The sequence below is a fragment of the Martelella sp. HB161492 genome (genome assembly GCF_013184775.1).
In the GTDB taxonomy this organism is placed as follows: Bacteria; Pseudomonadota; Alphaproteobacteria; order Rhizobiales; family Rhizobiaceae; genus Martelella.
This window is the reverse complement of record NZ_JAATVV010000003.1, coordinates 1-57,671: the sequence shown is the minus strand read 5'-3', so window position 1 is coordinate 57,671 and position 57,671 is coordinate 1. Positions and strand designations below refer to the sequence as shown.

Here is a 57,671-nt window from a genome sequence, read left to right as displayed (position 1 = left end):
TCGGCTTGATTGTTCTTAGTTGCTTGCACGATGAACGAGCCAGGGCGACAACAGGTTCCCGACCTTTTGCTATTCTTGCGTCCGACACCGCGCTTCGGCCGAGCGAATGATATCCTTCAGCGCGGCGGCAACGCGGGCCTCGTGGGCGAAGGCGCCATCGGGAGACAGACCCGGATCCTCATCCTGTTCGCGCACCGTCAAAAGCCCGCCAATCGCGCGACCGAAAGCGGCACTGAGCGTCTTGTCCTCAAGCATTGCGGCCAGCATGGCCACCACTGTCTCGTGCTGGGCGGCGACCCGGGCCTCCAGCTGTTCGAAGCGTTCATCATTCATCGCGTGATCTCCCGTTGCTCATAAAATCAAGCTGGCCATTCCGGACGTTTTTTCAATCCCGGCATCGCATTCGTCATTGAAAGATTTGCCATCCGGGGGTGTTATGGACTTGTCCGATCTTCTTCTCCCCAAGGATGCCTGAACGTGAGCAAAGCGATTAAGCCGAACATTCTGCTGATCACGGCAGACCAGTGGCGCGGCGACTGCCTCGGTGCTGCCGGCCACCCGACAATCAGAACGCCCAATATCGATGCGCTGGCCAGTGAAGGCGTGACCTTCCTCAAACATTATGCCGGCACGGCGCCCTGTTCGCCAGCGCGCGCCACGCTCTATACCGGGCTCTACCAGATGAACCACCGCGTCTGCCGCAATGGCACACCGCTCGATGCCCGGTTCGACAATCTGGCGCAGATGGCCCGGCGCGCCGGCTATGATCCGACACTTTTCGGCTATACCGACACCTCGCCCGATCCCCGCGCCCTGTCCGAGCGCGACCAGCAGCTGACCAGCTATGAGGGCGTCCTGCCGGGCTTTACCGTGCGCCAGCTTTTGCCCGAGCATGAGAAGCCGTGGCTCTCATGGCTGCGCCTGCGCGGCCATGAGGAGGCCATCGACCGCTCCTATCACACGGCAACCGGAAAACATGGCGACGGCGTTTCCAATGCGCCGCCGCGCTACAGCAAGGACGAAACCCAGACCGCATTTCTGACCGACGAGTTCCTGCGCTGGCATTCCGAACAGGAGACAAGCTGGTTCGCCCATGTCTCCTTCCTGCGTCCGCATCCGCCCTATGTGGTGCCCGAGCCCTATAATGAGATGTTTGCGCCGGAGCAGAATATCGCCGCTGCCCGCGCCACAAGCCGCGAGGCAGAAGCAAATCTTCACCCCTTCGTCCGCTGGCTGGTCGAAGATCAGGGTTCAAAGAAGAAAAAGAGTTTCATTCCAGGCGCAAAGGGCAGGATCGAGGAATGGGATGGCGCCGCCTTCGACCAGATCCGCGCCCTCTATTATGGCATGATTGCCGAAGTCGATGCCCAGATCGGCCGCATGCTCGCCGCCATCCGCAAGGCCGGCCAGTGGAACAACACCATCATCATCGTCACCTCCGACCACGGCGAGCTGATGGGCGATCACTGGCTGCTCGGCAAGGGCGGTTTTTTTGACGGCAGCTACCATATTCCGCTGATCATCCGCGATCCGAAGAGCCCGAAGGCCTATGGCCGCAAGGTCAAGGCCTTCACCTCAGCCGCCGATATCTTTCCAACCCTGGCCCAGCGGCTGCAGGTGGAGCCCCGGACCCACCCCGACGGGGCTTCGCTGATGCCCTTCATCAAGGGCAAGACGGCACCCGGCTGGCGTGATGCGGCCTTTTTCGAATATGATTTTCGCGGCATTGCCAAGGAGAAGGCAGAAAGCCATTTCGACCTGCCCTATCAGCGCTGCAATCTCGCCGTGGTGCGTGATGACCGGTTCAAATATGTCCATTTCCCCGGCCTGCCGCCGCTGCTCTTCGACCTTGAAGCCGACCCGATGGAGCTCGACAACCTTGCCGACGATCCGGCCTTCCACGAGATCCGGCTCATCTATGCCGAAAAACTGCTTGATCTGAGAGCAAGCCATCTCGACCAGACACTCGCCTCCATGGAACTGACAAGCGACGGGATCGTTAAGGCCTGAGACAAACAGGCGGCCGCGACGCCGCCTGACCTCTCAGACAGGCTGAACGATGAGCAAAGTCCATGACCCGCAATCCCTGACCGGGATCGCCGAACGCGCCCTTGCCGAGATTGACGGCGAGACGGTGATGATTGGCGACTTCATCCGCATTTTCGGGCGCACCGCCTTCACGCCACTCATCCTTCTGGCGGCGATCGTGCTGATCACGCCGATCTCCGGCATTCCCGGCCTCTCAACGCTTTGCGGCGCGGTGATCGTGCTGGTCGCGGCACAAAGCCTGTTCGGTTTTGAACGGGTCTGGCTGCCCCGCTGGATCCGGCAGCGCCGACTGTCCACCCGGGGGCTGAGAAAAAGCCTGGAAATGACCCTGCCGTTCACGCGGTTCCTCGACCGGCACAGCCGCAGGCGCATGACATTTCTGTTTCGCCGGCCGTTCGTGTTCATTCCGCCGCTCGCCTGCATCCTGTTCGGCATGCTGATGCCGCTGATGGAACTGATCCCGTTCTCATCGACGTTTCTCGGCATATCCATCGCCCTGCTGGCTTTCTCGCTTCTGTCGCGCGACGGGCTTTTCACCCTGTTTGCATGCCTTCCCGTCTGCGCTGCCGTCTTTGCCGCACAAACGATTCTGTTCTGAGGCGCTGCATTGCAGCAAAACGCTTTTGCAGTGGGGCGCAATTTCCTCTAGACCGGGACAAAATCAAAATTCACGACTGAGAAAAATCTGAAAAGAGGTGGAATATGGCAAAGACGGTTCTGATCACGGGAGCGACGGCCGGGTTCGGACTGGCAGCGGCCAGAAAATTTGCTGAAGCCGGCTGGAAGGTCATCGGAACGGGGCGCCGCGCCGAGCGGCTGGACGCGCTGAAGGCGGAACTCGGCGCTGATTTCATCGGACTTGCCTTCGACATTTCCGATGAAAAGGCCATCACGGCGGCGCTGGCATCGCTGCCCGAAGAGTTCAGGGCCATCGATGTGCTGGTCAACAATGCAGGCCTTGCACTCGGCACCGCACCAGCGCCGAAAACCAGCCTTGAGGACTGGAACCGGATGATCGACACGAATATCCGCGGTCTCGTCACCATCACCCATCACATGCTGCCGGGCCTGATCGCCGAGAAGGGCGTCATTATCAACCTGTCCTCGATCGCCGCGAAATATCCCTATCCGGGCGGCAATGTCTATGGCGGCACCAAGGCCTTCGTGAAGCAGTTTTCGCTTGGTCTGCGTTCCGACCTGCACGGCACCGGCGTGCGAGTCACCTCGATCGAGCCCGGCATGGCCGAAAGCGAATTCACGCTGGTGCGCACCCATGGCAGCCAGGAAGCATCCGACAATCTCTATCGCGGTGCAAAACCGCTGACGCCGGAAGACATTGCCGATACGATTTTCTGGGTCGCCACCCAGCCGGCGCATGTCAACATCAACGCACTGGAACTGATGCCGGTCAGCCAGTCCTGGGCCCCCTTCCAGGTCCATCGCGAAGAAGGCTGAGCCTCCCGCCAGAACGATGGCGGCCCGAAGGCCGCCATTTGCATCCGCTCAGCTGTCGACGTCTTCCGGTTCGCCGACGAGAAACTTCTTGAACTTCTCGTAATAGGTCGGATGCCAGCGCGACAGCGGCGGCCGGTTCTCGACGATATCGCCAGCGGCCCAGAGAATGCGTTTTTCATCCGTGGCGCGATCAACCTCGCCATCGGGGCAGAGAATGTAGAAATCATCCGTGCCGAGCTTTTCCAGGAGGAAGGCGACCGTCTCTTCCGGGGTCCAGGCGCCCTCGGGCTTTTCGGTCCGGCTGCCTGCGGTCAGCGGCGTGAAGACGAAACCCGGAATGAAAAGCCGCGTATCGACCTTGCAGCCCTCGCGGTTGCGCAGATCGTAATGCAGTGCTTCGGTAAAGGCTTTCACGCCGGCCTTGGCAACATTATAGGCCGGATCACCCGGCGGCGTGGTAATCCCCTGTTTCGAACCGGTATTGATGATGACCGCATCCTCGCCGTGATCAATCATCTCGGGGCCGAAGATCCGCGTGCCATTGATCACGCCCATCAGATTGATATCGATGACGCGGTTCCAGGCCATCTGATTGCCGAAGATGGAACTGCCGGGCTGGATCGCAGCATTGTTCATCAGCACATGCACATTGCCGAAGGCCTGCGAGGCAGCGCGTTCCAGTTCCTCGAGCGCAGAAAGATCCGACACATCCGCCGCCTGGGCAAGCACGCCGCCGCCATTGGGCTCGGCAACGGCCAGAACCGTCTCGGCCGCGCGGGCAAGCTTTTCGCTTTTCAGATCGGCAATCACGACATTCATGCCGCCAGCGGCAAAGCGAAGGGCTGCAGCAAGGCCAATGCCTGACGCACCACCGGTTACGACTGCGGTATTGCCGGCCTTGATGGCCGGATGCGATTGCGCCATGTCTTCCTCCCGTTTCTATCCCTGTCGCTATAAATGTGACTGCGCCGTGCCGCGGTTGCAAGTCCCTTAAGCCGATAGGCGTAAGGAGAAGTGCCTCTCTCTCGTTGTTTTCCTTGCACGCGGCGACAAAGGCGCTAAAACGGCAACAAATGCTTGAAAACGGCTTCTCGAAGCCTTTGACCAGATGGACTGAAACACACATGGCCTCGCACAATAACATCAAGAAGGTCGTGCTCGCCTATTCGGGCGGTCTCGACACCTCGATCATCTTGAAATGGCTCCAGACCGAACTCGGCGCTGAAGTCGTTACCTTCACCGCCGATCTCGGCCAGGGTGAGGAGCTGGAACCCGCACGCAAGAAGGCAGAAAATGCCGGCGTGAAGGAAATCTATATCGAGGATGTGCGCGAAGAATTCGTCCGCGACTTCGTCTTCCCGATGTTCCGCGCCAATGCCGTCTATGAGGGCGTCTATCTGCTCGGCACCTCGATTGCCCGTCCGCTGATCTCCAAGAAGCTGATCGAGATCGCCCGCGAAACCGGCGCTGACGCGATTGCCCATGGCGCCACCGGCAAGGGCAATGACCAGGTTCGTTTCGAAATGTCGGCCTATGCGCTGAACCCCGATATCAAGATCATCGCCCCCTGGCGCGACTGGACCTTCAAGAGCCGCACAGAGCTTCTGGAATTTGCCGAAAAGCACCAGATCCAGATTGCCAAGAACAAGCGCGGCGAAGCGCCCTTCTCGGTTGACGCCAACCTGCTGCATTCCTCCTCGGAGGGCCGTGTGCTGGAAGATCCTGCGGTCGAAGCGCCGGAATATGTGCATATGCGCACCATCTCGCCGGAAGCCGCCCCCGATCAGCCGACCATCATCAAGATCGGCTTTGAAAAGGGCGACGCTGTTTCCATCAATGGCGAGAAGATGAGCCCGGCAACGCTTCTGGCCAAGCTCAACGATTATGGTCGCGACAACGGCATCGGCCGTCTCGACCTCGTCGAGAACCGTTTTGTCGGCATGAAGTCGCGCGGCGTTTATGAAACGCCCGGCGGCACCATCCTGCTTTCCGCCCACCGTGCGATCGAAAGCATCACGCTTGACCGGGGTGCAGCGCACCTGAAGGACGAGCTGATGCCGAAATATGCCGAGCTCATCTATTACGGCTTCTGGTTCTCGCCCGAGCGCGAAATGCTGCAGGCCCTGATCGACAAGAGCCAGGAACATGTTGAAGGCGAAGTCACGCTGAAGCTCTACAAGGGCAATGTCATCGTCATTGGCCGCGAGAGCGACAAGTCGCTCTATTCGGAAGCCCTTGTCACCTTCGAGGACGACCACGGCGCCTATGACCAGAAGGATGCCGCCGGCTTCATCAAGCTGAACGCCCTGCGCCTGCGCACCCTTGCCAAGCGCAATCAAAAGGGCTGATCACAGCCCGCATCCAAATCACGAAAGGCGGCCCGATGGCCGCCTCGGACTGCTGACAAAGTCGTTCAGCTTGCCTGTTCGGGGTGGAATGGCCGCCCCCTCCGTCGTCATCCCCGTGCTTGTCACGGGGATCCAGTTTCATAAGGCATTGAATAGAACATTCTCTCGGCGCGCAGACGCGCGTCGGCTGGATGCCTGTGACAAGCACAGGCATGACGTCAGCAAAAAAGGCGCGGTTTGTCAGCAGCCAGAGGCGGCCCGATGGCCGCCTTTTTTTTGCGTTTCGCGCTCATTCAGCCAGTTCGGACGTCGCTTTCAGCGGCAGGATCACCTCTGATGCCTCGGCACTCTGCAGCTCGGCCTCAAAGGCATCCGGCACATGGCGCTCGGCAAAAAGCAGCCAGAGATAGGAGAGAATGGCAAGCGCGCCCATCACCGGAACAACGATCTTCAGCGCCAGAACCGGTGAGCCGAGCGCTGCGGCAATCGCACCGGTCAAAAGGCCCGATCCCATCTGCATGAACCCCATCATCGCCGAGGCGGAACCTGCAATATCGGGAAAAGGCAGAAGCGCCGCATTGGTCATGTAGGGCAGCACGAAGGCAATGCCGAACGCGAAAAGCCCGACCGGCAGCATCACGGAGAGATAGGAGATCGGCAGCACTTCCGTCGAGATCGCCATCGCCGTTGCGCCGCAGCCGATAAAGAAAAGACCGGCTGTGACGAGGCTTTTGGACGCAAACCAGCGCAGCACGATGCGAAAGACGACCGAGCCGGAAAAATAGAGCCCGGTCTGCATCAGCATGCCGATCCCGTATTGGGTCGGCGTCAGCCCGGCCACCTTGATCAGCACGAAGGGCAGGATCGAAGACAGCGCGTAAAGCGTGCCGACGGAGGCGGCAATCACCATGGATGACGCGAGAAAGCGCTGATCGCCAAGGATCGAACGATAGGCACTAACCAGCGCTTTCGGCTCCGCCTTCTTCGGGTCTGGCACCGTCGTTTCCACCATCAGCAGCAACACCAGTGCCAGAAGCACGGCACCAAAGGCGACCATGGCGAAGAATATGGCGTACCAGCCGGACACAAGCAGGATCAACCCGCCGATCGTCGGCGCGATCGCCGGCCCGACCGCCAGCATGATGCCGATCATGTTCATGATCCGCGCCGCAGTCTCGCCAACGAACTGATCGCGCACGATCGCCCGGCCGACCGTCAGGCCAACAGAAGCGCCAATGCCCTGGATCAGACGGCCGATCAGAAGATATTCGACCGAGGGCGCCAGCGCACAGGCGAGCGCCCCGATCAGATAGATCGCCATGAAGATGATCACGGCCCGACGGCGGCCGAGTGCATCGGAAAGCGGCCCCGAAATCAGCATGGCGAAGGCAAAGCCGCCGAAAAACAGCGACAGCGACATCTTGATCGCTGCATCGGTGGTGCCGAAGGCCTCCGTCAGCGCCGGCATGGCTGGCGTGTAGAGCGCGAGCGAAACCGGGCCGAGCATGGTCAGAAGCGCGCCGATAAGGCTGGTCTGGGCCTCGCTCATCGGCGTTTTGGATACGGGCGCTTGCGCCGTTGCGCTGGAATTGGTCGACATATCAGGTCCCGGTTTCAGCTCCGCCGGGCTGGCGGAGCTTCTTTGGCATCCCGATGACGAACCGCTGCTCAGAGCGTCGCGAACTTGTTGCGCAATGCGACCAGTCCCGCCTTCAGCCCATTCCGCTCCTCCGGTGAGAAGTCTTCCAGCAACTGCTCAAACAATGTGTCGGAAACCGAGCGTATCGCAGCAAGCACTGCATCCGCCTCGTCCGTCGTACTGATCACCTTGGCACGCCGATCCGACGGATCGGCGGTACGGCTGATAAGCCCCGCCACCTCGAGACGATCGAGATAGCGGCAGAGCGTCATCGGCTCGATGCCGAGATGCTCCGCAATCACATTTTGACGCGCCCCCGACATGACCGAGACCCTGACCAGGGTGCGTGCCTCACCGGGCGTGAGATCAAGCCCTGCCTCGGCGATGGCCCGTTCAAAGGCATGCCGGAAAAGCCGGGCAACATCCGCGAGAAGAAAACCGAGCCGGTTGGGGTCGGAAGATGCCGCCATATTCTGTCCATCATCAAAGATAAGCTTCACTTATTGTTTTTTGCCGCAGGTGGCAACCTGCCTTGCACAGAAGGCAGACATGCGGCAAACACAGTGCTGGCAGCATGTTTTTTCGTAATTTCGCCTGCAAAAGCATAAAAACAGGAAATAGACCATGTCGGATCAAGCAAAACCCAACGCCGCCGTCTTCGAATGGGACGGATTTCAGGGCCTGCCGCGCTTTCAGGCCATCGATGACGGCGACTACGGACCGGCCTTTGCAGCCGCCATGGAGGCACATGATCTCGAAATTGCCGCAATCGCTGAAAACGGCGAAGCGCCGAGCTTTGACAATACGATCGTGGCATTGGAAATTTCCGGCGACCAGCTGTCGCGCGTTTCTGCGCTGTTCTTCAACCGTGCCAGCGCCGATACAAACCCGGCAATCCAGGCACTTGAGCGCGAGATCGCGCCAAAATTATCCGATCACTATTCGAAAATCGGTGCCAACAAGGCCCTGTTCCAGCGTGTCGATACGCTGTGGCAGGCCCGGGAAGCTCTGGGCCTGACCCGGGAGGCCTTGCGTGTACTCGAGCGTCACTGGAAGGGCTTCATCCGCTCCGGCGCCAGACTTGGGCCGGACGAGCAGGCACGGCTGGCGGCAATCAACGGCCGTCTGGCCGAGCTTGGCGCTGCCTTCGGCCAGAATGTGCTTGCCGATGAAAGCAGCTGGGCGATGTTTCTGGACAAGGACGCAGACCTTGCCGGCCTGCCCGAGTTCCTGATCGATGCCATGGCGGGCGCCGCCGCCGAGCGCGGCCGCAAAGGCGCTTATGCCGTCACGCTTTCACGCTCGATCATCGAGCCGTTCCTCACCTTTTCTGCCCGCCGCGACCTGCGTGAAAAGGCCTTCGCCGCATGGATCTCCCGCGGTCTCTCTGACGGTGAGCATGACAACCGCCCCGTCATGCGCGAAACCCTGGCGCTGCGCGATGAGAAGGCGAAGCTGCTCGGCTACGACAATTTCGCCGCCTTCAAGCTCGACAACACCATGGCCAAGACGGCGGAAAATGTTGATGCCCTGCTCGCCGATGTCTGGTCAAAGGCCGTCGTCGCAGCCGCGCATGACGAGGACGCCTTGTCGGAACTGGTCAAGGAGGAAGGCGCCAACCACGCCATTGCCGCCTGGGACTGGCGCTATTATGCCGAAAAGCTGAAGGGCCGCCGCTTCTCATTCTCCGAAAGCGAGGTCAAGCCGTATCTGCAGCTGGAAAACATGATCGCCGCCTGTTTTGCAGTGGCCGAACGGCTGTTCGGCATCAAGGCGGTGCCCGTCGAAAACATACCCGGCTATCATCCCGATGTGCGCGTCTTTGAAATCCGCGAAGCCGACGGGACATTGAAAGCGCTGTTTCTCGGCGACTATTTCAACCGCCCGTCGAAGCGTTCCGGCGCCTGGATGAGCGCCTTCCAGAGCCAGCACCGTCTGACGCTGAAAAATGGCGCCAAGGGCGAGATCCCGATCATCTACAATGTCTGCAACTTCGCCAAGCCGGCCGAAGGCAAGCCCGCTCTGCTCTCGCTTGACGATGCGCACACGCTGTTTCATGAATTCGGCCACGCATTGCATGGCATGCTGTCGGATGTCACCTATCCCTCCGTTTCGGGGACCGGCGTGTCGCGCGATTTCGTCGAACTGCCATCTCAGCTCTACGAGCACTGGCTGACCGTGCCGGAGGTTCTGTCCGAATTCGCCGTTCACTACCAGACGGGCGAGACGATGCCGAAGCCGCTTCTGGACAAGATCCTCGCGGCCGCAACCTTCGGCCAGGCCTTCGCGACCGTGGAATTCACCGCCTCGGCGCTTGTGGACATGGCGCTGCACACGGCCGAAAATCCGCCGGAGGATCCGCTGGCGCTTCAGGCTGAAACCCTGGCGAAGATCGGCATGCCCGATGCCATCGTCATGCGCCATGCCGCACCGCATTTCCTGCATATCTTTGCCGGTGACGGCTATGCCGCCGGCTACTATTCCTACATGTGGTCGGAAGTGCTGGATGCCGATGCATTCGAGGCTTTCGAGGAAACCGGCGATGCCTTCAATGCGGCAATGGCAGAAAAGCTGAAGACCAACATCCTCGCCGTTGGCGGCGCAGTCGATGCCGAGGAGGCCTACACCGCCTTCCGCGGTCACATGCCGAGCCCCGATGCGATGCTGAAGGGCCGCGGGCTTCTCTGAAGCACCGGTCAGCCAATCTGCGCCGTCGCAGCGATGTGGCGGCGCAGACGTTTCGCCCGCTTGAGGGCTTCCCTGTTCCAGAAGAGCTGTCCCATATCCACAAGACGGCGGATCAGCCTCTGACGGAGGGAAAGATCAGGCCAGCGCGAGGCGTCGTGTGAGGCTTCAAAGCGCGCCCGAAGCGCCTCATCGGCTGCGGACAGAAGAACCCGAATCACGCCTTGTTGCTGATGCAGCCCTTCCGCCAAAAGCGAGAAGCCGGAAACCCTGGCAATCCCGTCACCATCCCTGACACCGGCGAAATAGAGTTTTCTCGAGCAGGCCAGCGCGACCAGATCGGCCAGACTGCCAAGGTTGCGATCAAAAATATTGCCGGAATTATGATAATGGAGCCCCATGCCGCCCGTATCAGGAACAGCCGCGAGCGTCATCACTGCCGCACATTTGGCCAGCAGACCGGGCGCCTCCAGCTGCACCCGGTGACTGTCCGTACATAACAGCACACGCCGTCCGGCCAGCGCCGGCGCAATCTTCTTCAGGAAATCCCGATAATCCGTTTTCATATCGGTATGGCGCACATGTATGGCATCATAATCGCCGCCGAGCGGCAGGATCCGCTGCAGAATGCCGTTCGCCGTCTCGGCGGTAAAGCGCACATATCGCAGCAATTCAATCGACTCGAGGCCGCCACCGCATTGCTCATGAACCAGCAGGCGCTCGTCATAATCCCGCTCGGCATCAAATCCGAGACGGACATCGGTGCCGGCAAGCAGAAACGCCGAGCCCTTCTGCGTGAAAGGATAGTCTCTGATCCGGCCCTTGAGCTGCGAGGGCTGGACGGTTTCCAGACCGGCAAGACGGTCGGCCGTTTCCTCGGTCCAGTCATGCCAGCGGGCGGCGAATGTCGGAAGGGGGACGAAGTAGCGCTGAAAGTCGTCTTTCCAGCCGCCTCTGTTCATATCAATGACCAGTGAACGCGAAGAGCGGGCTGCATAATTCCGGCAAAACGCAATCTGGACCAGCATGTCATTCAGCCCGCCGTGGGGCCGGCAGAGCAGATAGTTCTCGATGTTCATATGGTTTCCTTGCGCTGGCGCCGCCCCAATCCTGCGTTTGTGATATCCGGCTATAAACAGATTAGAAACCCCACGCAACTCAGACTGAATTGCTGCATCCGCCTAACAAAGCAGTAGATTCATGGAACACACAACCATCATGTTAGTATCGCCGACAGCACACTTTTGCGACCACCGTGTCTTCTGCGCATCTTGCGTTTTTATGCTCCCGGAGATATGTGTCGGGGACTAGATAACAGGGCAAAAGCAGCGCAGTAGCGCTTGTCTCCTGAATTCGGCTGACGCCGAACACCCGCTCCGGGTCGCAATGTGGAAATGTTTTCCCGTGCCCGGTGCGAGAACAGGTAAAGGTTTTCGCGTGTTCAAATCGTTTCTGGATCGGCAGAGCAAAACGCTTCTGGTGCGCTTGCTTTCCGAGAATCTTCGCAAACAATATCCCTGGTACGCAATCGCCATCTGCGCGATGCTCGTGACTGCCGGTGTGACAGCGCTGAGCGCATGGATCATGAAGGATATTGTCAATGAAACGGTCGTTTCACAAGATCTCGAGCGCGTTCTCCTGCTTTCCGTCGGCGTGGCGGTAATCTTTATCGTCAAGGGCATCGCGACCTACATTCAGGCCGTTTTTCTCAGCAAGGCCGGCAACAACATCATCGCCGAGGTCCAGCGCAAGGTCTTCAACCTTGTCCTGCTGCAGGATATCCGCTTTTTCTCGAAATTCCCGTCATCCGAACTGGTCATGCGCATCACCAACAATGCGCAGGCGGCCCGATCCGTGATCGACCTGATGGTCACCTCTTTCGTTCGTGACCTTTTCACCCTGATCGGCCTTGTCATCGTGATGATCGTCCAGCAGCCGATGCTGTTCCTGGTTGCTGTGATCGTTGGCCCGATTTCCTTCTACGGCGTCCGCGTTCTGACCAAAAAAGTCCGCGAGATCATGCAGCAGGAACTCGCCTCGCTGGCTGCAATCATTCAGAATGTGCAGGATACCGCCACCGGCATTCGCGTGATCAAGACCTTCAATCTTGAGGGCTACATGTCCGGCCGCATGGATAAGGTCGTGCGTCAGGTGGAAACCCGCTCGAACCAGATTGCAAGACTGAGTGCGGCGACAAGCCCGATCATGGAAACCCTTTCCGGTCTTGCCATTGCCGGCGTCATCGCGCTGAGCGGCTTCTGGGTCGTGGGCCAGGGCAACACCCCCGGCGAAATGATGTCCTTCATTACCGCCTTGCTGCTGGCCTATGAGCCTGCCAAGCGCCTGGCACGCATGCGCGTCAATCTCGAGGCTGGCATGGTCGGCGTCCGCATGCTTTACGAGATCAACGACCATCCGGTCGGCATGAAGGAAAAGCCTGATGCGATCGCCCTGCCGAGCGGCAAGGGAAATATCGTTTTCGAAGACGTCAACTTTGCCTATGACGCTGAAAACCCGCTCTTCAGCGGCCTCAACATCAGCCTGCCAGCCGGCAAGATGACCGCGCTCGTCGGTCGCTCAGGTGGCGGCAAGTCGACGATCGTCAGCCTGGTGATGCGCCTGTTCGATGTCGATGGCGGCGCCGTCAAGATTGACGGCATCGACCTTCGCGATATCACCTATCAAAGCCTGCATAGCCGCATGGCCTATGTCGGACAGGACACCTTCCTGTTCAAGGATCTGACCATCCGTGACAATATCCGCCTCGGCCGTGAAGGCGCGAGTGATGAAGAGGTTATTGAGGCTGCCAAGGCCGCCAATGCCCACGAGTTCATCACCCACATGCCGCAGGGCTATGACACGCCTGTTGCCGACAACGGCTCGAACTTCTCCGGAGGTCAGCGGCAGCGTCTGGCGATTGCCCGCGCCATCCTTCGCCAGGCCGAAATCCTCATCCTTGATGAAGCCACCAGTGCGCTTGATTCCCACTCCGAGGCCCTCATTCAGGAAGCGATTGAGCGCCTGACGCGCGGGCGCACGGCGATCGTCATTGCCCATCGGCTTTCAACGGTGGCAGCTGCCGACAATATCGTCGTGGTCGAAAACGGAACGATCGTCGAGCAGGGCCCGCCTGATGAGCTGCTTTCGCGACAGGGCGCCTATCGAAAGCTTTACGAAATGCAGCTTCTGCCGCGCATCAGCCGGGAAGACACGCATCATGAAGAAGAACGGGCCAGGGCCTGAGGGGCCGGCGGCGTTGCACGAACGTCATATGACTGAGCACCATCGCGAAGCGCCGGCCTGCATTGCAGACCGGCGCTTTTCCGTATGAGTATCATGAATAATGGCGACTGGCGCTCGTAAGGCCTCAGCCCCCTGAAGACAGCTTCTGCCCGAGACGGCGCTTGCGCGCCCGATGCTTAATGCGAATATAACGGAACAGCCGGCGCATGCGCTGCTCCCACCAGCTTTCCGCCCAGGCCGTCTGGTTGCGATAGTCCCAGTAAAGCTCGCTCAACGGATGCACGCATTTGCGCTTCCATGGCTTGACGGTACCCGAGAAATGCACGATCGACGGTTCAGAAGCCGCCAGCCTCGCCTCGGCCTCATCATATGAGGGCTCCTGGACATTCTCTTCATAGAGCTTTGTCGTCGCATTCCAGCGCAGATGAAGCATCTTGACGTTGCCGCAGTACAGCAGATTGAAGATGTCATCGACATGGGAAACCATATAGCTTCCCTTGTCCCGAACGATCTCCAGAAGCGCCAGGTCAAAATCCATCCTGCGCATCGCCGCCAGGTCGACGACCAGAACACCGGAGGCGAAATAGCGCGTGCCATAGGGCATGCGCAGACGTCTGCCATGAAGCAGCCCGGCACTTTGGGGCGCTGCAGCGATGCCACAGCCTTCCAGATCGGTATCCCACAACTGTTCGATCGGGGCGACCGCTACGACATCGGCATCAAGGTAGATGACCTTGTCCATCGTCTCGGGCAGGAGCCGGTGCAGGGCAAGACGGAAGTTGACCACCGCACTGCCGCATCGCCGGCTTTGCGGCAGCCAGCGCAGATCGCGTCCGTCGAAAGCGATGAACTGCAGCCGGGCCGCATAAGTCTCGGCAAGTGCCGCCAACCGGTCACGATCGGCCTGACCGACAGTACCGTCATGAATGATGAAGATCGAAAGCCGGGCCGGATCGTCAGCGGTCTGCAGGCAGGACAGGATCGCTGTCGCCACATGGGCCACATATTTGCCGTCGATGGTGAAGACCACATTGACGTCTTCGCCATTGCCCGAGGCCGACATGCCGGCCTGCTGCGGGCTGCGAGCACGGGCAAGCGCCTTCACCGGCTTGAACTCGGACACGGGGCGCGTTCCCCAGGCCAGAGGCAGTTCCTTCACCTTGGCGTCGTGAACCGCTTCGGCATAAAGCACATAGGCATTGGTCAGATACTCGGCCAGGAAGCCCCAGATCCGCCCCTGATAGGCATCGTAGTCACACAGATCCCGGCGCTTCTCCGCTGCCTCGATGACCGCCGTCAGCCAGTCGGTATATTCAAAGAACAATGCCTTGCGCATAACGGTAATGTTGTTGAAGAACACGCGCCGGCCTGTCAGAACCTTCACCAGATAGGGATAGATGTGCGGCGATTGCTCGCGCACGATCTCCTCGATGAGCGCCATGTCCGCTGCTTGATGCTGGTGGGCATAGAATTCGAGCGGCGTCAGCTCCAGCTCCGGCATGCCAAAAAGCAGGACCGGGCGCTTTTGCGGGATCAGAATATCGGCTTCGGCACAGGCTTTCTCAATCAGCGCATCTTGCCAGCCGAATCGCTCATACTCGCTTTCGCCGACCGAGCAGAAGGACAGCGACCGCGGCGGCGTGGAAGAAAAACACAAGAGCCGCCGGTAATGCATCATGCCGTAATATTCGGCATCCACATTATGGCGCATCCAGTATATTGCCGTGAGTTCATTCCACGCAACATTTTTCGCAGAAATATTGCGACCGCTGTCATCAGCGATAAATCCATCAAGTCTTTTCCGGCCAGAGACCGCTGCACCTGCTTGAATCGGGTTCAGGTATGATGTGCGGACAACCTCTGACTGCCTGAAATATACAACCGATATGAATATATTCTTTGAGATCATCCACGCAATTCCACACAAATCTTTGATAGACCTGCCTTGTGCCCGAGGTTTATTTCATCTCAGGAAATCTAGGCTTTTCTTTGAGAGAAAAAAGTTTCACCCAAGAAAACGCGAACGCGATTTAGGCGCTCGTATAAAGAGTTTTCCCCTGACAGTCCAATCAAAAACAATCTTAATGGACCCAACCGGGCATGAGTGCAACAGTCGCCGAAAATGTAAGACAAAGCAATACTGTGCGCCGGCACGAGGATGGTCTTGTGAATACACGGGATAATGCGCTGCCTGAAACCGCCGGCGCAAAGCTGATATGCGCATGAGCAGCCAGGGCAGGAGTTGCAGAGTGTCGGACCCGCGGCAAGGGCAGACCGTTCCAGGCGGGATCCGGCGCCCGTCAAGCGGCATTACGTGTGCCGTGAACCGCCCATTCCTGCCTTCATCGCGCGGACAACTGTGCCGGAACGCCTGCCGAGAACGTCAGTCGCTGAGGCAGAGATGCCCCGGCGCAACCTCATGATAGATGCGCGTGCGCGCGGCAAAATCGAGCGGACGGATCGGGCTTTTGAGCTCTTCCGCCTGGCCGCCACGCCGCATGCCGAGACGGGCGGGATCGGGGATCGGAACCGCCTCCATCAGCTTGCGCGTATAGGGATGCTGCGGGTTGGAAAACACCATGTCCCGTGGGCCGATCTCGACAATCTCGCCGAGATACATGACGGCCACCTGATGGCTGAGCCGCTCCACCACCGCCATATCATGCGAGATGAACAAAAAGGCGATATTCATGCTCTCCTGAAGATCCAGCATCAGATTGATCACCTGTGCCTTGATCGACACGTCGAGTGCCGAAACACTCTCGTCAGCGATGATGACCTTGGGATCGAGCATCAATGCGCGGGCGATACAGATACGCTGGCGCTGGCCGCCGGAGAATTCGTGCGGAAACCGTTTGGCCATATCGGCAGACAGGCCGACCTTTTCGAGAATTTCGGCCGTCTTGTCGCGCGCCTGGGCTCGTGTCCCCATTTTGTGCTCGAGATAGGGTTCGGCCACGGCCTCGCCGACGGTCATGCGCGGGTTCAGGCTGGCGAAAGGATCCTGGAAGATCATCTGCACCGACTGGCGCAGCTTGCGCATCTCGCCGCGCCCATAGCCGAGCACGCTTTCACCATTGACCAGAACCTCACCGCCATCCGGCTCGATCAGCCGCATCACGGCACGGCCGGTTGTCGATTTGCCACAACCGCTCTCACCCACAAGCGACAGGGTCTCACCGGCATGAAGCTTGAAGGAGACATCTTCCACCGCATGGACGCGACCCGTCAGCCGCGACAGCAGGCCTGAATGGATATCGAACCGCTTGGTCAGATTCCTGACCTCAAGCACCGGCTCGTCATCACGCTTCACCGTATCGCTGGTCTCACGTGCCTCTTCTGTCTCGCCGCTTTTGACATCCATGATCGGAAACCGCGCTGGCAGCGCCGATCCCTTCATCGACCCGAGAACGGGAACCGCAGACAGCAGCGCCCGCGTGTAAGGTTCAACGCTTTTGGCAAAGATATCCGCCGTTCGGCCTGTCTCGATCTGCTCACCGCGAAACATAACGACGGTGCGGTCCGCCACCTCGGCGACCACACCCATATCATGGGTGATGAACAGCACCGAAGTCCCCTCCTCATCCTGCAGCGTCTTGATGAGATCGAGGATCTGCCCCTGAATGGTAACGTCGAGCGCCGTCGTCGGCTCATCGGCAATCAGCAGCTTCGGCTTGGCCGCCAGCGCCATGGCAATCATCGCGCGCTGACGCATGCCGCCGGAAAAACGATGCGGATATTCATCAAAACGCGATGCCGCCGAGGGGATGCGCACCTTCTCCAGAAGCCGGATCGTTTCCAGCCGCGCGTCCTTCCTCGAAATTCCGGAGTGGCAACGGATCGCTTCTAGGATCTGGTCTCCGATCGTGAACAGCGGATTGAGGCTGGTCATCGGCTCCTGAAAGATCATCGAGACGTCGGCGCCACGCACTGCCCGCATCTCTCGGTCGGAAAGCGCAAGAAGATTGCGCCCGCCCAGCATGATGCTGCCGGTCACCTTCGCCGTATCACGCGGCAGGAGCCCCATGATCGACAACGAGGTGACGCTTTTTCCCGAGCCGCTCTCGCCGACAATGGCCAGCGTTTCACCGGGCAGGACATCAAAGGAGACATCGCGCACGACGCTGTTCCATGCACCATCGGCATAGAAGGACGTGGTCAGCTTCTCAACCGACAGAACAGGTTCCGACAGTCTTGCGGTTTCATGGCTGGTCATGGCGATATCCCCTTTTGTCCTTGTCTTGTTGACTGTGCCTGCCGGTCAGTCCGGCCAGCTCAGCAGGCCATCGAAACGATGGCGGCTCAGCTCCTCGATCGGCGTGGCGATGATCGCGTTGGAACGTTGCGCCTTGTCGAGCTCTTCGCCGAGACGGCGGGCCACGATCGCTTCCTGCCCTGGGTGAAGATTGCAGGGATCAAGATAGAAATAGTGATGCTCCGCCTCGTGATCACGGACGATGATCGGCGGATCGCCCGCCGCCAGTGCGGCCGCCAGATCCCAGGCGGTGATGCGCGCCTCCGCCGGATCGATGATCACTTTCAGCCGGTCGAGCGGGTTGTTGGTCGGATCGGGATCGATCACCGGATTGACGCCGAGACGGCCAGACAATGTCGCCTTCCAGAGATCGAGATAGCCCGCCTCGCGCGCTCGGATACCCTCATGATCGCGGGTTTCCCAGGCTTCAAGCGCCGCCATGACGCCGAAGATGCTTTCCTTGCCGACCTTCATGCCCCGGCCGATACCGAGATTTTGCAGATAGGCGTGACGCACCAGTTCCTTTTTGCCGGCGACGATGCCCGATGTGGGACCGCCGAGAAACTTGTGTCCGGAATAAAGCGCAATATCCGCCCCGGTTTCCAGAAAGCCGCGCAGATCATATTCCGACGCGGCATCGACAATCACCGGAACCCCGCGCGCATGGCAGATCTCGACGAATTCGGAAAGGTGCAGCAGGCCATAATCGACCACGTGGTGGGAGACGACATAGACCGCGGCAGCGGTGTTTTCGGTGATCGCATTTTCAAGATGGAACCGATGGGTCGAGGTCGCCTGACCGATCGGCACGACGGTGGCACCGGCAAGCCGGATCGCCTGATCAACCGGCGCGCCGTAATTGACCATATGGCCGACCTGCACCAGAACCTCTTTCTTGGCGATCCGGACCTCGGGCAGGCGTTCAACCGCCAGAAGATCCGTGCCGGTAATGGTACCGGCAACGGCGAGCGAGATGCCGGATGAACAGGATGCCGTGATGAAACCGGCTTCCGCACCGGTCAGCCGGGCAATGATGTCACCCGCCTTGCGCTGGAGATCATTCATCTCCACGAATTGCGGCATGATCTTCTGAACGGCAGCCACCGCCTCCGGCACGGCAATCGAGGCGCCAAGGCTCGTCATCGTTCCCGAGACATTGATCACCGGTCTCAAGCCAAGCGACGGACGAATATCCTCACTCATGTCATTCTCCTAGAAAATGCCGGAAGCACCCTTTGCAACTCGACATGTATATCATAATAACGTAACAACACTCAAAGATCAGGAATAGCCAAAGCTGAAGTCATGACCGATAGCGCTGAAGAAACCAAAACGAGCGAAACCAAAGCCAAGCGCAGCCGTGTCAGCGGTATTGACCGCGTGCTGCAGATCATCGATTTCCTCTATGAAACCGGCGAGCCGGCGGGCGGCTATGCGATTGCCAAGGGGATCAAGGCGCCGCTTTCCACCGTTTACACGATTGTTGACGACCTCGTTGAGAAGACCATTCTGACGCGTGCCAGCGACGGCACGCTGTGGCTGGGGCCGCGGCTTTACAATTACGGCATCGCCTATGCCCGGTCGGTCGATTTCATGCGCGTTGCCACCCAGGAAATGCACGATCTTTGCCGCCGTGCCGCCGAAACGGTGCAGCTTTGCGGCCGCGACGGCCACCATATGCTGGTGATGGCCATGGCGGATGGCCCAAGCCATTTTCAGGTCATGTCGCGTGTTGGTTCGCGCATTCCGCTCAACTGGACGGCGTCGGGACGGCTGCTCGTCGGCCATATGCCCGACAAGGACCGGATCGAGCTCTTCAAACGCGGCGCACGTGCCTCGCCGACCGGCCGCGCCGCGATTGACCCGGTGGACCTTTCGAAGGCGGCGGGTGAAGCCTTTGAGAAGCGGCTTTCGGTACAGGTCGGCGAATCCGATTATGCCGTTGCCTGCATCGCCTCGCCCATTCTCAACACCGAAGGCGAATGCGTTGCCACGATCTCCATCGTTCTGCCCGAGCACAAGGCGACATCCGGCGAGCAGCCCTATGGCGACTTCGTCCGCCAGTCTGCGGCGCATATCGAGACGTTGATGGGCTGGCACTCGCATTGATCTCAATCCTTCAGCGCCACGATGGCTTCGATCTCAACCGTGATGTTGTTCGGCAGTGAACCGAGACCGACGGCGGAACGGGCATGAATACCGTTCTCGCCGAACACGGAAACGAAGAGATCCGAACAGCCATTGATGACGCTCGGATGCGCGGTGAAATCCGGGCTCGCATTGACCATGCCGAGGATCTTGACGATATGCTTGATCCGGTCGAGATCACCGACCGCATCCTGCATCACGGCCAGAAGGTTGAGCCCGGTAAGCCGGGCATGCTGATAGGCATCTTCAACGCTGACCTCGGCCCCCACCTTGCCGTAATGCTGCGACCCATCCTTCTCGCTCGGCCCCTGGCCGGAGAGATAGAGCATGTTGCCCTCCTGCTTGAAGGCGGCAAAATTGGCAATCGGCGGCGGCGGCGGCGGCAGTTCGATACCGAGCTCTTGCAGTCGTGTGGCAACCGACGGTGCCTGCATCTTTTCCATTTCAGACGTGTGGGACACAAATGCTCCTGTCATTTCAATTTCCTTCGCCCGATCGCGCGCGCAATCAGCGGAATGCGTAATTCTGTCCGTTATAGCCAGCGCGCCAGGTGCCGGGCGTGTGCCGCGAAGCCTTGACGGCGTGGGTGCCGATCACCGCATATTCGGGATCAAAGAGCCGGGTCATATGCGCCGGATCCCCATTGGAATCGACCACATCCAGCGGCTCATCGAGCAGGCTGAAGACCGTAAATTCGGCGCGCGCACCGGGTTTCAGCAAATCATCCATCGGCAGCCCGATCACCTGAGCCGGTGCATGGGTGACGGCTTCAATCACCTTCTCGAACGGCATGCCGACAGACAGAAGCTTCGACATGGTGGTCGCCATATCCCAGACGGCACCGTTCAGCGAATGACCATGCAGATCTGTGGAGATCGAGAACGGCATCAGCCCGCGCTCAATGGCAGCTTCGGCCACCTTGAAGGAGAAGGACGCACCGCCATGGCCGATATCAAGCCGGACGCCCTCGCCGGCGCAGCGTTCGGCGAGATTGAACAGATCCTCGTCTTCCATGATCGAGGAGCCGAGCTTGCCATTGAAGCAATGGGTGATGATGTCGCCGGGGCCGAGCACGTCGAGAACATCCTCGTAAAGCGCCGGCGGCTCGCCGACATGCACCATCATCGGCAGCTTCAGGATCTTGGCGATCTTCTTGCCGAGCTTGACCGGCGTGATGCCCCAGGACCCCGTGATCACGTGGCTGGCGCGCACCTTGATGCCGATGATGTGGTCGCGGTTTTCCTCATAGCATTGCACGATCCGATCGAAATCGACATCCTTGATATCCCTGAGTTCCGGCACGCGGTTGCAGGCGACAAGACCGATGGAACCGAGATTGAGGAAGGCCTTGATCCGTTCGACCGACGGTTCGATGATATATTCGCGAAAGCCGTGAAAATTGGCCTCACCCGCCGAACCCGCATCGACGAGCGTGGTGACGCCGCGCTCGACGCCGCATTGCGACGGCCGGATCGAAATATCCGTGCCGCCATGCCAGATATGGACGTGGAGATCGGTCCAGCCCGGCGAGATAAAGGCCCCGGCCCCATCAATCACCTCCGCACCTTCGGTCACCGGCAGGCCGCGCCCGGTCGCGGCAATCCTGCCATCGGCGCCGATGGCGATATCGATCTGCCCGTCCGGCGTGTCACGGCCGAAGGCGACTGGACGGACATTGCGGATCAGAAGAGGTGAACCATTCAGTTCAGCAGGCATTTTCAGAGGTCCTTTTTGAGCCGGGGATCGAGCATATCGCGCAGACCGTCGCCGACGATTTGAAGAGAAAGAACGGCCAGGATGATCGCCACACCGGGAAAGAACGTCATCCAGTCGGCAGAACCGAGATACTGGCGTCCCGCAGAGATCATCGTGCCCCAGGTCGGCACTTCCGGGCTGACGCCAAGGCCGAGGAAGGAAAGACCCGCTTCAGCCAGGATGGCATTGGCAAACAGGAAGGTAGCCTGCACCAGGATCGGCGAAACGAGATTGCGCAGCACATGCCGGGTCATGATGTGGCTGGTGGAGATACCCATCGCCTCTGCCGCTTCGACAAAGGGCAGTTCGCGCAGCACCAGTGTCGATGCACGGACGATGCGGGCAAGACGCGGCGCGTAGACGATCGACAGCGCAATGATGACGGTCATCAGCGAGGGCCCGAGGGCTGCGACCAGCGCAATCGCCAGCAGAATGTCCGGGAAAGCCATCATCGCATCGATCAGCCGGGCAATCGGCGTATCGAGCCGCTTGAAGAACCCAGCCAGCAGACCAAGCGTCACGCCGACCAGCGAAGACAGAACCACGACACAGGCCCCGACGAGCAAAGAAAGCCGGCCGGCGAAAATGGTTCGGGTGAAGACATCGCGGCCGAATTCGTCCGTACCGAACCAGTGCAGCTCACTCGGCGGCTTCAGCCGGTTGGCGATTGAAAGCTTGGAGGGCGAAAACGGCGTCACCCATGGTGCAAACACGGCGAGCAGGATGAAGATCGCCAGAATGATCAGCCCGACCGCAACACTTCTGCGCCTGAACAGCTGTTTGATGAATTTGGTCCGGTCGCTGCCGGCTGTCTGAATATCGGCCATCAGTAGCGAACCCTCGGGTCGACGAGCAGATAAAGCATGTCGATTGCGAAATTGATGAGAACATAGAGCCCGGCAATCACCAGAAGTGCGCCCTGGATCACCGGATAATCACGCCTGAGCACGGCAGAAACCACCAGACTGCCGACGCCGGGAAGCGCGAACACGGTTTCGGTCACCACCGCACCGGCCACCAGCACGGCAGCCGTCAGCCCGAGAACGGTGAGGATCGGGATCAGCGCGTTCTTCAGCGCATGTTTCAGCACGACCTTGCCTTCCGAAAGCCCCTTGGCGCGGGCGGTGCGGATATAGTCGTCATTGAAGACATCGAGCATTGCCGCACGGGTGAACCGCAGGATCAGCGCCGATGAAACCACGCCGAGCGATACCGCCGGCAAGATGAGATGGTGCAGACGGTCGGCGAAACTGGCATCCGGCCCGCCATAGCCCGACACGGGAAAGACACCGAAGCGCACGGCAAAGACCTGGATCAGGATCAGACCAAGCCAGAAGCTCGGCACGCTCGCCGCCGTCATGGCAATCACGGTCGAGGCCTGGTCGATGAAAGAACCACGCCGGTAAGCCGCATAAATGCCGACCGGAAGGGCAATGACAGACGCCAGAATGAGGGAGAACAGGGTCAGGAAAAAGGTCGGCTCGGCGCGCTGGGCGAGCGCCGTCGTCACCGGAATATTGAGGAAGATTGACCGGCCGAGATCACCATGCAGCATGCTGACGATATAGAGCACATATTGCTGCAGGATCGACTGATCGAGACCGAGCTTGGTCCTAAGCTCGGCGATATCCTGCGGCGTCGCATCCGGCCCCAGCATCACGGCGGCCGGATCGCCGGGCGTGACGCGCACGATGATGAAGACGATCGTCACCACCAGGAACATCACGACGACCATTCCGACCAGGCGCTTGAGAATATATCGGATCATGGGCAGATCTTTCCGTTTCGGCGGGCCGCACGCATCACAAGCGGCCCGTATCCTTGATGAAGGTCGTCACAGCGCATTGTCAGCGATGACCCCGGCCAGCCAGTGATAGGAAGCCTTGGGGATGCGTTGCAGCGTCGGGTAGTCGACATAGACGAGGCCGAAACGCTTGGAGAAACCGCGTCCCCACTCGAAATTGTCCATCAGCGACCAGGCGAAATAGCCGCGCACATCATGCCCCTCATCAAGGGCATCCAGCAGCGCGCCGAGATACTGGCTGAAATAGGAAATCCGCTCCTGGTCGAGGACCGTGCGATCAGGCCGCAAGGCATCGGGATAGGAGGCGCCATTTTCAGTGATATAGATCGGCGGCCGGCCATAGCGGTTGGAGGTGTCGCGGATCTGCTCGAGGAAGGCCATCGGGTCAACGACCCAGTTGACATCGGTGAGCGGGCCCATGCCGGACGGCGGCATCACCTCCGAATAGCCAAGAGTCGCGTTCGGATTGGGCGCGACGAAGACTGGGTTGTAGTGGTTGAGACCGAAGAAATCGAGCTTCTGGCTGATTTCCTCCATGTCGCCGGGCCTGATCAGCGGCGCGATCTTTTCGGCGAGCGGTTCAGGATACTTGCCGAGCCAGAGCGGATCGACCATCACCCGCCGCCAGATGCAGTCACCGAAGACGCGCGCCTCTTCATGTGCCGCGTCGTCATAATGCGGACGCACCGGACCAAGCGAGACGATATTGCCGATTTCTGCGCCCGGCGCTTCGGCGCGGACGGCGCTGACCGTTTTGCCATGGGCGAGATTGAGATTGTGAATCGATTGCAGGCAGGCTTCGTAACTCTGCTTGCCCGGCGCATGACGGCCAAGATTATAGGCAACCCAGGGAATGACATTGGGCTCGTTGATCGGCGCAAAGCGCTTGACCCTGTCAGCAAAATGCCGCGCCACCTCGGCGGCATAATCGCCAAAGATGCTGGCCGTATCGCGCGAGCGCCAGCCGCCCTCCGCCTCGATGGCAACCGGCATGTCCCAGTGATGCAGGCAGATCCAGGGCTCGATCCCCTCATGCAGCATCAGATCGATCAGCCGGTCATAGAAATCGAGACCGCGTGCGTTCACCTTGCCCCTGCCATCGGGGAAAATCCGCGGCCAGGCGATCGAAAGCCGGTAGGCGCTGACGCCAAGGCCGCGCATCAGCGCGATATCCTCGGGATAGCGATGATAGTGATCGCAGGCGATATCGGCGGTATCACCATTGACGATATTGCCCGGAACCTTGGCGTAGGCATCCCAGACGCTCATCCCGCGACCGTCTGTCTCGGTTGCTCCTTCGGTCTGGTAGGCAGAGGCCGCGACACCCCAGAGAAAATCACGCGGAAATTTACGCACCATCGATCACGATCCGTCAGCAGCCGCTAGACGCCATCCGCCGCAGAACTGCGGCGACAGGCCGGGCCGGAATGCACACTATTGAAAAGGGGGGTGAGACCGACGCCCCGAAAGGGGCGCCGGAAACTTGATCTTCAGATCCGAAACGGCTCACTTGCCGTTTTCGGTGCTGACATTCCAGAAATAAGGCCAGGGCGACGGGTTGAAGTCTTCCAGCGTCTTGGCTTCACCGCTCAGCGAATTGAAGTCACCGACCTTGAAGACCGGCGCATCATCATAGAATGCGGCCTGAACCTCGCCGAAAAGTTCCTTGCGCTTGGCCGGATCGGATTCCGCCAGGAAGGGATCGGTAACGGCATGCTTTTCGGCAGATGCCCACCAGCCCGGATAATCATCAGACATCCAGCCATTGAGCGCCGGCTCTGCCGGGAACGGACCATGGGTGATGAAGATATCCCAAAGACCCGGATCGGCACGGCGCTGGGTCAGCGTTGCCCAGTCATAGACTTCCAGATCGACCTTGAAACCGGCAGCCTTCAGATATTCGGCGGCAACCTGAGCCATCTTGTAATGAAACTCATACTGGCGGCTGGTGAGGATGCGCAGCGTGCTGCCATCATAACCGGCCTCTTTCAGCATCTTGGCAGCCGCTTCCGGGTCGCCGTCGCCATAGCGTTCGACGCCCTTGTCGGTGTGCCAGACATAGCCTTCCGGATAAAGCGAGCCGTCGACGGCGAAGAAGCGCTTGTCGCCGAAAGCGGCGAGCAGCATGTCTTCCGGATTGAGCGCTTCCTGCACGGCGTGGCGGATTTCCTTGTTGGTCATCATGCCTTCCTTCGTGTTCATCACGAAGACGGGCGCGCCATAGGGCGCCAGGATAACCGGAAGCGCCTTGTCGGACTTTTCGAGGCGGTCATAGCTTTCCGTCGGCAGCGAGTCGGCATAGTCGAACTGGCCCGAGGAAATGCCTTCAAGACGCGTATTGGCGTCGGCGACCGGAACAAAACGGATCTCGTCGAGGATCGCTTCGCGCTTGCCGCCAAAGCCGCTGGCCGGCTCGCTGCGGGCTGCATAATCATCGAAGCGGACAAGCTGGATATACTGGTCGGCCTTGTGATCCTTGAGCATATAGGGGCCCGTGCCGATGAACTTGGTCAACGGCTCGGCCAGATCTTCCTTCGGCATGATGACGGCGGCCGAATTGTTGAAGGCGAGCAGCGACAGAAGCGGAGCATAGGGCTTGTTGAGCTCGATACGGATCGTGTCATCGCCCGTTGCCGTCACGCTCTTGATATAGGGAGCCGCCTGCTTGCCGCGCGATGCGATATCCATCCAGCGCTCAATGCAGGCAACCACATCGCTCGAATCCATGATCGTGCCGTCATGGAAGGGGACATTGTCGCGGAGCTTGATGTCGTAGATCGTGCCGTCACCGGAAATCTCCGGCATGGTCTCGGCCAGAAGTGGCACGACATTCCACTGATCGTCATAGGTGAAAAGCGTTTCAAAAATATGCTGCGTCGTCATGCCGACAACATCGGCAGTCGAAGCCATCGGATCGAGGGTCGGCGGCTCGCCGATCGTCGCGACATCAATGATTCCAGACGCGTTTGCAGCCATGGGTACGAGCGGCAGCGCCATGCAGGTCGCTGCCAGAAGCAGTCTCTTCAGCATTTGAGTTCCCTTACTTATTCCACAGTTATGAACTATAGATCATTATTACGTCATTAAAGGTAAATTGGTCTGCGGTGTCAAGTCCCATGCGGTTCCGAACAGCGACAAAGCTGGGCCGCTGCAATTGCCGAGGCGCGCAGAAAAGCTGCCGCGCCGGTGGCCCGACACGGTCGAAGGATCGCTGGATCACATTGATGAAAATGATCAATATATTGATTTTATGTCGTTATTTATGATTTCCTGGCGCCGCGACGTTTGACGGCAGCCCCCGACAACCAAAGGCATTCGGGGCGCATATGGGCTGGAACATAGGCTTGCAGCAGCAGATGTGTGGCCAGGCCATCGCCGGTACCGCCAGCTACGAGGCGGAAACGACCGCCGGCAGAATGCCGGCAGCTTCGCCATTTTGCCCAGATGAAAATCAGTTCCCCGATCAGTCGCCGTCGCGGTAGATGGCAATAACGGGCTCTCCGCCGGCACTCTGCGCGGCGCGGTACATGCCGGCGGAATTGAAGACGAGAACCGGATCGCCCGTTCTGCCGACCGCAATGATCCCGCCACTCTCGGCTTCGAGTGTAGCCAGTTCAACCAGCACCTTGCGCCGCGACGCCTCGATCAGCGATAGGCCGCCATATTCCATCATGGCGGCAATATCACGGGCGACCGTCAGGCGGATGAACAATTCGCCATGCCCGGTTGCCGAAACGGCGCAGGACGCATTGCTGGCATAGGTGCCTGCGCCAATGACCGGACTATCGCCGATCCGCCCCACAGCCTTGTTGGTCATGCCCCCGGTGGAGGTCGCCGCAGCGAGATTGCCCCTGGCGTCGCGCGCAACCGCACCAACGGTGCCGAACTTGTTGTCATTGTGATCAAGCGAAATCACATTGGCGGCGCGGGCCTTTTCCAGTTGCTGCCGCCGATGCGCGGTCTCGAAATAGGCGGGCGGTACAGCAGGCAACCCACCGGCACGGGCAAAGCGCGATGCGCCTTCACCGCAAAAGGCCACATGCGGCGAGTAATCCATCACCAGGCGCGCCAGCCTGATGGGATTGGCCACATCACACACGGAAAAGACCGCGCCCACGGCCAGGTCGTGTCCGCGCATGATGGCGGAATCAAGCTCGAAGCCGCCATCGGCCGTCAGGACGGCTCCCCGCCCGGCATTGAAGAGCGGATCGTCCTCCAGCGCGATCACGCTTGCCTCGACCGCATCTTCGGCAGCACCGCCTGCCTCAAGCACGGCGCGACCGGCAGCAAGGGCTGCCTCGAGCCCCTGGCGGTAGGCCGCCTCCCTTTCCGGTGTCATCGTCTCTTTCAAAATCGTGCCGGCGCCGCCGTGCAGCGCGATCGCCCAGTCATCCGACATATCTCAAGCCTTTCACTTCACCTGCCTGGCAGTGATGCCACAGCACCTGATTCTGCAGTCTGGCCCACAGTGCAAAAGGCTTCAAGAAGCTGGGGCCAAGGCTTATATGCGCAACGGCGTGGAATTGGATCTGACGGGTGAATTTGACCCCTGGCACCGGCGCAGCGCAAGTGGCGCCCGGTATCAGCTCCGGCCAGGATAGCAGACACAAAAGCCGGCCGCAGCATCTGCGACCGGCGAGCATGTTTCAAAACGGGAGCGCCCCGTCAGTTGCCGGCATCGCTGAGCGCGGCAAGCTCATCATCGGCCAGGGCCAGGCTGGCCGCACGGGCGAAGCTTTCGACCTGTTCAACCGCGGTGGCTGAAGCGATCGGCGCGGTTACGCCCTTGCGCGCGATCAGCCAGGCAAGCGCCACTTCCGCCGGTCTGGCCGAATGCGCGGCGGCAACCTCCTCTAGAACATCCAGAAGCTTCATACCGCGTTCGGTCAGGTATTTTTCGACCATGCCAGCGCGTTTGCGCCCCTTCAGATCCGCTTCGGAGCGGTACTTGCCGGAGAGGAAGCCGGAGGCGAGGCTGAAATAGGTAATCACGCCGAGATCTTCCTTGATTGCAAGGTCCCGCAACGGGCCGTCGAAACTATCGCGATCATAGAGATTATATTCCGGCTGCAGCACCTGATAGGCAGGCAGGCCCTCGGACTTTGCAATACAAAGCGCGTTTGCCACCATTTCCGCATCATAATTCGAGGCACCGATGGCGCCGATCTTGCCGGCCTTGATGAGCTTGTCATAGGCGCCCAGCGTCTCGCCATGGGCAACGTCTGCATCCGGCCAGTGGGAAAAATAGAGATCGATATGGTCCGTCTGAAGTCGCTTCAGCGAGTGCTCGACCGCCTCGAGAATCCAGCGCTCGGACAGTCCTTTTTCGCCTGGCCCGCCCATATCCGAGCCGACCTTGGTAAACAGCGCCACCCTGTCGCGCATGCCCGGACGGGCTGCAAACCAGCGCCCGAGAATCGTCTCGGATTCTCCGCCCTTGTTTCCATCAACCCAGGCGGAATAGACATCCGCAGTATCAATGGCATTGAAACCATGATCGATGAAGGCATCGAGAACGCGAAAGCTTGCCGCCTCATCAAGCGTCCAGCCAAACACATTTCCGCCAAAGACGATCGGCGCGATTTCAAGCCCGGTCTTTCCGAGCGGTTTCCTGTCCATAGTCCAAACCTTTCGTGATTTTTCAAATTTCAGCGCAGCGCATGCGCAGGCGCATCGAAACGTTTCAACGTCTTCATGGCGAAGGCACCGGGGCCGAGAATGGCGAGAACGATCTGCATGAATATCCACAGCATCGGGAACTCATAGCCGCCATTGATGGCCCAGATTCCGTTCGGGATCCAGACCTCCAGCGCCGGCACCAGGATGACCAGAAGCGCCAGCGACATGGTGCGCACATAAAGGCCGAGCACCATGCAGATGACGGCAATCACCTCCAGGGTGATATCGCCCCAGGCAAACCAGGCAGGATAGCCGAGACCGACAAACATATGCTCGGTCGCGCCCATGCCCTGATGAATGACCTTGTAGCACCAGTGGACGCCCCAATAGAGGGCCAGAACCAGGCGCATGAGAAAAATGCCGTAGGGCGTTGCCCCCTTCGCTTCTTCGAAGGCGTTGAGAAATTTCATGATTATTCTCCTTCAAACTCTTTTCAGGCGGTGTCAGGCGATGGCCCCTCCGCCATCGACAAAGACCGTCGAACCGGTCATGTAGGGGTTCGCCATGAAGGCGAGCGCCTGAATGGCCACATCGTCCGGCGTACCGACCCGTCCTGTTGGCAGGCGCGCTGCGGCGCCTTCGAACATCGCCTTGCGGCCATCGCCGGCAAGCGTGTCGTACATCTCCGTCATGATCAGCCCCGGCGCGACGCAATTGACGCGCACCGGCGCGAATTCAAGCGCCAGACCACGGGCAAGCCCCTCGATGCCGGCATTGATCGCCCCCTGGATGGCCGCCCCCGCTTTCGGCCGCACCGAGAGAAAGCCGGTGGTGAAGGTAAGCGAACCGCCATCGGCGATGCGGGCGGCACGGGCGAGCCGGTAGGCGCCCCAGAATTTCGAATTGAATGACGCATAGGCGTCTTCAAGCGGCAGCGTCCTAACCGCGGCAACCTTGGTGCTGGCCGCCGATGAAAAGACATGATCAAAGGGATCGCGCGCAGCGAAAAAGGCTTCAAGCATTGCCGCGTCGCCGGTATCAAGAACCGTCCCGTCCACCGAGCCGGTGAGACGCGCCAGTGCCCCGGCGACCTTCTCCCGTGAGCGGGAAGCGATCGTCACGGCTGCACCCTGTTCAAGCGCGGCCTTTGCCACGCCGAAACCGATACCGGACGAACCGCCCAGTACCAGCACTTTCTGTCCTTCAAGCATCATGTCATTTGTCCTCATCGCTGTCCGGCAGCCAGCGCTCAGCCGCAGTGCCTGGGTCGTAATTCATGGGAGAAGAAAAGCTTTCGAACTCGATCAGCAGCCCCCAGGGCGTCAGACCGAAACGCCCGAGATTGCCCGGACCTTCTTCCTGCCCGGTCAACCCGTAGGGACCCTCCATCAGCGTGCCGCCGGCCCTGGCAAAGCGCGCTGCGGCCGCGTCAATATCATCGACATTGATCGAGAAATGGCTGATGCCGATATCGGCGATATTGCCACCGCCAGGCCGACCGGGATGATCGATCTCGAAAATCTCGATATTGGCACCATTGGCAAGACGCAGCATCGAAACGGCGACGATGGCAGCCTTGGCATTGAGACCGTTCTTGGCGGCAAGATCCGTCCCCTTCAGCGGCGCTTTTGTCTTGTCCGTCAGCGAGAACAGCACTTCTGCACCAAAGGCTTCGGCGAAGAAGGCAACAGCCTCACCGTGATCGGGCACGGTGATGCCGATATGTTCGATACCCCGGATGGTCATGGAATGATCTTCCTTTCGCGAAATTCGTCAAACAGACGGATGAACATCGTTTCACTATCGACGACAGAGGCAAAGCCAGCCTGACGGATCCGCGTGGTGGAGGAGATGACATCCCAGTCGCAATTGAAGATGAAATCCCCGAAGCCCCAGGCGGCGACCTTGTCGAAGGGCACATCGGCAAGACCATATTTTGCCTTGATCGTCTCCCACAGTGGCGCTTTGTCGGCCATCATGGTCGCAAGACTGATCGGCATCGGCTCCGCCGGATCCATGTCGAAATAGGCAGCGATGCGCTTCCACAGCTGCGACCAGCGGAAGATATCGCCATTGGTGAGGTTATAGGCGGTATCGGCCGGTGCTTCGGTTGCGGCGAAGACGGAACCTTCCGCGAGCTGGGCAGCATCCGTCACCTGGGCCAGCTTTCCATAGCAAGTGGGTGATCCCGGAAACCGCAACGGCAAGCCCAGTTCCTTCGAAATCGCGGCATAGACAGCGATGACCATGGCAAGGTTCATCGGATTGCCGATGGCAAAACCACAGACCACATCCGGCCGGAGCACCACGAATGACCAGGATTTTCCCCCGGCATAGGCTTTCAGCCAGTCCTCCTGATCATAATAGAACAATGGCGGCATGACCCGCGGATGATCCTCATGCGCCGGGGTGACAAAGGCACCGAGATGGGCCCCGTAATATTTGGCACCCTCATAGAGCAGAACCCGCTCCAGCGCCGGCGATGCCGCCTCCGCGGCACTGACACAGTTTTTCAGCATGGTCAGATTGATATCGACCTGCGCCTTGGGATCATCATGTTCCTGATAGGCCGCATAAAATACATGGGTGAAAGGCCCGGCCTCGACAATCGCCGCGCGGCTCGCCGTTTCATCGGCAAGATCAACCGATAGATAATGGGCCGCGGTTTCGAAATCCGGTGCCCGGCGGGATATGGCGCTGACTTTCCAGCCGAGCGTATCGGCAAGATAGGTCACCAGATTGCGCCCGATGACGCCGAGCCCGCCGGCGACAAGGGCATGCGGCGTCTGGGATGGTGCGTATCGGTCAGGTGTTTGAGGCGTTCTTTGCTGCATCGGACTATCCGCGACTTCGTGTTGTGCTGCATCTAGAGATATATTGCGTCTGTTGAAAAAGAATGTTTCAAGAATACAAATGACTTTTCGATGGTAATGAAGAATGGATGATCCGACCCTGATGCGCCTGTTCGTGGCGATTGCCGAGCGCGGCTCGCTTTCGGCGGTCTCGCGCGCCTGGGGCGTTGCGCCGTCTACGGTAACGCTCGGGCTGAAACAGCTGGAAGAACGGATCGGCACCCAGCTGATCAACCGCACCACCCGCAGCATGGCGCTGACGCCGGAAGGCGAACGTTTTCTCCAGGAATGCAGCCGCGTACTGACGGATCTCGACGCGCTGATGGGCAGTTTCTCCGAGGACGGGCCACTATCTGGCACCATCCGGATGACAGCAACCATGGATCTCGGGCGCCAGCGCATCGCGCCGCTGATCGAGGCATTCATGAAACGCCATCCAAACGTCAACGTGCAGCTCTATCTCAGTGATTCGGTGGTTGATCTGGTGGATGCCGGGCTCGACCTTGGCCTGCGCACCGGACCGTTGCAGAGCTCCGATCTGCGCGCCCGGCTGATCGTTCGCGGCCACAAATGCGTTTGCGCGGCGCCGGCCTATTGGGCACGGCATGGAAAGCCTGCCGATCCCGAAGCGCTCACGGAGCATAACTGCATGGTCTTCGCCACCCCCGGAGAAACCCAGGCAAGCTGGTCATTTGGCCACAAGGGCAAGCGTTTCCGCGTCCGCATCAGCGGTGATCGCACCGCCAATGACGGTCAGGTGCTGAAGGACTGGGCGATCGCCGGTGCGGGCGTGGTGCTGAAATCAACCTTCGACATTGCCTTCGATCTTGCGGCCGGACGGCTTGAGACGGCGCTCGAGCCCTATACGACGGAGGCGACCAATCTTTATGCGGTATTTCCGCCGCGCCAGCGCCAGCCGCGGCGGCTTGAAGCGCTGCTGGACCATCTGAGCGCGGGGCTTTCTGGCGGTCTTGCCACAGAATAGAGCGCGCGTCGCCGGCCGCCGCGCCAGCGGCCCGCCGAACGCCCGGATCCGCACCGCCATGCCCTCTTGCAAAGCCGGTCTGAAACTATTCGAACTTTGCGTTACCCTCGGCGCAGATCGCCCGATAAGGTCACCGGCGAAAGCCAGAACGCGGGGAAAGCAATGCAAAATCCGGCACCTGTCAGACCAAGAACCCTCGGTATCACGTTTGGCCGGTATGAAACCGGGCCGCTGAACGCCATTACCGATGTTGCCGGTGTACTGGTGGGCCACGCGACGCTGATCGAGGGAGAGCGGACCCGCACCGGCGCGACCGCAATCCTGCCGCATGGCGGCAATCTGTTTCAAAACAAGGTGCCGGCCGGGTTCAAGGTGCTGAACGGATATGGAAAATTCGCCGGCAGCACGCAGATCGCCGAGCTTGGCGAAATCGAAACCCCGATCCTTTTGACCAATACGCTTGCCGTTGGCCGCGCAATCGAGGCGATCAACCGTTTCACGCTGGAACAGCCCGGCAATGAGCGCGTCACCTCGCTCAATGCCGTGGTCGGGGAAACCAATGATTCCCGCCTCAACGATATCCGTGCACAAAGACCGAGCATCAGCGAGATGATCGCCTCGATCAAGATCGCACGCAGCGGCCCGGTGGCGGAAGGCGCCGTCGGAGCCGGGACCGGAACCGTTGCCTTTGGCCTGAAAGGCGGTATCGGCACGGCGTCGCGCCTGGTGCCGGTCGCCGGCGAGACCTATCGGCTCGGCATCCTCGTCCAGTCCAATTTCGGTGGCAGCCTGCGCATTGACGGCCGCGCGTTTGAGAACGACGTTCACGCCGACAAGGACGGCTCCATCGTCATGGTTCTGGCGACCGACGCGCCGCTTCTGTCCCGCAATCTGACCCGCCTTGCCGAGCGCTGTTTCGGCGGCCTTGCCCGCACGGGCGCTGCCCTTTCGAACGGATCGGGCGACTATGCGCTGGCCTTTTCCACCCATGAGGCAGTGCGGCGGACGGCAAAACGCAGGCGCGGTGTCGCAACGGCTGAAGACCTTGCCAATGAAAGCATCTCGCCGCTGTTTGAGGCGGCAATCGAGGCAAGCGAAGAGGCAATCATCAATTCGCTTGCGATGGCGATCCCGCTTGAAGGCTACGATACAGCCAAAGCCCGGACCTCCTTCTTCGACGCTCTGAGACTGCCCGCGCAGAGCCGCTGATCCCTTCTCAATCCTGACCGAAAGGAACTCCCATGTCCGGTGAACGGACCCGCATTGTCTATCTGAACGGCGCCTTTCTTCCTGAAAACGAAGCCCATATCTCCATTTTTGACCGTGGTTTCCTGTTCGGCGACGGCATCTACGAAGTCACCGCCGTGCTGGACGGCAAGCTGATTGACAGCGACCTTCATATGGCCCGCCTTGAACGCAGTGTCCGTGAGATCGACGGCAGACTGCCGATCTCGACCGACGCGATCGTTGCCATCGAGAAGCAGCTGATCGCCGAGAATGGCCTCAACGAAGGCGTGGTCTATCTCCAGTTCACCCGCGGTGCCGAGGACCGGAATTTCCTCTATTCGGACGATCTCAAGCCGACGCTGCTGCTGTTCACCCAGGCAAAGAACATCGAGCATGCGGCGAGTGCTGAAAAGGGCATCAGGGTCAAGACTGTCCCCGACCAGCGCTGGGCCCGTCGCGACATCAAGACGATCTGCCTTCTGCCGCAGGTTATCGCCAAGCGGGAGGCCAAGGCTGCCGGCTGCGGTGAGGCCTGGATGCTTGACGGCGATTTCGTCACCGAGGGGGCGTCATCGACGGCCTATCTGATCACAAGCGACGGCAAGATCATCACCCGCGGCAACAGCCAGATCACCCTGCCAGGCTGCACCCGTCTTGCCATTCTCGATCTGGCGCGCGAGGCGGATCTTGCCATTGAAGAACGGCCCTTCACGCTGAAGGAAGCACTGGAAGCCGAAGAGATCTGTTTGACCAGCGCCTCCAACTTCATCGCGCCGATTGTCGAAATCGACGGAAGGCCAGTCGGAACAGGCAAGCCCGGACCGGTCTATCAGCGCCTGCGTGAACTCTATATCGAAAACGCCCGCAGGAACGGCATCTGAGACGGCGATCAAAAATCCGGGCGGGCCAGTTCCGCCCAGATCCTCTCGACAATGGCGCGCCGGTTCTCGCGCGAGCGGTAAAGCCGGATATCCACGTCGATGCGCCAGTCACCCGCACCGGCCTCGACCAGCGTTCCGGCCGCAATTTCCGCGCCCACCAGGCTTTCGGGCACCCAGACCACGCCCCAGCCGGCCGCAGCCATCGCCTTCAATCCGACAGACATGCTGCCGACATGAACGCAGTTTTCCTCCGGCAGGCGGTCAGCCAGCGCCCCGGACACCAATTGCCCGAAGAAGGACACCTTCTGATAGGCGACCGAGTGAAAACCGTTTTCAATCCTGTGCAGCGGCGTTCCGTCCGGCGCAGGCGCGCTGACCGGCAATATGGTTTCGCGGCCAAGCTGATAATATTCGAACTGGCCGGGATCCAGCAGCATCGGCACGACGGGATGCTGATAGGTCAGCAGAAAATCCGATCGCCCGTCGACCAGCGAGATCACATTTTCCTCCAGCGAGCCGGAATCGGGCAGCATCTGCGAGGCCAGATCACCAATCCTCCGGTTCAGCCGGGTAAACCAGGACGGGAAGAAGGTGAATGACAGCGTGTGCAGCGCGGTCAGTGTCACCTGCCGCGCTTCGGCCATTTCCTCGGCCTGAAAACTTTTCCGGACATCATAGAGGTCCTGCAGCATCTGCGTGGCAACAGGCAGGAACCGCACGCCGGCATCGGTCAGCCGTGAGGGATAGGTGGCGCGATCAACCAGGGTCGTTCCCAGCCAGGCTTCGAGCTGACGGATACGCCGCGAAAAGGCTGACTGGGTGACATGCCGCTCTTCCGCCGCCCGGGAAAAATTGAGCGTCGCTGCCAGAGCCAGAAAATCCTCAAGCCATTTCACTTCCATAGCGCATTCCTGAGCGGCAGCCCGCATGCCGGGCTGAAAGCGGCCTTCTGTAAGGCTTCAGGCGCCATTTGGCAACGTCGTAAGACTTAAGTAAGGCGCTGGTATTCGATCATGCGGGCGCGGCTCAGCACCAGTTCCAGCCGGTCGTCATCCAAAAGGTGGAGCAGGATCCGCTTGGTCCACGGGCCATCAACGAGGGTAAACAGAAAACGCCCCCTGCCCAGCGCTGTCAAAGGCATGCGCTGGCGCACCGGCCCGATGCCCATGACCACGGCATCGCCGTCGACCTCCAGCAGCGCGCCTTCGGGCGACAGCCACCGCCCTGAAAGCGCCTCAGGCACACCATCATCATGGGCCGGGAGAAAGCGGCGTTCGGCATGGCCGATCACGCCGGTGATCGCCGCACCATCGTATCGCAACAGGGCGGGCGAAGTCGGCGAGCGTGTCGATACGCGATCGCCCTCATCCCTATAGAGCGTGTCTTCATTGTCGAGATAGGTGAGCGCCGCCCCCCTGACCTCCAGCCACCACGGACCGCTTTCCGTCACATAAAGCCCGTCCGGCAGGGCATCGCCTGCAACCGGCAGCGCCGCGCCGGTCAGTGCAGCCATGGTTTCCAGCGCGATCTTGTAGGCATTGACGTCTTCACGATTGGCGACGACGACAATCCCCGTCTGGCTGTCGCGATCAACGAGGAAATGGCTCTTGTAGCCCGGATGCGATCCGCCATGGCCGTAAAGCATGCGGGAACCGAGCACCACCTGACGGATGCCGAGACCATAGCCGGTTTCGCTTCCATCAGCAAAATGGCGCGGGCGCGCCAGCCGGTCAAAAATGCCCGCATATGCCCCCTTGCCCGCCATCAGCGCGCCGACCCAGCGGGCCAGCGCCGTGGCACTGCCGGTCATGCTGCCGGAGGCGGAGATATGCAGGCCGGCGGCGGAAAGCTGCCAGCGCGCGCCATCATGCCAGTAGCCAGGCACAAGACCATCGACCGGATCATTCCAGACATCCGGCGCATCGAGCACGACACCAAGCGCTTCACCCTGCTTGCGGATATAGTCACGGAAAAACAGGCCCTTGCGCTCAAGCGCCGCCTCAACCAGCCGGTAGCCTGTATTCGAATAGGAAATCTCAGAACCGGCGGCGAAATTCAGCCGGTTCATCCGGAACAGGAAATCGAGCAGCGGCCCGGATTTGGTTTCGGTGAAAACGGAAAGCCCCAGAAGGGTGAGGCATTCGCGCACATCCGGCAGGCCGCCGGTCATATCCAGCGCCTGACCGACCGTCACGTCTGCAAGGGGCGCCTGAAGTTCCGGCAGGTGGCGCGACAGCGTCTCATCGAGTGCAATCACATCCCCATGCGAAAGCATGGAGGCCGCAAAGGCATGTTTGGTGACCGAGGCATAGCGGACGACGCTGCTGGCGGAGAACGGCGTCTTGGTCGCAAGACTTTCAAGACCGCCCGCCATGACAAGCTGCGGACCGGATGCGTCGAAGACAATGATCGCGCCCCCCGGCTCATCCGCGCCCCAGCCTGCGGAAAATCCTCTGGCTGCCCGTTCCGCCGCGTTCCAGTCCAACACTGTCATGTCCTTATATCCTGCTATTGCCAAGGCCCGTTTCAGGGCAAAACATCCGTCTCCGGTTCTTCCAGCTCAATACTGAGCGCCCGCAATTCTTTCGTATGCGCGTGAGAGACATCGCCGAGACGCAATTTTTCTGCCGTCACCTGCTCCACCATCTCGCCACCCAGCATGACGCCGACATTGGCACACATATGCGCAACGACCGCCAGATTATGGCTGACCATGACATAGGTGAGATTATGCTCGCGGCGCAGCGCCACAAGCAGATTGAGAATTTCTGCCTGCACCGAAACATCGAGCGCCGACGTCGGCTCGTCGAGCAACAGCACCTCAGGCTCGGCAATCAGGGCGCGGGCAATCGCGACGCGCTGGCGCTGGCCACCGGAAAGCTGATGCGGAAAACGGAACCGGACCGATTGCGGCAGGGCAACATCGTCAAGCGCACTGGCAATGCGCTGGTCGATCCGGTCCATGCCGTGAACCAGCGGCAACTCGCTCAGGATGCGATCGATCGTCTGGCGCGGATGCAGCGAGCCATAAGGGTCCTGGAACACCATCTGCACCTTGCGGAAAAAGGCGCGGTCGCGCTTTGCCCCGACGGCGCTGCCGCCAAAGGAAATCCGCCCCTGCCAGTCGTCATTGAGACCAGCCAAAGCGCGCAGAACGGTGGATTTGCCCGAGCCGCTTTCGCCGACGATGCCGAAACTGCCGCCGGCCTCGACATGGAAGGAAACGCCCTTCACCACCTCTCGTCCGGAAAAGGCGATGCGCAGGTTGTCGATAGCAATGTCGATCATTTCAGCCACTCCGGATCGCGTTGCAGCACGGGCAGCTCATCACGCGGATGCGTGAGCGACGGCATGCAGTTCAAGAGCCCTTTCGTGTAGGGATGTTTCGCCCGCGCAAGTTCGGATGCTTCAAGCTCTTCAACCACATGGCCGGCATACATGACCATGACCCGGTCACAGAAATGCGATACCAGTGACAGGTCATGACTGATCATGATCAGCCCCATGCCACGCTCCGAGACAAGCCGGTCGATCAGCCGCATGATTTCCGCCTGAACGGTGGCGTCCAGCGCCGATGTCGGCTCATCGGCAATCAGAAGTTCCGGATCGGGCGCCAGCATCATGGCGATCATGACACGCTGGCCCATGCCGCCGGAGACCTCGTGCGGATAGGAACTGGCGACGTCACGCGGATTGCGGATCTGCACCTTGTCGAGCAGATCGATCGCTGCCTCGCGCGCTTCGCGCCGGCTGCCGCCCTTGTGGAAACGCCAGCTTTCAGCCACCTGGGAACCAATGGATTTCACCGGATTGAGCGAATATTTCGGATCCTGCAGAATGAAACCGGCCCGCTTGCCGCGGATCTGGCGCATGCCACGTTCATTGGCCTTGAGGATATCGATACCGTCAAAATTGATGGCGTCGGCTTCCACCTTTGCCTGGGGCGGCAGAAGTTTCAGCAGCGCCCGCGCCGTCAGGCTCTTGCCGGATCCCGATTCGCCGACGATGCCGAGCTTCTCACGACCGAGATGCAGCGAAACGCCCTTGACCGCCTCGGAGATACCGCCGGACCGCGTCGGAAAACCGATCCTGAGATTTTCAATATTCACCAGCACGATCAGTCTCCCTTCGGATCGAGAACGTCATGGAGGGCATCGCCGAGGAAATTGAAGGCGAGCGAAACGATGAAGATGGCAGCACCGGGAGCCGCCGCGACCCACCACTGATCGAAGATGAAGCGCTTGGCCGTGGCAATCATCGCCCCCCATTCCGGCGATGGCGGCTGGGCGCCCATGCCGAGAAAGCCGAGGCTTGCCGCGGTGATGATGATCGAGCTCATGTCGAGCGTCACCCGCACGATCATGTTCGGCGTGCAAAGCGGCGCGACATGATGAAAGACGATGCGCCAGTTGGATGCGCCCGTCAGCCGGTAGGCAGCGATGAAGTCCGAATTGCGCACGGTCAGCGTATCGGCGCGTGCCAGCCGCGCATAAGGCGGCCAGGCGGTGAGCGCGATGGCAAGGATGGCGCTTTCGACACCCGGTGTCAGCGCCGCAACAAAGGCAAGCGCCAGGATGAGACGCGGAAAGGCGAGAAACACATCGGTCACCCGCATCAGCGCCTTGTCGACGATGCCGCCGAAATAGCCGGCAATCGCACCGATCGCCAGCCCGATGGGGGCAACAATGATGACCACCGAAACCACCATGCCAAGCGTGACACGGCTGCCATAGATGATGCGCGAATAGATATCGCGACCGAGTTCATCGGTGCCCAGCCAGTATTCCGCAGACGGTGGCGACAGGCGCAGATCAAGGTTCTGCGCTGCCGGATCATGGGTCGCCAGCAGCGGCGCGGCCAGTGCCATGAAGAAGAACAGCAGCACGATGACAAGGCCCATCATGCCGAGCGTATTATGGCGCAGCGACAGCCAGATACGATAGCGGTTGGCCCAGCTGGCCTGTCGTCGCGACGTCGGCGCTTCATCAAGCAGCCAGTCGGTAAGTTTTGCAAACATGTCAGCGAACCCGTGGATCGAACAGGCGGTAGAGAAGATCGGCCAGAAGATTGAGCCCGACATAGATGACACCGATGAGCAGCGTCGCCCCCACAACCGGGTTCATGTCGGCATTCAGAAGCGCCGTGGTCAGATACTGGCCGAGGCCGGGCCAGGCGAACACCGTCTCGGTGACGACAGCGCCTTCCAGCAGGCCGGCATAGGTCAGCGCCAGCACGGTGACCAGCTGCACCGCGACCGTCGGAAAGGCATGCGACCAGATGACCGAGCGCAGCGGCAACCCCTTGGCACGGGCGGTGATGACGAATTCACCCTTCAGCGCGTCGATCATGAAAGCGCGCGTCATACGGGCGATATAGGCCATCGAGAAATAGGCAAGAATGCAGACCGGCTGCGTCAGATGGGCAACGGCGTCCCAGAAGGCACCGGTATCGCCGGCAAGCAGCGAATCGATCGTCAGAAGACCGGTCTTAACCGGAACCATGCCATCATAGATGATGCCCTGCCGGCCCGGTCCGGGGGTGAGCCCCAGAGCCTTGTAGAAAACGATCAGCGAGATCAGCGCCAGCAGAAAGACCGGAATGGAATGACCGGCAAAGCAGACAATGCGGATGACCTGATCGGTGACGGAGCCCTGGCGCACTGCGGCCCAGACACCGAGCGGAATGCCGATGATCATCGACAGGATGAGGGCGTAGGTCGCCAGCTCGAAGGTCGCCGGAAAATAATGGCCGATGTCGTAGGTGACCGGATTCTTGGTCAGGATCGACATGCCGAGATCACCATGCAGCAGCTGCCAGATATAGTCGGCGAACTGCACCGGAAGGGGTTTATCCAGCCCCATGGCGATCCGGGTTTGCTCGACCACGGATTGCGGTGCGTTGTCGCCAACGGCGGCAATGACCGGATCGACCGGCATGACCCGGCCGATCAGGAAGGTAACGACCGTCAGCCCGAACAGCGTCACGAGGACGCTGCCCAGGGTGCCGGAAAAGCCCTTCAGAAAACCCTTCACGACTTGGTGGTCTCCTCGTAGCTATTCGAAGAGGAGAAGACCTGAAGGCGGAAACCGTCAATACCGGTGCGGCATACGGCCGTATCGGTCTTCTGGAACATGAAGGCGAAGGGGCTGTTATCCATGTAGTCCTTCTGCAGCGCTTCGTAGAGTTCCAGACGCTTTGCCGGGTCCTTCTCGTCACGCGCGGCCTTGGCGCGCTCTGCGAAATCGGCATTCTGGAAATGCGAACGCCAGATGAACGGCCGGTCCTTGGCGTCATCCGCATTGTCTTCATTGATGCAGAAGACTTCCGCATTCGAGTTCGGATCGAAATAGTCCGTCCCCCAGGACGACATTGCCATTTCGTGCTGGCGGGCACGCATCTTGGTCAGAACCTGACGGTTCTCACCGGCAAGCAGGTTTACCTTGATGCCGATCTCGGCAAGGCTCGCCTGAACCGCCTGAGCGATATCCGGATAGGGCTGGTTCGAATAGTGATCGAGGGTGATCTCGAAACCATCGGCAAGTCCGGCTTCGGCCATCAGCGCCTTGGCCTTGTCGATATCCTTGTGGAACGGCGTCTCGGTGACGGCGCCGGGAATGCCTGAGGGCTCGAAGCTCTGATGCACCGCATAGGTCATCGGCACGATGTTCTTCTGCATGCCGTCATAATCCAGCGCCCACTTGACCGCCTGCCAGACTTCCGGCTTTGCCAGATATTCATTGTTCTGGTTGAGCGAGATCAGCATCAGTGATGCGATTTCCTGGCGGATGGTTTTGAAGCCGTCAACGCCTTCAACCTGCTTGAGCTGTTCGGTCGTCAGGTTGCGGGCAATATCGGCATCGCCCTTCTGCAGCATCAGAAGCTGCGACGACGGATCGGCGACGTGACGCAGCACGATGCGCTGGAGATTGCCCTTGTACGGACCGTGCGGGTTTACCGTCAGGCCAATGGTCTCGCTCGGCTTCCATGCCTGCAGCACGAAGGGGCCGGAGCCGGCGCTGTTCTTGTTGAGCCAGGTCTTGCCCATGTCATCGCCATCGACATGCGCTTCGACGACGGCCTTTTCGACAATCGCGCCGACGCTGGCCGACAGGCAGTAGAGCAGGAAGGAAATCGCGGTCGGCTCGGCCGTGGTCAGGGTGACGGTCTCGTCATCGACGGCAACGATGGCCTGATCGACATTGTCAGGCGTGAAGCCGAACTGGCCGATGATGAAAGCGGCGCCGCCATTGATCTTGATGGCGCGCTGCAGCGAATAGGCGACGTCTTCGGCCGTGACCGGATTGCCCGATGCAAAGCTTGCCTCAGCCAGCTTGAAGGTGAACACCTTGCCGCTGTCATCAACGCTCCAGCTTGCAGCCAGAACCGGCTGGATCTTCGACGGATCGTCAGGATCGGGAACAATCAGATTCTGATAGAGATTGGTGCAGACTTCACCGGCCAGAGCCTCGTAATTGGCATGCGGATCAAGGGTGGTGATGTTGTCGAGCTGCTGGGCGACGACCAGAATGTCCTTCGGCGTATCGGCGAATGCCTTGGTAAGGTCGAGATAAGAAAGAACAGGCACAACGGCGCTGCCGATCAAGAGTTGTCGTCTGGAAATCATCTGTCTTGTTCCCTTTCAATCCTGTATTGCCGGTGCCAACATCGCCGCCGAGGCGGGCTGCATATTTTTTTGGCAAACGGCCAGGCATGCTGTTATCAGTGCAGGACAGGACTGACCAATTCCGTTTTTTGCAGGCCCTATGCAGGCTTTGCATTTGTTCTCCACCAAAGCGGGGCTCATAAAGGGACATCCTCTTCGGGCTCAGCATTCCCGGCCCTCCCGACACGATTTTCAGGACAACATTCATGCCTCCCTTTTCCGACACGCCTGTTTTCGACGGGCATAATGACGTGCTTCTGCGCCTGCGCCGCTCCGGCAAGGCCGATCCGGCAAAAGCCTTTCTGGATGGGGAGAATGAAGGGCATATCGATCTGCCGCGCGCCCGAGAAGGCGGATTTGCCGGCGGGCTCTGCGCGCTCTATGTTCCCTCGCCAAGCTATGAGAAAGACGCCGACGGCAACATGCCGACGCCCGCCCAGCCTGATGCCCTGAACGAAACCATGGCCATGGCGCGGTTGCTGTTCGAGATCGAGCGGCGATCGGCAGGTGATGTGACTGTCTGTCGCACGGCAGCCGATATCCGCAATGCGATTGCTAAGGGCTCCTTTGCCGCGGTTTTCCATATCGAAGGGGCTGAAGCGATCGGCGCAGACCTCGATGCGCTCTACGTTCTGCATCAGGCGGGGCTGCGCACGCTTGGCCCGGTCTGGAGCCGTCCCAACATCTTCGCCTTCGGTGTGCCCTTCCGCTTTCCCTCAAGCCCCGATATCGGCCCGGGCCTCACCGATACCGGCAAGGCGCTGATCCGCGCCTGCAATGACCTGAAGATCATGATCGACCTGTCGCATATGAACGAAAAGGGTTTCTGGGACATCGCGGCGATTTCCGACGCGCCGCTGGTTGCGTCCCACTCCAATGTTCAGGCGCTGTGCCAGCACTCGCGCAATGCCACCGACCGCCAGCTTGATGCGATCGGCGAGACCAACGGGCTGATCGGCATTAATTTCGGCGTTCTCTTCCTCAACAAGGATGGCATCAAGGATCCCGCGATCGGCGTCGAGCCGCTGATCGACCATATCGATTATGTCGCCAACCGGATCGGCATTGATCACATCGCCCTCGGCTCGGATTTCGACGGCACCACGATTGCCACAGCGCTGAAGGATTGCCGCGGTGTGCGTCTGATCGTCGATCGCCTGAAGGCCCGCGGCTATGATGACGCAGCCATTGCCAAGGTCACGCATGAAAACTGGATCCGCGTTCTCGGCGCGACCTGGGGCGCCTGATAGCGGCGATCCCCGTCAGCCATCCGGTCCATCTTCCCGTGCCGGCATGTCAGCAATCGCGACCAGCCATTGACCTGACAAGGTCATCCGGGCCTGGTGACACAAATCGCAAAACGGTCCTGGGTCATTCGCTCCAGCGCTTTCCAGAACGGCATCTTGCGGGCCTGGGCGAGGTGAATGCGGCCCATGGACCGGTCAATGACGGGATCGGCGAAACCCGCTTCCAGAAGCAGGGCGACCACGGCTTCGGCCGGCATGGCGTCGCTGAAATGGACATTCTCGCGGATGCGCTTGTGGCGCTCCGCCAAGTCCGGTGACAGATGTGTACCCCGATTGTCGCCCGGCCGGCCTAGCAGACGGTCACAGAACTGGTGCAGACGGCTTGCCCAGCTCTTGTGCCCCATATTGCCGTCAACGATGAGCAGCTTGCCGCCTGGCTTCAGCAGCGCGAACCATTCGGCGAAACAGGCTTGCGGATCAACCAGCGTCCACACGAGATGTCGATTGGTGATGACGTCATAGCTTTCACGCGGCTCCATGGTATTCTCCGCATCCCGCATGATGAAGCGAATATCGGCCCCCCGCATTTTCGCCTTGCTGCGCGCCCGTTCCAGCATCGCCTCGGACCAGTCGGCACCGGTGACGGCAAAGTCAAGATCATGAAGCAGATGCGAGATGACGGCGGTTCCGCAGGCGAGGTCCAGCGCCCGACGCCCATCACCGCGGCCGAGATGTTTCGCAATCAACCGATGCCAGCCTTTGCGCTCCGCATCTGAAAAAATCTCGTGCCCGACACTGTCGTCGAACGTTGCCGCACGTTTTGACCAGAAGTCGCGAATTTCATCGCGAATGGAATAGTTTGGCTTCGCCGCGTCCACTTGCTTGTCCCTGCTCCACTGCTAACTGTTTGGAATCACTCTAAAAGATATAAGTTGATTCAATTAATCATGTTTTATAAGAGCGCTTCTGTATCAAACTTGGAGCAGGACGCCAATGAAAATTCACACGCTTTTTGCCGCCTCAGCATTGCTGCTGGCCGCCATGACAGGCCCGGTGCTGGCCGACCCGTTCACGGTCACGGATGTGGCTGGCCGCGCGGTGAGCTTCGACAAGCCGGTTGAGCATGTCATTCTGGGCGAAGGGCGGATGATCTACGCCCTGGCGACGATCGAGACGGACGACCCCTTCGCCAAGGTCGTGGCCTGGCGCAATGACCTGTGGAAGAACGATGCTGATGCCTACGATGCCTACGCAGCGCGGTTTCCCGAGGTCAAGGACCTGCCGATGCTCGGCCGCCTGACCGACGGCACGCTTCAGACCGAAACCCTGGTTGATCTGAAGCCCGACGCCGTGCTTCTGCCGATCGGAGACAAGCAGGCAGCCGATGAAGTCGGGCTTGAAGACATGCTCAACGCCGTGGGTGTGAAACTCGTCTATATCGACTTCAGGGAACATATTCTCGAAAACACCGAGCCGAGCCTGCATATTCTGGGCCAGATGTTCGGTAATGTTGAACGCGCTGACCAGGTCGCGGCTTACTGGGACCAGCAGATGGCGCGGGTTACAGATGTGCTTGAGACGGCGCAACCCGAAGAGCCCAAGGTCTTCATGTACCGGGCCGCCGGCTATTCCGATTGCTGCGGCACATTCGGGTCGGATAATTTCGGGCTGATGGTCAAGCTTGCCGGCGGTCACAATATCGGCTCTGACTTCCTTCCGGGCTATACCGGCACGATCAACCCCGAACAGGTGATTGCCTCCAATCCCGATGTCGTCGTCGCCACGGGCGCAAACTGGGGACATAATGAAGGGATCTCCGGCTTTGTGAATGTCGGCCCGGGTGCCGCAGCGGTTGCCGATGACAGCCGCGCAGCCTTGGCCAAGCTGATGCAGGCCCCCGCCTTTACCGGAACGACCGCTGTGGCGGACAACAATGTCCACGCCATCTGGCACCAGTTCTACACCAGCCCCTACCAGTTCGTTGCCGTGCAGCGACTGGCCAAGTGGTTCCACCCGGATCTCTTTGCCGATCTCGATCCGGACGCGACATTCCGCGAATTCAGTGAAACCTTCCTGCCCATTCCCTACGCGCCGGGCTACTGGGTTTCGCTCGACGGCAAGGATTGATGATGTCTGCTGCTGAGGCTATCGCAGACGCCGGTGAAAGGGGGCGCGATCAATATCGCGCTCTCGCGCGCCGCAAGACCCTGGTGCTGCTGGCGCTTTTCTGTGCGCTCTGCCTGTCCTTTGCTGTCGACCTTGCAGTGGGGCCGGCATCCTACAGTCTTGACCAGGTGGTGCGTGCGCTCTTTGAGCCATCATCCGTTTCGGATCAGGTCCGGGTTGTCGTCTGGGAAATCCGCATGCCTGTGGCGCTCATGGCCATCGTTGTCGGCGCCGCATTGTCGGCGGCAGGCGCACAAATGCAGACAATTCTCGCCAATCCGCTGGCGAGCCCGTTCACGCTCGGCATCTCGGCCGCGGCCAGCTTCGGCGCCGCTCTGGCAATCGTCATTGCCATTCCGCTGCTTCCGGTCGCTGAAGCCTTCATGGTTCCGGTCAATGCCTTTGTGATGGCGCTTCTGGCAACGCTGTTCATCCACTTCATTTCGCAGATGCGCGGTGTCACCGTGCAGACCATCGTGCTGCTTGGCATCGCGCTGGTGTTCACCTTCAACGCATTGCTTGCCTTCGTGCAGTATCTGGCCTCCGAACAGGCGCTGTCCTCCGTGGTCTTCTGGACCATGGGCAGCCTGACCAAGGCGACCTGGCCGAAAATCTGGATGACGCTGGCGGTGCTTGTCATCTCGGTTCCGCTGTTTGCCCGCAACGCATGGGCGCTGACGGCCATTCGTCTCGGCGAGGACAAGGCGGCAAGCTTTGGGGTCAATGTGCGCCGGATCCGGCTTGAAAGCATGCTGATCATTGCCGTTCTGGCGGCCGTTCCGGTCAGCTTCGTCGGCACGATCGGCTTCATCGGCCTGGTCGGACCGCATATTGCCCGCATGATCCTTGGTGAGGATCAGCGGTTCTTCCTGCCGGGCTCCATCCTCACCGGTGCCCTGCTGCTTTCGCTCACCTCCATTCTTGCCAAGATGATCGTGCCCGGCGTGGTCATCCCCATCGGCATCATCACGGCACTGGTCGGTGTGCCGTTCTTCTTCTCGCTCATCCTGACCAATCTGAGGCGAACATGGTAGAACTCAGACTTGAGGGTGTCGGGGCCCGCTACGGCCATCGCCTGGCGGTTTCCGGTATCACGACCCCACGGCTGCGGGGCGGTGAAGTCGTCGCCGTCATCGGCCCCAACGCGGCCGGCAAGTCGACGCTGTTCCGCCGCATCGCCGGACTTCTTCACGGCCCCGGCACCGTTCACCTCGACGGCTCGGACAAGGGAAAACGCGCCATCGGCTATATGCCGCAGGATATCAGCGCCAATGCCGTCCTGACGGTCTATGAATCCATCCTGCTCGCCCGCAAACAGGGCCATGGCTGGGCTGTTCATGACGACGACCTTCAATTGATCGATGCGGTCATGGCGTCACTCGGCATTGCCGATCTCGCCTTTCGCGAGCTTTCCGCACTCAGTGGCGGCCAGCGCCAGCTTGTTTCCATTGCCCAGACACTGGCACGTGAGCCCGATGTCCTGCTGATGGACGAGCCGACCAGCGCGCTGGATCTTCACCGTCAGGTCGAGGTGCTGGATCTGGTGAAAGCGGAGGCGAAGGCCCGGGGCATGCTGGTGATGATCGCCATTCACGATCTCAATCAGGCGCTGCATTTCGCCGACAAGGCCCTGATCATTGCCAAAGGCAGGCTGCATGCCTGCGGCGCCGTCAGCGAGGTTGTCACGACAGAGATGTTGCGCCTCATCTACAAGGTCGAAGCACGCATAGAACGCTGCTCACAAAATCTGAGCCACGTCATTGTCGATGGCCGAATCCGCTAAGCAACGTACCATGATGGCCGGAGAGGACTGGCTGGAATTCCTTGATGTACCATTTCTCCGTGGTGACCAAAAGCACTACATACGGGATGGAATTGCCAGAATTGCAGGCGATGCAGGACAATAGAGGCGTACTTCACTTTGCATCCCTGGCGAAGTACGCGGCCGCTATTTTAGGATATCGCGCTCCTCGGTGACGCGAACCAACTCTTTCCTAAGCCGCTTGATCTCCTCGGATTCGGCGCTGGCCTGTGGCGTTGAGCCGGAACTAATTTACATGGGGGCCGTCAAATACGTGTTGTACGACGACGGCGGCGGCTCCGGCGGTCCAGTAGTATCCTGTCTCATCCGTTATGATCGACGGAGCTTTTTCGCGGTAGTAATAGTGATCGAAGGCTTCCCGCATGGGCCCCATAAATGCATCGCCGAATGATGTGCTCTCACCGCCGAAAATGATCATTTCGTGGTCGATCAGCGTGTTCCATTGTGCGAGGTGACGGCCAATCGTCGCTCCGGCATCACGAACGAGCTCCAGCGCGGCCGGGTCTTGCGCGATCACAGCCGTGGCAAGATCAGTAGGATTGCCGCGCTCTTGCCAACGTTCTTGCATCGCGGTCACCGAATAGTAGGCCTGCAGGCAACCATGTCTGCCACACTCGCAAAGACGCCCACCTTCTTGGTGCATGATATGGCCAACCTTGCCGGCATTGCCAATTTGTCCACGCCAGACCTGGTCGTTGATGACTGAGGCAAAGAACAGGCCTTCGCCAATGGCAAAAACGCCAAAGGATTGCTGCTGCATGCCCAGGCCGAAAAGGTGGTGCGCCTGCGCATAGGCAAGCGTATCGTCCTCAACGAATACAGGCATCTCCAGCGCTTTGCTGAGCATCGTCCCGATAGGAACATTCTCCCAGCCGAAGCGAAAGCTGCGCAGACAGGAGCCAGTACGTGTGTCGAGATGTGCCGGCATTGTCCAGCCGGCCCCAAGAATAGGCCGATTTGGCTCGTTGCGAGAACGCAAGACCTCATTGACTGCCTGGCGGGCGCAACCGACCACGGCCTTGGGGTCATAGTCGTTCAGAGGCACACTTCGCTGCTCAAGCGGTTCCATCGCGAGATCCGTCAGCACACAATCAAGGCGATCACGGCCCAGCTTAAGGCCGATGGCGAGGTGGCCCTCACGGTTCAACCTCAATGGTACAGGGCGCCGACCGAGCGAGCTATCTCGCGGCGCATGTTCCACGAGATAGCCTTCTTCGAGTAGATCTTTGACGACAAAGCCGACGACGGCTGCTGAAAGGCCGGTGCTTACGGTGAGGTCCGAACGGCTCATCTCTTCGTTTCGACGGATCAGATTGAGGATCATCTGGCGATTTATCGCTCTGCCCGTCTTCTGGTCGATTTTCTGACTATGATTTCGGTTCATCAATTCGGCGCCAATCATCTGTTTCGCTATGGCGGCCTGTGGCCGTGATCGCCTGATATGCCAAATGAAGGCTCATAGCTCATTTCCTGGAGATAGGATAGCCGCACCATAGCCCTCAAGCTCCAACGTTCCGCGGATATGCCGGTCCGTAAGGCGATCTGAATACGTGCCGTCGAGCTCGATCTTGACCTTTTCGCTACCGGTATTAATCACGAATATCATTTTCCTTCCGTCGTCTCCGCTTCGCTCACTAATCTCGACCTCCGGGGTCTCAACGGACAGGATCGGGGCGACGTCTGCCACTTCGCATATGGTGTCAGCCAGTCGCTCGGCGAGGGCTTCAGTAAGATATGTGCCAAGGTAGCTTGCCTGACCTTGCCCCAGTTTACGGGCTGTCAAAACGGGCTCACCGGCCAGAAAACGCGTTGACCACTCAGCCAGCGTTTCGACGTCATCCTCCAACATGAGTCGCTCATAGAGATGCCCAGCCTGATATTCTTTGTTGCCGAAGCGCAAGTTATAGCGTCTCCCGGCTGAGCAGGCGGGAACGCGACCGGTCGCGGCTGGGCCGAAGCCATCTGCCCGTCCGGGCGGTTCAAACAGGCCATCCGCGCCAGGCCCCGTCATCCGGCCGAATTCCTCGACTTTGATACCGAGAAGCTCAGACAAACCGTTTCCTGGTGCCAGTTTCTCATGGATATGGTTGTCGACCGTCCTCGTTCCGGTCATCGCCGAGACAATCAGAAGCCCGCCATTTTCCACAAACCGACGGAGGTTTTCGGTCCATGCGTCATTCCACATCATGAAATGCGGGACATAGAGCGCCTTAAGCTTGCTCAGATCGTCCGAGGGGTGGATGAAGCCAGCGGCGATATTGCGCTCATACAAGACCTTGTGGAGCAGGATGCCATCCTCTCGTGGTGAGGGTAGGCCCATGGGATAGGTCTTGTAGCTCTCCTGATTGTCGAAATCAGCTGCGGCAATGCCAACATCCATTCTGACATGTGTACCCAGCAATTCCGTTTTGATCGCTTCGATATCTTCAGCGAAATGCTTGGCTTCTGCGAAACGCCTGCGCGGCTCATTGTCGTGATCGATCAGGCCCATCCAGTAAATCTCTGCGCCGAAATGCGCCGGGCGCCAGCGGAAAAACATCAAACCGTCGGCCCCACGCGCTACGGACGTAAGTGCCATGCGGCGCATTTCTCCGGGCTCTGGAGTCATGGTGGCGAACGTTGGCTGACTGCCCAGACCAGATGCCTGTTCCGGCACGATGAAGTTGCCGCCAAATGCGCGGAACCAGTCAAGCGCCAGCGCCTGGGTATAGGCATGGCCTCCGTTGCGCTGCATTTCATCATGCAACATCGGGTAAACATCATAGCCCAGAAAATCGAGATCTTCCCCGAAATTGCCGCGCAGATCAATGTCATCGAGATGGCCGAGATTATGATAGATAAACCAGCCAGTTTTTATCGACCGGAGGATCTCTATTTGGTCTTTTTGAAAGGCCGCGGTGGCAGCTGCGAGAAACCGATGATAGTCTTGGCGATGACCAGGCGAGACGTATCCAGGCGCCATCGGCAAAGGCAATTCTATCTGCTCGAAACTGTCATAATGGGTCGCCCAGAAATCACCGCCCCAGGCCGTATTAAGTGCGGCAATGTCGCCATATCTTAGATGGCACCATTTGCGAAATTCAATGGCGCAACTTTCCGAAAAGCTGATTGAAGTCGTGGTATTCAGCTCATTGTCTGTCTGCCAGCCGATAACGTTAGGATCGTCCTGATAGTGTTCTGCCATCGCCCTGGTGATCCGCCGCGAATGATCGCGTAGAACCGGGCTGGTCGTATCGGCATGCTGGCGCGAACCGTGAATGGCACGCCGTCCCTGTTCGTCGGCACGTAGAACCTCCGGATGCGCAACCGTCAACCATCGCGGTGGTGTCGCGGTTGGTGTGCAAAGAATGGTTTTGATGCCATAGCGTCCCAAAACCGCGATTGCGTCATCAAATAACGAAAAATCGAAATGCCCCTGGTAAGGCTCCCAAATGTGCCAGGCAAATTCCCCCATGCGAACGGTGTTAAAGCCAGCCTCTGCCATGCGCTTTGCATCGTTTTCCCAGAGGTCACGGCTAACATGCTCGGGGTAATGTGGCACGCCAAGGATGAACTGGTCGATATTGACAGGCCGCCAGACAGAAAGCGGTGCGGATTTTGCAGTCTTTTTCATGGTCACCCTTTCGCACGCCTGGCGTGCTCATGCCGGAGTGGTTTCTCGATTGTGATGGTTTTGCCGTCAGGGCCGAAGAGGTAGGCGTCCTCCGGCGAAAAACCGAAGTCGATCATGTCGTCTTCAAGCGCAACCGGAAGATTGGTTAGCAGCGTGACATCGCTAGTGCCTGTGTCGGAACCAATGGCTTTGAGCGCGCCAGCAGCTACGTAGAGAACGGTTTCACGGCCGAGCTCTTCCGAAAGGCGGAGCCTGCCACGTGCCATCACCGGCATATCAGAGGCGAGGATGAAGTGTTCGGGCCGCACCCCAACCGTGATCTGCTCACCGGTTTTCAAACCATGTTTCTCGCTTATGTTGTTGAAGGTAACAGAGCCCAGTCCAGCAAGGTGAACGCGTGCAGTCGCGGAGGTTACAGTTTCAACCCTCCCCTCAAAGAAATTCATGCGCGGAGACCCGAGAAACGAGGCGACAAAGCGATTGCAGGGGTTGTTGTAGAGCTGCAACGGGGCCCCGACCTGTTCAATCTCACCGGCATGCAAGACGACAATCCTGTCAGCCATTGTCATCGCTTCGACCTGGTCATGGGTCACGTAGATCATCGTGGCATCAAGTGCTTTGTGAAGCGATGCGAGTTCAACCCGCATCTGGGTTCTGAGCGCGGCGTCGAGATTGGAGAGAGGCTCGTCAAAGAGGAAGACATGCGGTTGGCGGGTGATTGCCCGTCCGATGGCCACTCGCTGCCGCTGGCCTCCGGAAAGCTGCGCCGGCTTCTTGTCGAGCAGGTTTTCGATGCGCAGGATTTTTGCGGCTTTTCCGACCGCTGCCTCGATCTCGGCGGCGGGCCGTTTCATGATCCGCAGGCCAAAGCCCATATTGTCCCGCACGGTCATATGCGGATAAAGGGCATAGGACTGAAACACCATCGCGATGCCCCGATCACCGGGTTCCTCATGTGTGACATCTTTCCCTGCGATCTCGATTAGGCCGGAGGCGACGTCCTCAAGGCCGGCGATTGTCTTTAGCAACGTCGATTTTCCGCAGCCGGAGGGCCCGACCATGACAACGAATTCACCTGGTGCGATATCGAGATTGATGTTTTTCAGCGCATGAAAGCTGCCGTAATTCTTGTTGATGTCAGCCAACTTCACATTCGACATTTTCGTTTTCCTTGTCAGCTGTCAGCCTTTGACCGCGCCCATGGTCAGGCCGGAGACAAAGTGTTTTTGCATGAGGAAGAACATCAGAACCGGTGGCACTGCGACGATCAGCGTGGCAGCCGAAATGATGTTCCATGAGGAGACCCACTCACCACGCAGATTGGCAAGCCCGGCGGTTACCGGCTTTACTGCGTCAGTCTGGGTAAGGACGATTGCCCAGAAGTAGTCATTCCATATGAAGGTAAAGAGCAGGATACTGAGCGCTGCAAGCGCCGGGCGCACGAGCGGCACCACAATGATGACCAGGATTTGCAATGGTGAGGCGCCTTCTGCTCGGGCGGCCTGAAACAGTTCACCGGGCAAAGCAGCAATGAAGTTGCGCATGAACAGCGTTGCAAAGCCAAGCTGGAAGGCAACATGAAAGATGATAAGTGCACCGAATGTGTCATAGAGCCCCAGGGCGACCATCAGGTCACGTACCGGGATCATGAAGATCTGGTGCGGCATAAAGTTGCCGCCGATGAAAATGGCGAACAGGAGAGTCGCTCCCCTGAAGGGGTAGCGTGAAAACACGAAGCCGGTCATGGTCGACAGGATCAGCACGGCAACAACAGACGGAACGGTTATGATCAGGCTGTTGCGAAAATAGGTCAACATATCAGTCTGAGTGAAGACCGCCGTGTAGTTGTCTATGATGTTGAATTCACTTGGCCAGCCCCAGTAATTGCCGGCCATAATGTCATCAAAGGTCCGGAAGGACGTCACGATGATGGCCAGCATAGGCAGGAGCCAGAGAAAAAGAACGAACCAGACCGCCGTCATATAGAGCATGCGGGCCGACCGGTTGTTCTCGGCGATGGGACGCGGATACATAGACATCAGCCTCCGTTTTCAGCTCGAAGAAGGCTGGCGACGTACCAGACGATAAAGACGAGCATGATTGCGAACAGAACCGTTGCGATCGCGGCGCCGTAACCGAAGCGGTATGAAAATAGCGATTCCTCGTACATCTGGTAGGCAAGGACGCTTGAGGAGCCGAAAGGGCCGCCTGACGTCATGACGGAAATGATGTCAAAGGAACGCAGAGCCCCGATCATCGAGATCGCTACGGCGATGAAGCTGACTTGTTTGAGTTGCGGCAGGATGATGTGGCGTAACATCTGCCACCCACGTGCATTGTCGACACGTCCGGCCCCAATGATTTCGCTATCGAGATTATTGAGCCCCGCCAGAAACAAGACCATGCAGAAAGCGACCTGTGGCCACAAACCGGCAAAAACAATGGCGAGCGTCACATAGCGTGCACTTGAGAGCAAGGCGGGAGCTGGAAGCCCGAACAGACCGAAGAGCTTTGCAAGGATGCCAAAGGTCGGATCGTAAAACCAGGTGAAGATAACGCCGACGGTAACGAGCGAAAGCACGAGCGGCATAAAGAACAGCGACTTCGCCAGTCGCATACCGGCAATCTTCTGGTTGACCAGAAGCGATATAGCAAGGCCGATCGGAGGGGCGAGCAGAAAGACAACCAGCCAGATCGCATTGTTGCGCAAGGCCGTCCAGAACTGCGGATCCTGCCAGAGTTCTCTGTAATTTTGAAAGCCGATGAATGCCGGATCCCCAAACCCATCCCATTGATAGAACGAAATCCATAACGTCTTGAACGTCGAGTAGACGATAACGACAAAGAACAGGATCAGGCCGGGAGCGAGAAGAAATGCGGGCGTACACCGCTGCAAGGACTTGCGAGCGATCATGGTTATTCATGTCTCCATTGATTACCCTTACGGGAGTTGGGCGACGACCGGGAGGAGTAATCGGCCGCCGCCCCGGGAGGTCTTTCAGAGCGCGCCATAGGCACGCTCGCGCGCCTTTTCGATCTGCCCAAGAATGCTGTCGGCACGATCAGGATAGACCATAAACTCCTGGAAGCCCTTCATTCCGGCCTGAGCGACATCGGGATTGGTATCGCGGTCATAATACTGCGACGTGCCTTCGACGGTTTTCATCTCGTTGATTGCCATCGCGATGATCGGATCGTCGTTGAGGTCGACATCAATCCTCGCGGGTGGATTGCCATCCGGTTTGATGTAGGTCGCGAGATTATCCGGCTGATAGAAATAGGTGAGGAATTCTCTTGCCACCTCAGGGTTCGGCGCGCCTGACGGGATATGAATCGAATCGACCGAGAAATCTTCATAACGGCCGATGGATGGATCGATCGTCGGGAAAAGCTGAAAGCGGATTTGGTCGATATCTTCCGCAGGCGTAACCTGTTTGACAAAACTGCCGAGATCCAGCATCGCAGCACGCTTCTGAACCATGGCCGATGCGGCTTGCTCCCAGGCATAAGAGGTCGCATTCGGTGTAAAGAGACCGGCGTCGATGAGATCGGACCACTTGGACATCACATTTGCGACTTTCTGATCCGTATAGGCAACTTCACCATTCATCAGCGCCTGATGAAATTCCAGACCGTTGATCCTGAGGTTCATATGATCGAACCAACCGCCGGCGGGCCACATATTCTTGATGCCCATGCTAACGGGAACGATGCCCGCAGCCTTGGCCTTCTCGCCAAGCGTGAAAAAGTCGTCAAAGGTCTTTGGCGGTGTCAGCCCGGCTTCGTCAAACATATCCTGGCGATAGAACAGTCCCCATAAAATCCCGGCCGTTGGCAGCCCATACTGGCGGCCCTTTACCGTCACAGCGCTCATTGAGGGGACAACCTTGGCCCATCCCTCTTGCTCGACGAGATCGGTGATATCTGCGAACAGACCTTTTTCGACAAAAGAACGCATCCGTTCACCCGAATACCAGAAACAGATGTCCGGCGGACTGGCGACGAGATAATTTCGGATCGCGGTCTTGTGGGCCTCATGGTCCATATTGTTGACGGCGACCTTCACGCCTGCGGCCCGGCCAAAATTAGCCGCAATCGTTTCAAGAGCTTCCCGCTGCTTGGGGTTGCTCCGGTTCGAGATAATGATGAGCTCGCGCGATTGCGCGAGCGCGGGCACGGCAAGAGCAAGTGAACTTGCTCCGGTGGCAGCGATGAACGAACGTCTCGTGAGCTTGATAGCCATAACTTTCCTCCCTGTACGGCATGGACAGACAAGAGCACAGACCTCATACGGAGTCAAATTATTTTAATAAACTAATTACCTAGGGCCTGACCTAAATGTTGGCCTGCCGAAACGTGTGGTGAACTGGCGTCTAGTATTCGTTGCTCGCGACCATATCCTGAGCGTACGTCAGAGATACAGCTCCATGATCAGCGTTATGCCTGACCTCTGGACAAGTGCTTCCAGCGCCCATTACCGACCAAAAGGTGCGATGAAGGCCGGTCGCAAAGAACGTCAACATGTTTCCAATAGGCCTCCAAACTGGACCGCCCGATACCTGTCCCGTTTCGGCCACTCGTGTCATCGACTTCGTCGCCTGCAAGCAGACATTCAGCGAATATCGGCTCGGTTCAAATCAAAGGCCTTTGTTTGCTCTGCGAAACGCAATGGGCGACATCCCCTGGCTTTGGGCAAAGGCGCGCGTCAGATGCGTTGAATCGCTGTATCCAAGACGAAAGGCGATCTCGGTCACGGACATTTCAGAGCCCGCGAGTAAGGTCCTGGCACGTTCCATCCGCACATCGGACACAAGCTGCCGGTACGAACTGGATTCGGCCTTCAGCCGTCGCTGAATGGTTCTTGGCCCGAGCCCCAGACGGTCCGCCACACCGTTGATCTGCGCTGTCCCGGTGAGAAGATCCAGATGAATTGTTTCGCGAACGAGCGCGGAGAAGGCATTCGGCGGCCGTCCCTGCACCATCGTTTTCAAGTCACGCCATCCTGGCTGCGATAAAGGCTCGCTTCGCACATTTCTCCGGTTTTCCAGAAGCCTGGACGGGAAAGCAAACGCCATGGCATGGCTTCCGCTGCGGATCGGTACGGACAATGCTCTTGCCATCGCTTCGATGCGCTGGTCATAAGCAACGTCCAGCTCGATCCAGTCCGGTTTCCAATGCTGGCCCGCATAGCAGCGAAACGAGCTGAGCAGGGCAGGTATCGTATGCTGCAGATGCTGAAGACGTTCAGCAGGACGGAGACCAAATATGTGATAGGTGAATTGCGCGCGCGATCCGCTGGTCGACAATCTCAGCGCAGTGCCAGTCTGGTGATAGGCAATCGCTCTGGCTGCCCGCTGAAGGCAACCACGCAGTGTCGGCGCAGCGCGCGAATAGGCGACCCAAGTGCCATAGGCATCGATCATCGCCCGCCCTGTCTTCAGCCCCAGAAGCGGATCGCCTGTCATACGGGCCGCCGCTTCGTAAAGCATAATCAGGTTATTGAGCGGCACCATGCGTTCAGCTTCGCCGGCAACATCAATCGGCAACCCCGCCTCGGCAAAAAGCTGCGCGGCAGCATGTGGTCCTTCCATCCGGTCAAGAAGTGCCGGAAGCGGGCCAATGCCACGCACCGAAGTCATCGCGATTGATGTATTTGATCGGGCCAAGATGGATCTTTGTCATGATATGGCAGGTTGATATCAGTATTACGTAATTGAAGCGCAACGCTTTGAGACGGTCAAGGGCTGGACATTCCGCGCAAAAAGACCTGTCATCCTGAGAAGGGTGGTTCCGACGGACAATCCGATCAGTTTACTTTCGACTGGAGCTCCTAGAACGCTACGTTCAGATTTGCCGAAAAGACGTTTTCTTTCGCACTGCTGCCAAACCGCCCCTGATAGCCAAGGCCGAATGTCGCATTTTGCGTCACGCCGAAATCGATCCCGGCTCCGACAAGGGCTGTGTCTTCGGCAATCGGTACGCCGGTGACGGTAAAGGCTCTGGATGTGGCAAAGGCATGGGTTGCCGATGACGCCGTGTCACCGAAGGCATGTTGCCAGCCCAGCATGCCATGGAGCTTCGCCTCGCTCCGACTGAAACGGAAGCTGTGCCCTGCCCTGATACCGAGCGTGGTATAGGTGACGTCGGAATTGTCGCTGCCGCCATAAAGCCCGGCCGTACCGTTTTCGCTATAACTTCCCGTGTTGAGATGGACC

50 protein-coding genes and 1 pseudogene are annotated in these 57,671 nt (G+C 59.2%); 14 read left to right on the top strand and 37 right to left on the bottom strand.

Translation table 11 applies throughout. The features are described 5' to 3' along the window. Window positions 1-69: 69 nt before the first annotated feature. The gene (locus tag HCK86_RS05980; protein WP_176083563.1) at window positions 70-333 is read right to left on the bottom strand and encodes a hypothetical protein; all 264 of its coding nucleotides are present in this window, start codon (window positions 331-333) and stop codon (window positions 70-72) included. 138 nt (window positions 334-471) lie between these two features. Between HCK86_RS05980 and HCK86_RS05975 the strand changes: the two genes are divergently transcribed. The 3 genes from HCK86_RS05975 to HCK86_RS05965 all read left to right on the top strand — a co-directional run bounded on the left by HCK86_RS05975 (window position 472) and on the right by HCK86_RS05965 (window position 3,504). Next, window positions 472-2,010 carry an alkaline phosphatase family protein gene (locus HCK86_RS05975; protein WP_176083850.1) on the top strand — a complete coding sequence of 513 codons (1,539 nt, stop codon included), beginning with the start codon at window positions 472-474 and terminating at the stop codon, window positions 2,008-2,010. A gap of 49 nt (window positions 2,011-2,059) precedes the next feature. Continuing rightward, window positions 2,060-2,647 carry an exopolysaccharide biosynthesis protein gene (locus tag HCK86_RS05970; RefSeq protein ID WP_176083562.1) on the top strand — a complete coding sequence of 196 codons (588 nt, stop codon included), beginning with the start codon at window positions 2,060-2,062 and terminating at the stop codon, window positions 2,645-2,647. A gap of 104 nt (window positions 2,648-2,751) precedes the next feature. Continuing rightward, on the top strand, window positions 2,752-3,504 hold the full coding sequence (locus HCK86_RS05965) for an SDR family oxidoreductase (protein WP_176083561.1): 753 nt from the start codon (window positions 2,752-2,754) through the stop codon (window positions 3,502-3,504). A gap of 48 nt (window positions 3,505-3,552) precedes the next feature. Here the strand turns inward: HCK86_RS05965 and HCK86_RS05960 are convergent, their stop codons facing one another. Beyond that, the gene (locus HCK86_RS05960) at window positions 3,553-4,428 is read right to left on the bottom strand and encodes an SDR family NAD(P)-dependent oxidoreductase (protein ID WP_176083560.1); all 876 of its coding nucleotides are present in this window, start codon (window positions 4,426-4,428) and stop codon (window positions 3,553-3,555) included. 200 nt (window positions 4,429-4,628) lie between these two features. Between HCK86_RS05960 and HCK86_RS05955 the strand changes: the two genes are divergently transcribed. After that, complete coding sequence (locus HCK86_RS05955) at window positions 4,629-5,852, top strand: argininosuccinate synthase (RefSeq protein ID WP_176083559.1); 1,224 nt, start codon at window positions 4,629-4,631, stop codon at window positions 5,850-5,852. A 289-nt stretch (window positions 5,853-6,141) separates the two neighbouring features. Here the strand turns inward: HCK86_RS05955 and HCK86_RS05950 are convergent, their stop codons facing one another. Together HCK86_RS05950 and HCK86_RS05945 are read right to left on the bottom strand one after the other, a co-directional pair. Beyond that, window positions 6,142-7,452, bottom strand: coding sequence for a multidrug effflux MFS transporter (locus tag HCK86_RS05950; protein WP_246739477.1), 1,311 nt, complete (start codon window positions 7,450-7,452; stop codon window positions 6,142-6,144). 68 nt (window positions 7,453-7,520) lie between these two features. Further along, window positions 7,521-7,961: a MarR family winged helix-turn-helix transcriptional regulator gene (locus HCK86_RS05945; RefSeq protein WP_176083558.1), complete on the bottom strand. Its 441-nt coding sequence runs from the start codon at window positions 7,959-7,961 to the stop codon at window positions 7,521-7,523. Between the two features lie 154 nt (window positions 7,962-8,115). Between HCK86_RS05945 and HCK86_RS05940 the strand changes: the two genes are divergently transcribed. After that, window positions 8,116-10,179: a M3 family metallopeptidase gene (locus tag HCK86_RS05940; protein ID WP_176083557.1), complete on the top strand. Its 2,064-nt coding sequence runs from the start codon at window positions 8,116-8,118 to the stop codon at window positions 10,177-10,179. 8 nt (window positions 10,180-10,187) lie between these two features. Here HCK86_RS05940 and HCK86_RS05935 read toward each other — a convergent pair whose 3' ends face one another. Then, window positions 10,188-11,255 carry a hypothetical protein gene (locus tag HCK86_RS05935; RefSeq protein WP_176083556.1) on the bottom strand — a complete coding sequence of 356 codons (1,068 nt, stop codon included), beginning with the start codon at window positions 11,253-11,255 and terminating at the stop codon, window positions 10,188-10,190. A 358-nt stretch (window positions 11,256-11,613) separates the two neighbouring features. Between HCK86_RS05935 and HCK86_RS05930 the strand changes: the two genes are divergently transcribed. After that, entirely contained in the window at window positions 11,614-13,419 is a 1,806-nt protein-coding gene (locus HCK86_RS05930) for an ABC transporter ATP-binding protein (protein WP_348641043.1), read from the top strand. Window positions 13,420-13,543: 124 nt separating this feature from the next. On the opposite strand, the gene HCK86_RS05925 is transcribed toward HCK86_RS05930, so the two are convergent. From HCK86_RS05925 to HCK86_RS05915, 3 genes are all read right to left on the bottom strand, one after another. Next, complete coding sequence (locus tag HCK86_RS05925) at window positions 13,544-15,328, bottom strand: DUF4422 domain-containing protein (protein ID WP_176083554.1); 1,785 nt, start codon at window positions 15,326-15,328, stop codon at window positions 13,544-13,546. A 474-nt stretch (window positions 15,329-15,802) separates the two neighbouring features. Next, the gene (locus tag HCK86_RS05920; RefSeq protein ID WP_176083553.1) at window positions 15,803-17,635 is read right to left on the bottom strand and encodes an ABC transporter ATP-binding protein; all 1,833 of its coding nucleotides are present in this window, start codon (window positions 17,633-17,635) and stop codon (window positions 15,803-15,805) included. Between the two features lie 45 nt (window positions 17,636-17,680). Further along, window positions 17,681-18,877 (bottom strand): aminotransferase class V-fold PLP-dependent enzyme, encoded by a 1,197-nt coding sequence (locus HCK86_RS05915; protein WP_176083552.1) that lies wholly within the window; start codon window positions 18,875-18,877, stop codon window positions 17,681-17,683. Window positions 18,878-18,979: 102 nt separating this feature from the next. On the opposite strand from HCK86_RS05915, the gene HCK86_RS05910 reads away from it, so the two are divergent. Then, window positions 18,980-19,783: an IclR family transcriptional regulator gene (locus HCK86_RS05910; protein WP_176083551.1), complete on the top strand. Its 804-nt coding sequence runs from the start codon at window positions 18,980-18,982 to the stop codon at window positions 19,781-19,783. Between the two features lie 2 nt (window positions 19,784-19,785). Here HCK86_RS05910 and HCK86_RS05905 read toward each other — a convergent pair whose 3' ends face one another. The 12 genes from HCK86_RS05905 to HCK86_RS05850 all read right to left on the bottom strand — a co-directional run bounded on the left by HCK86_RS05905 (window position 19,786) and on the right by HCK86_RS05850 (window position 31,834). Further along, complete coding sequence (locus HCK86_RS05905) at window positions 19,786-20,265, bottom strand: RidA family protein (RefSeq protein WP_176083848.1); 480 nt, start codon at window positions 20,263-20,265, stop codon at window positions 19,786-19,788. Window positions 20,266-20,329: 64 nt separating this feature from the next. Further along, entirely contained in the window at window positions 20,330-21,538 is a 1,209-nt protein-coding gene (locus HCK86_RS05900; RefSeq protein WP_176083550.1) for an amidohydrolase/deacetylase family metallohydrolase, read from the bottom strand. 2 nt (window positions 21,539-21,540) lie between these two features. Continuing rightward, the gene (locus HCK86_RS05895; protein WP_176083549.1) at window positions 21,541-22,404 is read right to left on the bottom strand and encodes an ABC transporter permease; all 864 of its coding nucleotides are present in this window, start codon (window positions 22,402-22,404) and stop codon (window positions 21,541-21,543) included. After that, the gene (locus tag HCK86_RS05890) at window positions 22,404-23,345 is read right to left on the bottom strand and encodes an ABC transporter permease (RefSeq protein ID WP_176083548.1); all 942 of its coding nucleotides are present in this window, start codon (window positions 23,343-23,345) and stop codon (window positions 22,404-22,406) included. The genes HCK86_RS05895 and HCK86_RS05890 overlap by 1 nt, the downstream gene beginning before the upstream one ends. A gap of 66 nt (window positions 23,346-23,411) precedes the next feature. Then, window positions 23,412-24,740, bottom strand: a complete 1,329-nt coding sequence (locus HCK86_RS05885) for a GH1 family beta-glucosidase (RefSeq protein WP_176083547.1) — start codon at window positions 24,738-24,740, stop codon at window positions 23,412-23,414. 147 nt (window positions 24,741-24,887) lie between these two features. Continuing rightward, window positions 24,888-26,411, bottom strand: a complete 1,524-nt coding sequence (locus tag HCK86_RS05880) for an ABC transporter substrate-binding protein (protein WP_176083546.1) — start codon at window positions 26,409-26,411, stop codon at window positions 24,888-24,890. Window positions 26,412-26,844: 433 nt separating this feature from the next. Further along, the gene (locus HCK86_RS05875) at window positions 26,845-27,780 is read right to left on the bottom strand and encodes an isoaspartyl peptidase/L-asparaginase (protein WP_176083545.1); all 936 of its coding nucleotides are present in this window, start codon (window positions 27,778-27,780) and stop codon (window positions 26,845-26,847) included. Window positions 27,781-28,046: 266 nt separating this feature from the next. After that, entirely contained in the window at window positions 28,047-29,000 is a 954-nt protein-coding gene (locus tag HCK86_RS05870) for an aldo/keto reductase (protein WP_176083544.1), read from the bottom strand. A gap of 29 nt (window positions 29,001-29,029) precedes the next feature. Beyond that, the gene (locus HCK86_RS05865) at window positions 29,030-29,470 is read right to left on the bottom strand and encodes a DoxX family protein (RefSeq protein ID WP_176083543.1); all 441 of its coding nucleotides are present in this window, start codon (window positions 29,468-29,470) and stop codon (window positions 29,030-29,032) included. A 33-nt stretch (window positions 29,471-29,503) separates the two neighbouring features. Beyond that, window positions 29,504-30,214 (bottom strand): SDR family oxidoreductase, encoded by a 711-nt coding sequence (locus HCK86_RS05860; RefSeq protein ID WP_176083542.1) that lies wholly within the window; start codon window positions 30,212-30,214, stop codon window positions 29,504-29,506. Between the two features lies 1 nt (window position 30,215). Beyond that, the gene (locus HCK86_RS05855; RefSeq protein WP_176083541.1) at window positions 30,216-30,746 is read right to left on the bottom strand and encodes a VOC family protein; all 531 of its coding nucleotides are present in this window, start codon (window positions 30,744-30,746) and stop codon (window positions 30,216-30,218) included. After that, entirely contained in the window at window positions 30,743-31,834 is a 1,092-nt protein-coding gene (locus HCK86_RS05850) for an SDR family oxidoreductase (protein WP_176083540.1), read from the bottom strand. Before HCK86_RS05850 ends, HCK86_RS05855 begins: the two co-directional genes overlap by 4 nt. Before the next feature lie 103 nt (window positions 31,835-31,937). On the opposite strand from HCK86_RS05850, the gene HCK86_RS05845 reads away from it, so the two are divergent. The 3 genes from HCK86_RS05845 to HCK86_RS05835 all read left to right on the top strand — a co-directional run bounded on the left by HCK86_RS05845 (window position 31,938) and on the right by HCK86_RS05835 (window position 34,945). Continuing rightward, window positions 31,938-32,837 carry a LysR family transcriptional regulator gene (locus tag HCK86_RS05845; RefSeq protein ID WP_176083539.1) on the top strand — a complete coding sequence of 300 codons (900 nt, stop codon included), beginning with the start codon at window positions 31,938-31,940 and terminating at the stop codon, window positions 32,835-32,837. A 162-nt stretch (window positions 32,838-32,999) separates the two neighbouring features. Then, complete coding sequence (locus tag HCK86_RS05840) at window positions 33,000-34,046, top strand: P1 family peptidase (protein ID WP_176083538.1); 1,047 nt, start codon at window positions 33,000-33,002, stop codon at window positions 34,044-34,046. Between the two features lie 32 nt (window positions 34,047-34,078). Further along, window positions 34,079-34,945 carry a D-amino-acid transaminase gene (locus HCK86_RS05835; protein ID WP_176083537.1) on the top strand — a complete coding sequence of 289 codons (867 nt, stop codon included), beginning with the start codon at window positions 34,079-34,081 and terminating at the stop codon, window positions 34,943-34,945. Between the two features lie 8 nt (window positions 34,946-34,953). Here HCK86_RS05835 and HCK86_RS05830 read toward each other — a convergent pair whose 3' ends face one another. The 7 genes from HCK86_RS05830 to HCK86_RS05800 form a co-directional block, all read right to left on the bottom strand. Then, window positions 34,954-35,847 carry a LysR family transcriptional regulator gene (locus tag HCK86_RS05830; RefSeq protein WP_176083536.1) on the bottom strand — a complete coding sequence of 298 codons (894 nt, stop codon included), beginning with the start codon at window positions 35,845-35,847 and terminating at the stop codon, window positions 34,954-34,956. An 86-nt stretch (window positions 35,848-35,933) separates the two neighbouring features. Further along, a complete protein-coding gene (locus tag HCK86_RS05825; protein ID WP_176083535.1) occupies window positions 35,934-37,439 on the bottom strand; it encodes a serine hydrolase domain-containing protein in 1,506 nt (501 codons plus the stop codon). Between the two features lie 32 nt (window positions 37,440-37,471). Further along, on the bottom strand, window positions 37,472-38,233 hold the full coding sequence (locus HCK86_RS05820; protein WP_176083534.1) for an ABC transporter ATP-binding protein: 762 nt from the start codon (window positions 38,231-38,233) through the stop codon (window positions 37,472-37,474). Then, on the bottom strand, window positions 38,230-39,060 hold the full coding sequence (locus HCK86_RS05815; RefSeq protein ID WP_176083533.1) for an ABC transporter ATP-binding protein: 831 nt from the start codon (window positions 39,058-39,060) through the stop codon (window positions 38,230-38,232). The genes HCK86_RS05820 and HCK86_RS05815 overlap by 4 nt, the downstream gene beginning before the upstream one ends. Before the next feature lie 2 nt (window positions 39,061-39,062). Then, a complete protein-coding gene (locus HCK86_RS05810; protein ID WP_176083532.1) occupies window positions 39,063-39,962 on the bottom strand; it encodes an ABC transporter permease in 900 nt (299 codons plus the stop codon). A 1-nt stretch (window position 39,963) separates the two neighbouring features. Further along, the gene (locus HCK86_RS05805) at window positions 39,964-40,977 is read right to left on the bottom strand and encodes an ABC transporter permease (protein WP_235890837.1); all 1,014 of its coding nucleotides are present in this window, start codon (window positions 40,975-40,977) and stop codon (window positions 39,964-39,966) included. Beyond that, window positions 40,974-42,569, bottom strand: a complete 1,596-nt coding sequence (locus tag HCK86_RS05800) for an ABC transporter substrate-binding protein (RefSeq protein WP_176083531.1) — start codon at window positions 42,567-42,569, stop codon at window positions 40,974-40,976. Before HCK86_RS05800 ends, HCK86_RS05805 begins: the two co-directional genes overlap by 4 nt. 245 nt (window positions 42,570-42,814) lie before the next feature. Here HCK86_RS05800 and HCK86_RS05795 point away from each other — a divergent pair, with 245 nt between their 5' ends. Next, window positions 42,815-43,855, top strand: a complete 1,041-nt coding sequence (locus HCK86_RS05795; RefSeq protein WP_176083530.1) for a dipeptidase — start codon at window positions 42,815-42,817, stop codon at window positions 43,853-43,855. Window positions 43,856-43,938: 83 nt separating this feature from the next. Here HCK86_RS05795 and HCK86_RS05790 read toward each other — a convergent pair whose 3' ends face one another. After that, window positions 43,939-44,733: a class I SAM-dependent methyltransferase gene (locus HCK86_RS05790; RefSeq protein ID WP_176083529.1), complete on the bottom strand. Its 795-nt coding sequence runs from the start codon at window positions 44,731-44,733 to the stop codon at window positions 43,939-43,941. Window positions 44,734-44,896: 163 nt separating this feature from the next. Between HCK86_RS05790 and HCK86_RS05785 the strand changes: the two genes are divergently transcribed. From HCK86_RS05785 to HCK86_RS05775, 3 genes are read left to right on the top strand one after another with little or no spacing between them, the layout of a single operon-like run. Further along, a complete protein-coding gene (locus tag HCK86_RS05785) occupies window positions 44,897-45,982 on the top strand; it encodes an ABC transporter substrate-binding protein (protein WP_246739493.1) in 1,086 nt (361 codons plus the stop codon). Window positions 45,983-45,984: 2 nt separating this feature from the next. Beyond that, window positions 45,985-47,055, top strand: coding sequence for an iron ABC transporter permease (locus tag HCK86_RS05780; RefSeq protein WP_176083527.1), 1,071 nt, complete (start codon window positions 45,985-45,987; stop codon window positions 47,053-47,055). Beyond that, window positions 47,049-47,804 (top strand): ABC transporter ATP-binding protein, encoded by a 756-nt coding sequence (locus HCK86_RS05775; protein WP_176083526.1) that lies wholly within the window; start codon window positions 47,049-47,051, stop codon window positions 47,802-47,804. Before HCK86_RS05780 ends, HCK86_RS05775 begins: the two co-directional genes overlap by 7 nt. Window positions 47,805-47,902: 98 nt before the next feature. On the opposite strand, the pseudogene HCK86_RS05770 reads toward HCK86_RS05775, so the two are convergent. The 9 genes and pseudogenes from HCK86_RS05770 to HCK86_RS05730 form a co-directional block, all read right to left on the bottom strand. Beyond that, window positions 47,903-48,041 (bottom strand): annotated as a pseudogene (locus tag HCK86_RS05770) (IS3 family transposase); the annotation flags it as partial. Window positions 48,042-48,069: 28 nt separating this feature from the next. Further along, the gene (locus HCK86_RS05765) at window positions 48,070-49,245 is read right to left on the bottom strand and encodes an ROK family transcriptional regulator (RefSeq protein ID WP_176083525.1); all 1,176 of its coding nucleotides are present in this window, start codon (window positions 49,243-49,245) and stop codon (window positions 48,070-48,072) included. A gap of 54 nt (window positions 49,246-49,299) precedes the next feature. Further along, the gene (locus HCK86_RS05760) at window positions 49,300-51,456 is read right to left on the bottom strand and encodes a beta-galactosidase (protein ID WP_176083524.1); all 2,157 of its coding nucleotides are present in this window, start codon (window positions 51,454-51,456) and stop codon (window positions 49,300-49,302) included. A 2-nt stretch (window positions 51,457-51,458) separates the two neighbouring features. Next, window positions 51,459-52,616 (bottom strand): sn-glycerol-3-phosphate ABC transporter ATP-binding protein UgpC, encoded by a 1,158-nt coding sequence (gene ugpC, locus HCK86_RS05755; protein ID WP_176083523.1) that lies wholly within the window; start codon window positions 52,614-52,616, stop codon window positions 51,459-51,461. A 21-nt stretch (window positions 52,617-52,637) separates the two neighbouring features. Beyond that, window positions 52,638-53,489, bottom strand: coding sequence for a carbohydrate ABC transporter permease (locus tag HCK86_RS05750; protein WP_176083522.1), 852 nt, complete (start codon window positions 53,487-53,489; stop codon window positions 52,638-52,640). 5 nt (window positions 53,490-53,494) lie between these two features. Continuing rightward, on the bottom strand, window positions 53,495-54,370 hold the full coding sequence (locus tag HCK86_RS05745) for a sugar ABC transporter permease (RefSeq protein ID WP_176083521.1): 876 nt from the start codon (window positions 54,368-54,370) through the stop codon (window positions 53,495-53,497). Between the two features lie 84 nt (window positions 54,371-54,454). Next, the gene (locus HCK86_RS05740) at window positions 54,455-55,756 is read right to left on the bottom strand and encodes an extracellular solute-binding protein (protein ID WP_348641042.1); all 1,302 of its coding nucleotides are present in this window, start codon (window positions 55,754-55,756) and stop codon (window positions 54,455-54,457) included. A 337-nt stretch (window positions 55,757-56,093) separates the two neighbouring features. Next, window positions 56,094-57,047: an AraC family transcriptional regulator gene (locus HCK86_RS05735; RefSeq protein WP_281409589.1), complete on the bottom strand. Its 954-nt coding sequence runs from the start codon at window positions 57,045-57,047 to the stop codon at window positions 56,094-56,096. A 239-nt stretch (window positions 57,048-57,286) separates the two neighbouring features. After that, window positions 57,287-57,671 (bottom strand): autotransporter domain-containing protein (locus HCK86_RS05730; protein WP_176083519.1); only part of this gene is annotated, 385 nt, incomplete at its 5' end.

Excerpts from the sequence above, each read along its gene's own strand:
- HCK86_RS05980 (WP_176083563.1), bottom strand. The coding sequence starts at position 333 with ATGAATGATGAACGCTTCGAACAGCTGGAGGCCCGGGTCGCCGCCCAG.
- HCK86_RS05970 (WP_176083562.1), top strand. The coding sequence starts at position 2,060 with ATGAGCAAAGTCCATGACCCGCAATCCCTGACCGGGATCGCCGAACGC.
- HCK86_RS05965 (WP_176083561.1), top strand. The coding sequence starts at position 2,752 with ATGGCAAAGACGGTTCTGATCACGGGAGCGACGGCCGGGTTCGGACTG.
- HCK86_RS05960 (WP_176083560.1), bottom strand. The coding sequence starts at position 4,428 with ATGGCGCAATCGCATCCGGCCATCAAGGCCGGCAATACCGCAGTCGTA.
- HCK86_RS05955 (WP_176083559.1), top strand. The coding sequence starts at position 4,629 with ATGGCCTCGCACAATAACATCAAGAAGGTCGTGCTCGCCTATTCGGGC.
- HCK86_RS05950 (WP_246739477.1), bottom strand. The coding sequence starts at position 7,452 with ATGTCGACCAATTCCAGCGCAACGGCGCAAGCGCCCGTATCCAAAACG.
- HCK86_RS05945 (WP_176083558.1), bottom strand. The coding sequence starts at position 7,961 with ATGGCGGCATCTTCCGACCCCAACCGGCTCGGTTTTCTTCTCGCGGAT.
- HCK86_RS05940 (WP_176083557.1), top strand. The coding sequence starts at position 8,116 with ATGTCGGATCAAGCAAAACCCAACGCCGCCGTCTTCGAATGGGACGGA.
- HCK86_RS05935 (WP_176083556.1), bottom strand. The coding sequence starts at position 11,255 with ATGAACATCGAGAACTATCTGCTCTGCCGGCCCCACGGCGGGCTGAAT.
- HCK86_RS05925 (WP_176083554.1), bottom strand. The coding sequence starts at position 15,328 with ATGATCTCAAAGAATATATTCATATCGGTTGTATATTTCAGGCAGTCA.
- HCK86_RS05920 (WP_176083553.1), bottom strand. The coding sequence starts at position 17,635 with ATGACCAGCCATGAAACCGCAAGACTGTCGGAACCTGTTCTGTCGGTT.
- HCK86_RS05915 (WP_176083552.1), bottom strand. The coding sequence starts at position 18,877 with ATGAGTGAGGATATTCGTCCGTCGCTTGGCTTGAGACCGGTGATCAAT.
- HCK86_RS05910 (WP_176083551.1), top strand. The coding sequence starts at position 18,980 with ATGACCGATAGCGCTGAAGAAACCAAAACGAGCGAAACCAAAGCCAAG.
- HCK86_RS05905 (WP_176083848.1), bottom strand. The coding sequence starts at position 20,265 with ATGGAAAAGATGCAGGCACCGTCGGTTGCCACACGACTGCAAGAGCTC.
- HCK86_RS05900 (WP_176083550.1), bottom strand. The coding sequence starts at position 21,538 with ATGCCTGCTGAACTGAATGGTTCACCTCTTCTGATCCGCAATGTCCGT.
- HCK86_RS05895 (WP_176083549.1), bottom strand. The coding sequence starts at position 22,404 with ATGGCCGATATTCAGACAGCCGGCAGCGACCGGACCAAATTCATCAAA.
- HCK86_RS05890 (WP_176083548.1), bottom strand. The coding sequence starts at position 23,345 with ATGATCCGATATATTCTCAAGCGCCTGGTCGGAATGGTCGTCGTGATG.
- HCK86_RS05885 (WP_176083547.1), bottom strand. The coding sequence starts at position 24,740 with ATGGTGCGTAAATTTCCGCGTGATTTTCTCTGGGGTGTCGCGGCCTCT.
- HCK86_RS05880 (WP_176083546.1), bottom strand. The coding sequence starts at position 26,411 with ATGCTGAAGAGACTGCTTCTGGCAGCGACCTGCATGGCGCTGCCGCTC.
- HCK86_RS05875 (WP_176083545.1), bottom strand. The coding sequence starts at position 27,780 with ATGTCGGATGACTGGGCGATCGCGCTGCACGGCGGCGCCGGCACGATT.
- HCK86_RS05870 (WP_176083544.1), bottom strand. The coding sequence starts at position 29,000 with ATGGACAGGAAACCGCTCGGAAAGACCGGGCTTGAAATCGCGCCGATC.
- HCK86_RS05865 (WP_176083543.1), bottom strand. The coding sequence starts at position 29,470 with ATGAAATTTCTCAACGCCTTCGAAGAAGCGAAGGGGGCAACGCCCTAC.
- HCK86_RS05860 (WP_176083542.1), bottom strand. The coding sequence starts at position 30,214 with ATGATGCTTGAAGGACAGAAAGTGCTGGTACTGGGCGGTTCGTCCGGT.
- HCK86_RS05855 (WP_176083541.1), bottom strand. The coding sequence starts at position 30,746 with ATGACCATCCGGGGTATCGAACATATCGGCATCACCGTGCCCGATCAC.
- HCK86_RS05850 (WP_176083540.1), bottom strand. The coding sequence starts at position 31,834 with ATGCAGCAAAGAACGCCTCAAACACCTGACCGATACGCACCATCCCAG.
- HCK86_RS05845 (WP_176083539.1), top strand. The coding sequence starts at position 31,938 with ATGGATGATCCGACCCTGATGCGCCTGTTCGTGGCGATTGCCGAGCGC.
- HCK86_RS05840 (WP_176083538.1), top strand. The coding sequence starts at position 33,000 with ATGCAAAATCCGGCACCTGTCAGACCAAGAACCCTCGGTATCACGTTT.
- HCK86_RS05835 (WP_176083537.1), top strand. The coding sequence starts at position 34,079 with ATGTCCGGTGAACGGACCCGCATTGTCTATCTGAACGGCGCCTTTCTT.
- HCK86_RS05830 (WP_176083536.1), bottom strand. The coding sequence starts at position 35,847 with ATGGAAGTGAAATGGCTTGAGGATTTTCTGGCTCTGGCAGCGACGCTC.
- HCK86_RS05825 (WP_176083535.1), bottom strand. The coding sequence starts at position 37,439 with ATGACAGTGTTGGACTGGAACGCGGCGGAACGGGCAGCCAGAGGATTT.
- HCK86_RS05820 (WP_176083534.1), bottom strand. The coding sequence starts at position 38,233 with ATGATCGACATTGCTATCGACAACCTGCGCATCGCCTTTTCCGGACGA.
- HCK86_RS05810 (WP_176083532.1), bottom strand. The coding sequence starts at position 39,962 with ATGTTTGCAAAACTTACCGACTGGCTGCTTGATGAAGCGCCGACGTCG.
- HCK86_RS05800 (WP_176083531.1), bottom strand. The coding sequence starts at position 42,569 with ATGATTTCCAGACGACAACTCTTGATCGGCAGCGCCGTTGTGCCTGTT.
- HCK86_RS05795 (WP_176083530.1), top strand. The coding sequence starts at position 42,815 with ATGCCTCCCTTTTCCGACACGCCTGTTTTCGACGGGCATAATGACGTG.
- HCK86_RS05785 (WP_246739493.1), top strand. The coding sequence starts at position 44,897 with ATGACAGGCCCGGTGCTGGCCGACCCGTTCACGGTCACGGATGTGGCT.
- HCK86_RS05780 (WP_176083527.1), top strand. The coding sequence starts at position 45,985 with ATGTCTGCTGCTGAGGCTATCGCAGACGCCGGTGAAAGGGGGCGCGAT.
- HCK86_RS05775 (WP_176083526.1), top strand. The coding sequence starts at position 47,049 with ATGGTAGAACTCAGACTTGAGGGTGTCGGGGCCCGCTACGGCCATCGC.
- HCK86_RS05765 (WP_176083525.1), bottom strand. The coding sequence starts at position 49,245 with ATGATTGGCGCCGAATTGATGAACCGAAATCATAGTCAGAAAATCGAC.
- HCK86_RS05760 (WP_176083524.1), bottom strand. The coding sequence starts at position 51,456 with ATGAAAAAGACTGCAAAATCCGCACCGCTTTCTGTCTGGCGGCCTGTC.
- ugpC (WP_176083523.1), bottom strand. The coding sequence starts at position 52,616 with ATGTCGAATGTGAAGTTGGCTGACATCAACAAGAATTACGGCAGCTTT.
- HCK86_RS05750 (WP_176083522.1), bottom strand. The coding sequence starts at position 53,489 with ATGTATCCGCGTCCCATCGCCGAGAACAACCGGTCGGCCCGCATGCTC.
- HCK86_RS05745 (WP_176083521.1), bottom strand. The coding sequence starts at position 54,370 with ATGATCGCTCGCAAGTCCTTGCAGCGGTGTACGCCCGCATTTCTTCTC.
- HCK86_RS05735 (WP_281409589.1), bottom strand. The coding sequence starts at position 57,047 with ATGGAAGGACCACATGCTGCCGCGCAGCTTTTTGCCGAGGCGGGGTTG.